The sequence below is a fragment of the Mesorhizobium sp. M1182 genome, from assembly GCF_040318335.1.
In the GTDB taxonomy this organism is placed as follows: Bacteria; Pseudomonadota; Alphaproteobacteria; order Rhizobiales; family Rhizobiaceae; genus Mesorhizobium.
Window position 1 is genome coordinate 53,859 of record NZ_JAMYMD010000010.1, and the last position, 54,219, is coordinate 108,077.

The 54,219-nt window shown below is 62.4% G+C and carries 58 protein-coding genes and 2 pseudogenes (2 of these 60 running past the window's edge); 33 read left to right on the forward strand and 27 right to left on the reverse strand.

What is annotated here, in order from left to right; all coding sequences use genetic code 11:
* Both NKH33_RS14560 and NKH33_RS14565 read left to right on the forward strand, forming a co-directional pair.
* On the forward strand, positions 1-585 hold the 3' portion of the coding sequence (locus tag NKH33_RS14560) for a lysophospholipid acyltransferase family protein (RefSeq protein WP_031211476.1). Its footprint begins 78 nt before the window's first position; the window shows 585 of its 663 coding nt (coding positions 79-663); the start codon falls outside the window, past its left edge; it ends in the stop codon at positions 583-585.
* Between the two features lie 22 nt (positions 586-607).
* Entirely contained in the window at positions 608-1,543 is a 936-nt protein-coding gene (locus NKH33_RS14565; protein ID WP_023675663.1) for a phosphatidate cytidylyltransferase, read from the forward strand.
* A 124-nt stretch (positions 1,544-1,667) separates the two neighbouring features.
* Here the strand turns inward: NKH33_RS14565 and NKH33_RS14570 are convergent, their stop codons facing one another.
* Positions 1,668-3,665, reverse strand: a complete 1,998-nt coding sequence (locus tag NKH33_RS14570; protein WP_352969806.1) for an AI-2E family transporter — start codon at positions 3,663-3,665, stop codon at positions 1,668-1,670.
* A 260-nt stretch (positions 3,666-3,925) separates the two neighbouring features.
* On the opposite strand from NKH33_RS14570, the gene NKH33_RS14575 reads away from it, so the two are divergent.
* The 3 genes from NKH33_RS14575 (at position 3,926) to NKH33_RS14585 (ending at position 6,910) form a co-directional block, all read left to right on the forward strand.
* Positions 3,926-4,213, forward strand: a complete 288-nt coding sequence (locus NKH33_RS14575) for a hypothetical protein (RefSeq protein ID WP_352501220.1) — start codon at positions 3,926-3,928, stop codon at positions 4,211-4,213.
* A 318-nt stretch (positions 4,214-4,531) separates the two neighbouring features.
* Positions 4,532-4,753 carry an alkylphosphonate utilization protein gene (locus tag NKH33_RS14580; RefSeq protein ID WP_023675660.1) on the forward strand — a complete coding sequence of 74 codons (222 nt, stop codon included), beginning with the start codon at positions 4,532-4,534 and terminating at the stop codon, positions 4,751-4,753.
* Positions 4,754-4,945: 192 nt separating this feature from the next.
* Positions 4,946-6,910: an acyltransferase family protein gene (locus NKH33_RS14585; RefSeq protein ID WP_352920210.1), complete on the forward strand. Its 1,965-nt coding sequence runs from the start codon at positions 4,946-4,948 to the stop codon at positions 6,908-6,910.
* Between the two features lie 69 nt (positions 6,911-6,979).
* Here the strand turns inward: NKH33_RS14585 and NKH33_RS14590 are convergent, their stop codons facing one another.
* The 4 genes from NKH33_RS14590 to NKH33_RS14605 are packed head-to-tail and all read right to left on the reverse strand — an operon-like array spanning position 6,980 to position 11,397.
* On the reverse strand, positions 6,980-8,587 hold the full coding sequence (locus NKH33_RS14590) for a non-canonical purine NTP pyrophosphatase (protein WP_352920213.1): 1,608 nt from the start codon (positions 8,585-8,587) through the stop codon (positions 6,980-6,982).
* Positions 8,575-9,609, reverse strand: coding sequence for a beta-ribofuranosylaminobenzene 5'-phosphate synthase family protein (locus NKH33_RS14595; RefSeq protein ID WP_352920216.1), 1,035 nt, complete (start codon positions 9,607-9,609; stop codon positions 8,575-8,577). Before NKH33_RS14595 ends, NKH33_RS14590 begins: the two co-directional genes overlap by 13 nt.
* Entirely contained in the window at positions 9,560-10,273 is a 714-nt protein-coding gene (locus tag NKH33_RS14600) for a hypothetical protein (protein ID WP_352920219.1), read from the reverse strand. Before NKH33_RS14600 ends, NKH33_RS14595 begins: the two co-directional genes overlap by 50 nt.
* A complete protein-coding gene (locus NKH33_RS14605; RefSeq protein ID WP_352920222.1) occupies positions 10,270-11,397 on the reverse strand; it encodes a DNA adenine methylase in 1,128 nt (375 codons plus the stop codon). Before NKH33_RS14605 ends, NKH33_RS14600 begins: the two co-directional genes overlap by 4 nt.
* 245 nt (positions 11,398-11,642) lie before the next feature.
* On the opposite strand from NKH33_RS14605, the gene NKH33_RS14610 reads away from it, so the two are divergent.
* Positions 11,643-11,768, forward strand: a complete 126-nt coding sequence (locus NKH33_RS14610; protein ID WP_352920225.1) for a hypothetical protein — start codon at positions 11,643-11,645, stop codon at positions 11,766-11,768.
* A 190-nt stretch (positions 11,769-11,958) separates the two neighbouring features.
* Here NKH33_RS14610 and NKH33_RS14615 read toward each other — a convergent pair whose 3' ends face one another.
* Positions 11,959-12,216, reverse strand: coding sequence for a hypothetical protein (locus NKH33_RS14615; RefSeq protein WP_352774435.1), 258 nt, complete (start codon positions 12,214-12,216; stop codon positions 11,959-11,961).
* A gap of 219 nt (positions 12,217-12,435) precedes the next feature.
* Between NKH33_RS14615 and NKH33_RS14620 the strand changes: the two genes are divergently transcribed.
* Together NKH33_RS14620 and NKH33_RS14625 are read left to right on the forward strand one after the other, a co-directional pair.
* Positions 12,436-12,753, forward strand: a complete 318-nt coding sequence (locus tag NKH33_RS14620; RefSeq protein ID WP_352920228.1) for a hypothetical protein — start codon at positions 12,436-12,438, stop codon at positions 12,751-12,753.
* 222 nt (positions 12,754-12,975) lie between these two features.
* Positions 12,976-13,287, forward strand: a complete 312-nt coding sequence (locus NKH33_RS14625) for a hypothetical protein (RefSeq protein ID WP_352467934.1) — start codon at positions 12,976-12,978, stop codon at positions 13,285-13,287.
* A 44-nt stretch (positions 13,288-13,331) separates the two neighbouring features.
* Here NKH33_RS14625 and NKH33_RS14630 read toward each other — a convergent pair whose 3' ends face one another.
* From NKH33_RS14630 to NKH33_RS14640, 3 genes are all read right to left on the reverse strand, one after another.
* Positions 13,332-13,937 carry a DUF6456 domain-containing protein gene (locus NKH33_RS14630; RefSeq protein ID WP_352920231.1) on the reverse strand — a complete coding sequence of 202 codons (606 nt, stop codon included), beginning with the start codon at positions 13,935-13,937 and terminating at the stop codon, positions 13,332-13,334.
* Positions 13,938-14,002: 65 nt separating this feature from the next.
* A complete protein-coding gene (locus NKH33_RS14635) occupies positions 14,003-14,638 on the reverse strand; it encodes a high mobility group family protein (protein ID WP_352685142.1) in 636 nt (211 codons plus the stop codon).
* Positions 14,639-14,690: 52 nt separating this feature from the next.
* Positions 14,691-14,951: a hypothetical protein gene (locus NKH33_RS14640; RefSeq protein ID WP_352920234.1), complete on the reverse strand. Its 261-nt coding sequence runs from the start codon at positions 14,949-14,951 to the stop codon at positions 14,691-14,693.
* 238 nt (positions 14,952-15,189) lie between these two features.
* Between NKH33_RS14640 and NKH33_RS14645 the strand changes: the two genes are divergently transcribed.
* Complete coding sequence (locus NKH33_RS14645; protein ID WP_352457320.1) at positions 15,190-15,885, forward strand: XRE family transcriptional regulator; 696 nt, start codon at positions 15,190-15,192, stop codon at positions 15,883-15,885.
* A 231-nt stretch (positions 15,886-16,116) separates the two neighbouring features.
* On the opposite strand, the gene NKH33_RS14650 is transcribed toward NKH33_RS14645, so the two are convergent.
* Complete coding sequence (locus NKH33_RS14650; protein WP_352617091.1) at positions 16,117-16,410, reverse strand: hypothetical protein; 294 nt, start codon at positions 16,408-16,410, stop codon at positions 16,117-16,119.
* Between the two features lie 183 nt (positions 16,411-16,593).
* Here NKH33_RS14650 and NKH33_RS14655 point away from each other — a divergent pair, with 183 nt between their 5' ends.
* The 6 genes from NKH33_RS14655 to NKH33_RS14680 all read left to right on the forward strand — a co-directional run bounded on the left by NKH33_RS14655 (position 16,594) and on the right by NKH33_RS14680 (position 22,077).
* Positions 16,594-16,962 carry a hypothetical protein gene (locus tag NKH33_RS14655; protein ID WP_352920236.1) on the forward strand — a complete coding sequence of 123 codons (369 nt, stop codon included), beginning with the start codon at positions 16,594-16,596 and terminating at the stop codon, positions 16,960-16,962.
* Positions 16,963-17,035: 73 nt separating this feature from the next.
* The gene (locus tag NKH33_RS14660) at positions 17,036-17,494 is read left to right on the forward strand and encodes a GNAT family N-acetyltransferase (RefSeq protein ID WP_352920238.1); all 459 of its coding nucleotides are present in this window, start codon (positions 17,036-17,038) and stop codon (positions 17,492-17,494) included.
* Positions 17,495-17,592: 98 nt separating this feature from the next.
* Complete coding sequence (gene ybiA / locus NKH33_RS14665; protein WP_352834135.1) at positions 17,593-18,141, forward strand: riboflavin biosynthesis intermediates N-glycosidase; 549 nt, start codon at positions 17,593-17,595, stop codon at positions 18,139-18,141.
* A 131-nt stretch (positions 18,142-18,272) separates the two neighbouring features.
* A complete protein-coding gene (gene dinB / locus NKH33_RS14670) occupies positions 18,273-19,514 on the forward strand; it encodes a DNA polymerase IV (RefSeq protein WP_352920241.1) in 1,242 nt (413 codons plus the stop codon).
* Positions 19,515-19,682: 168 nt separating this feature from the next.
* The gene (locus NKH33_RS14675; RefSeq protein ID WP_352770568.1) at positions 19,683-20,327 is read left to right on the forward strand and encodes a hypothetical protein; all 645 of its coding nucleotides are present in this window, start codon (positions 19,683-19,685) and stop codon (positions 20,325-20,327) included.
* 592 nt (positions 20,328-20,919) lie between these two features.
* Positions 20,920-22,077, forward strand: coding sequence for a sulfite oxidase (locus NKH33_RS14680; RefSeq protein ID WP_352920244.1), 1,158 nt, complete (start codon positions 20,920-20,922; stop codon positions 22,075-22,077).
* Between the two features lie 188 nt (positions 22,078-22,265).
* On the opposite strand, the gene NKH33_RS14685 is transcribed toward NKH33_RS14680, so the two are convergent.
* Both NKH33_RS14685 and NKH33_RS14690 read right to left on the reverse strand, forming a co-directional pair.
* Positions 22,266-23,141, reverse strand: coding sequence for a sigma-70 family RNA polymerase sigma factor (locus NKH33_RS14685; protein WP_352920246.1), 876 nt, complete (start codon positions 23,139-23,141; stop codon positions 22,266-22,268).
* 44 nt (positions 23,142-23,185) lie between these two features.
* Entirely contained in the window at positions 23,186-23,497 is a 312-nt protein-coding gene (locus NKH33_RS14690) for a hypothetical protein (RefSeq protein ID WP_352472155.1), read from the reverse strand.
* Between the two features lie 144 nt (positions 23,498-23,641).
* Between NKH33_RS14690 and NKH33_RS14695 the strand changes: the two genes are divergently transcribed.
* Together NKH33_RS14695 and NKH33_RS14700 are read left to right on the forward strand one after the other, a co-directional pair.
* Positions 23,642-24,007: a VOC family protein gene (locus NKH33_RS14695; RefSeq protein ID WP_352472157.1), complete on the forward strand. Its 366-nt coding sequence runs from the start codon at positions 23,642-23,644 to the stop codon at positions 24,005-24,007.
* Positions 24,008-24,237: 230 nt separating this feature from the next.
* Complete coding sequence (locus tag NKH33_RS14700) at positions 24,238-24,462, forward strand: hypothetical protein (protein WP_031213090.1); 225 nt, start codon at positions 24,238-24,240, stop codon at positions 24,460-24,462.
* A gap of 24 nt (positions 24,463-24,486) precedes the next feature.
* Here NKH33_RS14700 and NKH33_RS14705 read toward each other — a convergent pair whose 3' ends face one another.
* The 5 genes from NKH33_RS14705 to NKH33_RS14725 all read right to left on the reverse strand — a co-directional run bounded on the left by NKH33_RS14705 (position 24,487) and on the right by NKH33_RS14725 (position 29,458).
* Positions 24,487-25,710 (reverse strand): MFS transporter, encoded by a 1,224-nt coding sequence (locus tag NKH33_RS14705; RefSeq protein WP_352920249.1) that lies wholly within the window; start codon positions 25,708-25,710, stop codon positions 24,487-24,489.
* Positions 25,707-27,083, reverse strand: a complete 1,377-nt coding sequence (locus NKH33_RS14710) for an FAD-dependent oxidoreductase (RefSeq protein ID WP_352920252.1) — start codon at positions 27,081-27,083, stop codon at positions 25,707-25,709. Before NKH33_RS14710 ends, NKH33_RS14705 begins: the two co-directional genes overlap by 4 nt.
* Before the next feature lie 50 nt (positions 27,084-27,133).
* A complete protein-coding gene (locus NKH33_RS14715) occupies positions 27,134-27,466 on the reverse strand; it encodes an ArsR/SmtB family transcription factor (RefSeq protein ID WP_352920255.1) in 333 nt (110 codons plus the stop codon).
* A 69-nt stretch (positions 27,467-27,535) separates the two neighbouring features.
* Positions 27,536-27,958 (reverse strand): arsenate reductase (glutaredoxin), encoded by a 423-nt coding sequence (gene arsC / locus NKH33_RS14720; protein WP_352920257.1) that lies wholly within the window; start codon positions 27,956-27,958, stop codon positions 27,536-27,538.
* Between the two features lie 876 nt (positions 27,959-28,834).
* Positions 28,835-29,458, reverse strand: a complete 624-nt coding sequence (locus NKH33_RS14725) for an NAD(P)H-dependent oxidoreductase (RefSeq protein ID WP_352920260.1) — start codon at positions 29,456-29,458, stop codon at positions 28,835-28,837.
* 284 nt (positions 29,459-29,742) lie between these two features.
* On the opposite strand from NKH33_RS14725, the gene NKH33_RS14730 reads away from it, so the two are divergent.
* The gene (locus tag NKH33_RS14730; protein ID WP_352834112.1) at positions 29,743-30,486 is read left to right on the forward strand and encodes an SDR family oxidoreductase; all 744 of its coding nucleotides are present in this window, start codon (positions 29,743-29,745) and stop codon (positions 30,484-30,486) included.
* A 46-nt stretch (positions 30,487-30,532) separates the two neighbouring features.
* On the opposite strand, the gene NKH33_RS14735 is transcribed toward NKH33_RS14730, so the two are convergent.
* The gene (locus tag NKH33_RS14735; RefSeq protein WP_352834109.1) at positions 30,533-31,123 is read right to left on the reverse strand and encodes a DUF922 domain-containing Zn-dependent protease; all 591 of its coding nucleotides are present in this window, start codon (positions 31,121-31,123) and stop codon (positions 30,533-30,535) included.
* Between the two features lie 115 nt (positions 31,124-31,238).
* Here NKH33_RS14735 and NKH33_RS14740 point away from each other — a divergent pair, with 115 nt between their 5' ends.
* Complete coding sequence (locus NKH33_RS14740) at positions 31,239-32,003, forward strand: pseudouridine synthase (protein WP_352920263.1); 765 nt, start codon at positions 31,239-31,241, stop codon at positions 32,001-32,003.
* A gap of 260 nt (positions 32,004-32,263) precedes the next feature.
* Here the strand turns inward: NKH33_RS14740 and NKH33_RS14745 are convergent, their stop codons facing one another.
* Positions 32,264-32,773, reverse strand: coding sequence for a hypothetical protein (locus NKH33_RS14745; RefSeq protein WP_352920266.1), 510 nt, complete (start codon positions 32,771-32,773; stop codon positions 32,264-32,266).
* A gap of 134 nt (positions 32,774-32,907) precedes the next feature.
* On the opposite strand from NKH33_RS14745, the pseudogene NKH33_RS14750 reads away from it, so the two are divergent.
* The 4 genes and pseudogenes from NKH33_RS14750 to NKH33_RS14765 form a co-directional block, all read left to right on the forward strand.
* A pseudogene (locus NKH33_RS14750) lies at positions 32,908-33,105 on the forward strand (pseudouridine synthase); the annotation flags it as partial.
* A gap of 145 nt (positions 33,106-33,250) precedes the next feature.
* The gene (locus NKH33_RS14755; RefSeq protein WP_023680350.1) at positions 33,251-33,598 is read left to right on the forward strand and encodes an antitoxin Xre/MbcA/ParS toxin-binding domain-containing protein; all 348 of its coding nucleotides are present in this window, start codon (positions 33,251-33,253) and stop codon (positions 33,596-33,598) included.
* A complete protein-coding gene (locus tag NKH33_RS14760; RefSeq protein ID WP_352579470.1) occupies positions 33,599-34,189 on the forward strand; it encodes an RES family NAD+ phosphorylase in 591 nt (196 codons plus the stop codon).
* 75 nt (positions 34,190-34,264) lie between these two features.
* The gene (locus NKH33_RS14765; protein WP_352579469.1) at positions 34,265-34,546 is read left to right on the forward strand and encodes a hypothetical protein; all 282 of its coding nucleotides are present in this window, start codon (positions 34,265-34,267) and stop codon (positions 34,544-34,546) included.
* A gap of 74 nt (positions 34,547-34,620) precedes the next feature.
* Here the strand turns inward: NKH33_RS14765 and NKH33_RS14770 are convergent.
* Positions 34,621-34,747 (reverse strand): annotated as a pseudogene (locus NKH33_RS14770) (HAD family hydrolase); the annotation flags it as partial.
* An 88-nt stretch (positions 34,748-34,835) separates the two neighbouring features.
* Here NKH33_RS14770 and NKH33_RS14775 point away from each other — a divergent pair.
* Together NKH33_RS14775 and NKH33_RS14780 are read left to right on the forward strand one after the other, a co-directional pair.
* A complete protein-coding gene (locus tag NKH33_RS14775; RefSeq protein ID WP_352920269.1) occupies positions 34,836-36,227 on the forward strand; it encodes an NfeD family protein in 1,392 nt (463 codons plus the stop codon).
* A complete protein-coding gene (locus NKH33_RS14780; protein WP_023680344.1) occupies positions 36,224-36,994 on the forward strand; it encodes a slipin family protein in 771 nt (256 codons plus the stop codon). The genes NKH33_RS14775 and NKH33_RS14780 overlap by 4 nt, the downstream gene beginning before the upstream one ends.
* 38 nt (positions 36,995-37,032) lie before the next feature.
* Here NKH33_RS14780 and NKH33_RS14785 read toward each other — a convergent pair whose 3' ends face one another.
* Positions 37,033-37,962 carry a LysR family transcriptional regulator gene (locus NKH33_RS14785; RefSeq protein WP_352920272.1) on the reverse strand — a complete coding sequence of 310 codons (930 nt, stop codon included), beginning with the start codon at positions 37,960-37,962 and terminating at the stop codon, positions 37,033-37,035.
* A gap of 105 nt (positions 37,963-38,067) precedes the next feature.
* Here NKH33_RS14785 and NKH33_RS14790 point away from each other — a divergent pair, with 105 nt between their 5' ends.
* Complete coding sequence (locus tag NKH33_RS14790; RefSeq protein WP_352564187.1) at positions 38,068-39,078, forward strand: zinc-dependent alcohol dehydrogenase family protein; 1,011 nt, start codon at positions 38,068-38,070, stop codon at positions 39,076-39,078.
* A 109-nt stretch (positions 39,079-39,187) separates the two neighbouring features.
* Here NKH33_RS14790 and NKH33_RS14795 read toward each other — a convergent pair whose 3' ends face one another.
* The 3 genes from NKH33_RS14795 to NKH33_RS14805 are packed head-to-tail and all read right to left on the reverse strand — an operon-like array spanning position 39,188 to position 42,971.
* The gene (locus tag NKH33_RS14795) at positions 39,188-41,509 is read right to left on the reverse strand and encodes a xanthine dehydrogenase family protein molybdopterin-binding subunit (protein ID WP_352837847.1); all 2,322 of its coding nucleotides are present in this window, start codon (positions 41,507-41,509) and stop codon (positions 39,188-39,190) included.
* Positions 41,506-42,489, reverse strand: coding sequence for an FAD binding domain-containing protein (locus NKH33_RS14800; protein ID WP_352920274.1), 984 nt, complete (start codon positions 42,487-42,489; stop codon positions 41,506-41,508). The genes NKH33_RS14795 and NKH33_RS14800 overlap by 4 nt, the downstream gene beginning before the upstream one ends.
* Entirely contained in the window at positions 42,486-42,971 is a 486-nt protein-coding gene (locus tag NKH33_RS14805; RefSeq protein ID WP_352451438.1) for a (2Fe-2S)-binding protein, read from the reverse strand. The genes NKH33_RS14800 and NKH33_RS14805 overlap by 4 nt, the downstream gene beginning before the upstream one ends.
* A 716-nt stretch (positions 42,972-43,687) precedes the next feature.
* On the opposite strand from NKH33_RS14805, the gene NKH33_RS14810 reads away from it, so the two are divergent.
* Entirely contained in the window at positions 43,688-44,320 is a 633-nt protein-coding gene (locus NKH33_RS14810) for a TetR/AcrR family transcriptional regulator (RefSeq protein ID WP_023677324.1), read from the forward strand.
* Positions 44,321-44,343: 23 nt separating this feature from the next.
* Here NKH33_RS14810 and NKH33_RS14815 read toward each other — a convergent pair whose 3' ends face one another.
* Positions 44,344-44,784, reverse strand: coding sequence for a lipid-binding SYLF domain-containing protein (locus NKH33_RS14815; protein ID WP_352451439.1), 441 nt, complete (start codon positions 44,782-44,784; stop codon positions 44,344-44,346).
* Between the two features lie 265 nt (positions 44,785-45,049).
* Here NKH33_RS14815 and NKH33_RS14820 point away from each other — a divergent pair, with 265 nt between their 5' ends.
* Positions 45,050-45,982 carry a hypothetical protein gene (locus NKH33_RS14820; protein WP_352472182.1) on the forward strand — a complete coding sequence of 311 codons (933 nt, stop codon included), beginning with the start codon at positions 45,050-45,052 and terminating at the stop codon, positions 45,980-45,982.
* Between the two features lie 19 nt (positions 45,983-46,001).
* On the opposite strand, the gene NKH33_RS14825 is transcribed toward NKH33_RS14820, so the two are convergent.
* Together NKH33_RS14825 and NKH33_RS14830 are read right to left on the reverse strand one after the other, a co-directional pair.
* The gene (locus tag NKH33_RS14825; protein WP_352472204.1) at positions 46,002-47,504 is read right to left on the reverse strand and encodes a serine hydrolase; all 1,503 of its coding nucleotides are present in this window, start codon (positions 47,502-47,504) and stop codon (positions 46,002-46,004) included.
* A gap of 185 nt (positions 47,505-47,689) precedes the next feature.
* A complete protein-coding gene (locus NKH33_RS14830) occupies positions 47,690-49,123 on the reverse strand; it encodes a coiled-coil domain-containing protein (protein WP_352472183.1) in 1,434 nt (477 codons plus the stop codon).
* A gap of 451 nt (positions 49,124-49,574) precedes the next feature.
* Here NKH33_RS14830 and NKH33_RS14835 point away from each other — a divergent pair, with 451 nt between their 5' ends.
* From NKH33_RS14835 to NKH33_RS14855, 5 genes are all read left to right on the forward strand, one after another.
* Complete coding sequence (locus NKH33_RS14835) at positions 49,575-50,315, forward strand: ATP-binding cassette domain-containing protein (RefSeq protein WP_352451444.1); 741 nt, start codon at positions 49,575-49,577, stop codon at positions 50,313-50,315.
* A 55-nt stretch (positions 50,316-50,370) separates the two neighbouring features.
* A complete protein-coding gene (locus NKH33_RS14840; protein ID WP_352472185.1) occupies positions 50,371-51,432 on the forward strand; it encodes an ABC transporter permease in 1,062 nt (353 codons plus the stop codon).
* 51 nt (positions 51,433-51,483) lie between these two features.
* The gene (locus NKH33_RS14845) at positions 51,484-52,488 is read left to right on the forward strand and encodes a sugar-binding protein (RefSeq protein ID WP_023677316.1); all 1,005 of its coding nucleotides are present in this window, start codon (positions 51,484-51,486) and stop codon (positions 52,486-52,488) included.
* Between the two features lie 47 nt (positions 52,489-52,535).
* Entirely contained in the window at positions 52,536-53,285 is a 750-nt protein-coding gene (locus tag NKH33_RS14850) for a glucose 1-dehydrogenase (protein ID WP_352451446.1), read from the forward strand.
* A 183-nt stretch (positions 53,286-53,468) separates the two neighbouring features.
* Positions 53,469-54,219, forward strand: the 5' portion of a protein-coding gene (locus NKH33_RS14855; RefSeq protein ID WP_352472186.1) for a DUF930 domain-containing protein. 158 nt of this gene lie beyond the right edge of the window; 751 of the gene's 909 nt are visible here — the first part of the coding sequence; it begins with the start codon at positions 53,469-53,471; its stop codon lies beyond the right edge, outside the window.

Sequence of the window (54,219 nt, forward strand, 5' to 3'; positions counted from 1 at the left end):
GTCACCGGCGTGCGGCCGATCTGGAACGGCAGCCAGCCATCGGACCGGCAGCGCATCTACTTCGCCAACCATGCCAGCCACGGCGATTTCATCCTGCTGTCGGCCTGCCTCAGCGAGAAGGAGCGCGCCCGTACCCATGCGGTGGCGGCCGCCGATTATTGGAGCAAGACGCGGCTGCGCCGTTTCATTGCCGAGGACATGCTGTCTTCCGTGCTGATCCACCGGCAGTGGACGGATGAAACGCAGCACCCGATCTCGATCATGCTGTCGGTGCTCGACCAGGGCCATTCGCTGATCCTGTTTCCCGAAGGCACGCGCAACATGACCGACGAACCGCTCCTGCCGTTCCGTTCCGGCCTCTACAATCTGTCGATGGCGCGGCCCGATGTCGAACTCATCCCGTGCTGGATCGAGAACATGTCGCGGGTGCTGCCCAAGGGCCAATTCGTGCCGGTGCCGCTGCTTTGCCGTGTCGTCTTCGGCGCACCGATCGCCATTCAACCGGGTGAGGAACGCCGCGCCTTTCTCGACCGCGCCCGCGAAACGCTGCTGGCGCTCAACCCCCGGCCGCAGCGAGACGATTGAGGACCAAGGCAAAATGCTGCCGATGATGCACGAAACCCTCATTCTGATTGTCGGCCTGCTGGCGGTGCTGATCAGTGCCAGCGTCGTCGCCGGCGTCTTGTCATGGCGCGCGCCAAAGCCGTTGTCGCCGACGCTGGTCAACCTCACCCAGCGCATCAATGCCTGGTGGGTGATGGTGGTGGCGATCACCGTCGCCTTCTTCTTCGGCCGCCCCGGCATGACCATCCTGTTCGCGCTGATTTCCTTCGCCGCGTTGCGCGAATTCGTGACGCTGACGCACAGCCGCCGCAGCGACCACTGGGTGCTGCTCGGCATGTTCGGCATCGTCATCCCGTTCCAGTACTGGTTGGTGTGGACCGCCTGGTATGGCCTGTTCACCATCTTCATCCCGGTCTACTGCTTCCTGCTGATGCCGGCGATCACCGCGCTGCACGGCGACACCGAACGCTTTCTCGAGCGCGTCTCGGCGCAGCAATGGGCGGTGATGATTTCGGTCTACTGCGTCAGCCACGTGCCGGCGCTGCTGACGCTCGAGGTGCCAGGCTTCGAAGGCCGCAACCTGTTGCTGATCGCTTTCCTGATCATCACCGTGCAAGGCAGCGACGTGCTGCAATATATTTTCGGCAAGCTGTTCGGCCGGCATCTCCTGGCGCCGACGGTCTCGCCGTCGAAGACCTGGGAGGGGCTGGTCGGCGGGCTGGCGGCGTCGAGCCTGCTCGGCGCGCTGCTGTCGTTCCTGACGCCGTTCTCGCCGCTGCAGGCAGCCGGCGTGGCCTTCATCGCCTGCCTGATGGGCTTCCTTGGCGGGCTGGTCGCCTCGGCCATCAAGCGCGATCAGGGCGTCAAGGACTGGGGCCATCTGATCGAAGGCCATGGCGGCATGATGGACCGTGCCGACAGCCTGGTCTTCGCCGCTCCGGTTTTCTTCCATACGGTGCGCTATTTCTGGACTGTATGAAGGTTGGCGCCGTTTGCCGCGGCGGATGGTTCAGCGCGATCTTGCGAAGATAACCTGATCCGTCTCGTTATTACCACTTTCGCGAAAGCGGTAATAACCCGACCTGCCGCGGTCTTCGCCGCGCTCATTTTGCCGCGGCGAGCGGCTCTTTCTTGCGCGCCGGCGTGAGGCGGCGCATGCGGCGTTTGGCGGTGGTCTTCAGCGCCACCGGCGGAGCGCTGGACAACGCACCGAGCACCGCGCCGACCATGCCATGTGCGACGAAATCGGCGTTGATCTCGTTGGCCAATCTGGCATCTGCCTCCTGGTTGTCGCTGTCGGCTTCCGACCACAACACGATGCCCACTCGCAACCTTGGTTTGGTGCGTTTCAGCCGACGGACCAGGAACCGCCCGTGCTTGACGGAATCCCGGTTCAAAAATCCGATGACGACACTATCGACGGCGTCGAGCTCAAGGCGGCGAATGCTCCCCGGTTCCATCTCGGCGAAGCTCGCTCTCAACACCGTAGCGCCCTGGACTTCGAGCACCTGGGCCAGCATGGCGGCCGCCGCGTCGTCGAGTTCGCCGCGCCCGCCGGCGCACAGCACCGACATGCCCGTGCCATCCGGCAGTTCGGTGTACTCCTCGCCCTGAACCTCCCCCTGAACGTGCCTGTCCTCGCGTGAGCCGTTGTCCTCGGCCGCGGCCGTGTCGTCCGCTTCCGCCTCCTCCTGCGCGCTGTCGTCGAGGTTCGCCACCATCGTCAGCGCGCTGCCCGCGACCTGCTGTCTTTGCTCGTCGCTCAGCACACCACGCACCCGGTCCTGCTCGCCGAGCAGAAGTGCGGGAATCGCGACCTTGTCGTAGAACTCGACCAGATATTCTTCGTCCAGCATCTCCTCGGCATGGTCCGTCGCTTCCTCGGGATCGCCGGCCAACAGCCGCTGGTAAAGCCGGGCGTGAGGTTCGAGCACGGGTTCGTTGCCGAACAGAACGTCGAGGAATTCGAACTGCGGCACATGGCGGCCGAGCACGACGAGGCAGACCGTGAGCGGCGTCGACAGAACCAGGCCCAATGGCCCCCAGAGCCAGGTCCAGAATATCGCCGCAACGATGATGGCCAATGGCGACAGCCCGGTGCGCGAGCCGTAGAGCCAGGGTTCGATCACGTTGCCGGTGATCAGTTCGACCACGACGAAAAGCCCTGCGGTCCAGAGCACGAGCGACCAGCCGGGCGCCACGGCAAGCGCCAGGAACAGAGGCAACAGCGTCGCGATGACCGGGCCGATATAGGGAACGAAGCGCAGCGCCAGCGCCAGCAAACCCCACAGCAATGGATTGGGTATGCCCAGCAGCCAAAGTCCAATTGCAATCGGGACGGCATAGACGATGTTCACGACCAGTTGCATGAGCAGATAGCGGCCGACGCGCTTGCCGGCATCCTGCAGCGCCTCGGTGGTTCGATGCAGATCGCCATAGCCGACGAGGCGTATGAAGCGATCGCGCAGGTCCTCCCGCTCGAGCAGCATGAATATGACGACCACGACGATCAGTCCGGCCGATGCCAGCGGGCTCAGCAGCGGGCCGATCAGATTCTGGAGAACCTCGAGCGGTCGTTCGCGCGCGACGATTTCGACCGGGATCGGTTCCCGCGGAGGCTGATCGGCGGCGGGTTGTACGGGCTCGGGTCTGTCGAGTTCCTGGCCGACGCGTTCGATCACCCGGCTCAATCTGGAAACGATGCCGCCGCCGACGCCGGTTTCCTTGAGCGACCGGACCTTGGTCAGGATATTCGCCTGGTAGAGCGGAATGTTCTGCGCCAGTTCACTGACCTGCGTGGCGACGATGAAGGAGAACAGCGCCAGCACGGTGAATGCGCCGAGCACACTGGCGATCACGGCCGGAAGACGCGGAATGCCGGCTCGCTTGAGTGCCGACACCATGGGCACGAGCGCAAAGGTAAGCAGCAGCGCGATTGCGATCGGCAGAAAGACCTCGCGCCCGAAATAGAGCGCCGCGACGGCCGTCACGACCGACGCTACGCTGGGCAACGATGTGCGCGGAAGCGCCCTGGCCGCGGAAACGATGCCCGCCCGCCGGGGCTCCGACAGGTGCGCGTCGTTTCGACGATTTGCCGCCACTTGATACCTCCGCTCCGCCGTCGCCATGATCGGGCATATTGAGCCGGCCTGCAACTTCGCAGCGTCTCACCCAGCTGGACGCCGATTGCCCTGGTCGGCAGCGCGGCAAATTCAGTCATGGTAGAATTTTTTGCATTAATGACGTCACGGGCAATCCTGTTCCATGTCTGCGCCAGAACGTGGAACTTTTGGGTCAAAACACCGTTCCTTCGTAGATCGCTGATGGACAACCTCAAAGCAGCAGCTCAGGAGGAATGATCATGAACTTCAAGACGCTTTGCATGGGCGCGATGGCCCTTTCGATGATGACCGGCGCAGCGCTTGCCGCCGGTGCCACTGGCACTTCGGCGCTCGACGATCCGCAGAAAATGACGCCCTTCTTCACCGACGCCGGCATGAAGACCATGAAGTCGGAAGCCGAATTCAAGGCGGCATGGATGGCCATGTCCACGAGCGACCGGGCCATGATGTTGAAGGAATGCAGCGACGCAGGCATTGCCAAGATGCATGCCGACTTCTGCAAGATGGCCAAGCAGCTCAACAAGTAACCGTCGGCTTCTTGCCAAGCGAAATGGGGGCCAAGCGAAAGGGCGGGCGGCCCTTTCGCGACCTTCCAGTCCGCACTCATACCGGCGGGTGCCTAGCCATTTGAAATCGCGACGCCGGCCGGAGCGGCAATGACATTATGGTCCAGGGGCACCGTCTGCTTGCAACCTCGGGTTTTCCGGTCGGCCGTTCCCGCATAGTATTGGCGGGCGGCCCGCTTGACGCTTGACCCCGCTTGACGCTTGACCTTGTCGCCGAGCGTGGGATAGGCCGGGGACTGGCCCGACCACCTCCCACCGGAGTCCCACGAAAGACCTGCCATGACCGACGCGATCATAAGAGACAGCAATGGCACGGCGCTGCACGAGGGCGACTCCGTGACCCTGATCAAGGATCTCAAGGTCAAAGGCACGTCGGAGACGATCAAGCGCGGCACGCTGGTGAAGAATATTCGCCTCACCGGCAATCCCGGCGAGATCGAATGCAGCACCAGGCAGGTGAAGGGCCTGGTGCTGAAGACCGAGTTTTTGAAAAAGGCGTGATCGCCTCGGCACCCTTCGCTTCGCTTCCATATCAGTGGCTCTCGAATCGCTCGTGTGAGTGAACCGCCCACGCGAGGAACTGGAGGAGCCGCGCCCTCCCCCTATGTTGCACTGCGTTAGATTTGTTGCATTGCAATATCGTCGCATCGGGTCGAGCCTCTGCGAGGTGGGCATTCCTTGCATGAGGTGATTGTGTCGGCATCATTTCGGCCTGACATCGAAGGGCTGCGCGCGCTGGCGGTGGCGGGTGTCATCGCCTTCCATTTTGGTCTGTCCGGCCTGCCCGGCGGCTTTGCCGGCGTCGACATCTTCTTCGTCATCTCCGGCTATCTGATCACCCGCCACCTGGTTACGGAAATTACCGAGACCGGGCGGCTGAACCTCTGGCGCTTCTACGCCCGGCGCGCCCGGCGCCTGTTGCCGGCGGCACTGTTCGTCATCCTCGCCACGCTGTTCGCGGGTTACTTCATCCTGTCGCCGGAGGAACAGGCGCTTTATTCGAAAGGCGCCATGTTCGCCTCCGCCTACATGATCAACCTTTGGCTGATCCGCTGGTCGTTCGACTATTTCGCCGCCGACGCCACCAACAACCCGTTCATCCACTTCTGGTCGCTCTCGGTCGAGGAACAGTTCTATTTGGCATGGCCGGCGCTGCTTCTTGCCGCCGCCTGGCTGCGTCCCGGCAAGCGCGCCGCTATAATCGTCATCGGCGTCGCCGGCGCGGCCTCCTTCGCGGCCTGCGCCTGGCTGACGGAAGTGTCGCAGCCCTGGGCCTTCTATTTCTCGCCGCTCAGGGCCTGGGAATTCGCCGCCGGCGGCCTCGCGACCATGGCGCCGGCAAAGATCTGGCGCGACCGGCCGCTGCTGGCCACGCTCCAGGCATGCCTCGGTCTGGCGCTGATCGCCTGGGCCTATCTGATGCTGGACGAAGACTCGCCGTTTCCCGGGGTGAATGCGCTGGCGCCTGTTGTCGGCACCGTGCTGCTGCTGCTCAGCGGCAGCGGCGGCCGCAATCTGCCGAGCGCCCTGCTGGCGCTGCCGCCCATGCAATGGTTGGGCCGGCTGTCCTATTCGCTCTATCTCTGGCACTGGCCGGTCATCGTCTATGCGGCGATGGTGGTTCCCAGCCTGTCCATCCTGGACCGCCTTGCCTGCGCGGCGCTGACGCTGCTTCTGTCGATGTTCACCTATCATTTCATCGAGAACCCGATCCGCCGCAACGGCTGGCTGATGGCCGGAGCAGCGCGGGCGCTGGTGCCCGCCGTCGCGCTGACCGGCGCCGGCGTGGTCGCGGCCTATGGCAATGCGCGCTTTGCCGAGCACAATCTCAGCCCCGAACAGCACGTCATCGCCGACAGCGCCGCGCAGCTCTCTACTGTGCGCGCGAGCAATGGCGGCTGCGTGCTCGATTTCGAGACCGTCAAGCCAAAACCCTGCATGTTCGGCCGCAAGGATGCCCAGCGCTCGGTCGTGCTGTTCGGCGACTCGCATGCCGACCATTGGTCGACGCCGCTGATCAAGGCGGCCGAGAAGAACAATTTTCGCGTCGTCACCTTTCTCAAATCCTCCTGCCGGGCTTCGCGGGTGACGACCTGGAACTGGCGGCTGAAGCGCGACTACACCGAATGCGACCAATGGCGCGAGCAGTCGGTCAAGGACATCATCGCGCTCCACCCGCAACTGGTGGTGATCTCGGAGTTCTCGATCGGCAATGTGATGAAAGAATCGCCCGAGGAGTTGAGGCACGCCGATTGGCAAGCGCAGTGGCGGACGGGCCTCACCTGGACGCTTCAGGCCTTCAGCCAGGCCGGCATCAAGGTCGCGGTCATCAGGGACGTTCCCTACAATGCAAGCTACGCCGACAAATGCGTGGCGCGGGCGCTGTGGCGAGGCCAGACGCCCGCGACATGCGACACGCCGCGGATCATGGCGGCAAACGACGACATCGCCACCATCGAGCGCGATATCGTGCGCTCGACACCGAACGCTGCTTACATCGACATGACCGACCGCTTTTGCGACCAGACCACCTGCCACGTCTTCATCGACGGCAAACTAGCCTTCCGCGACCGCCACCACCTGGCGACGCCATTCGCCGAAACGCTGGAACCGGCGGTGGAGCGGGCGCTGTTTTCGGATGTGATGGCGGCAAGGTAGGGAGCGTAGGCCATCTGCTATATGGGTCAGTCACTGTCTTCACAAACGCCCAGATCGGCGTTTGCATGATTACAGCCGTTGATCTCGTCTCAGAAGTCTCAAGGCACGCACGGCCATGCCGTAACCGGTATTCGACAGCCGATATCTGCGTGCGGCAACACCATCGCCGCTAGAAATCTCATAGTAAGCATAAAAATCCTGATTGAAGTAACGGCTTACGTTATCTTTATGTTTTGGGACTATGCCCTTGAAAACACCCTTTATCATAAGTGCGATCCGTGTAGTCGAAAAGAATGGGCGCGTCTCCTCTTCGCTCCATGCGCTTAGCAACGCAATCAGTATGGCGTCTTCCAACTTTATCTCACGTAGCGACGCCAAGCTCGCGATGGCGGTCAATATCTCTATATCATCTTCGATAACTGAACCAATCATTAAGTCAACATCCTTAAAATACTTTTCAAGGCTGTCGGAGTTTGGAAGATAGGCTATGGCGGGCAAACTACGGATTTGTTCCAGTCCCATTCGCTCTTGTTGCTTATCACGACGCCGAAATTCGTCGATTGTTATATCATCGCCCGGTCGCATTCGCGCCTGAAGCCGCTTGAATCGAATTTCTTGGTCGGCGCTGACGAAGACTGTACGGAATGCTTTGCCGCGTGCAGCCAGAACGTCTCGGAGGAATTTGATCTCTTCGGGTGCGCGAAAGCCCGAGACCACCACGGGAGATGAGAGATTCTCTGCGACGTGCTCCGCCACCTTCTCGGCCGCGATGTTCGGTTTCTGACTGAGCGCACGTTCGGCAAAATCCCCGATCGAGATAGCGCCGGTGTATCCGTGGCGGTAGTAGTAGCTCAGGTACATGAAATCACTTGCCTCAACGTGCAAGTATCCGAACTTTCTCGCGAGATATTGACTGGCGGCAGTCTTCCCAGCGCACGTGTAACCGCTCAGGATGAAGCTTGGCTTGCTATCGAATTCGAACTCTAGCTGTCGAGCATCGATGGTAAGATAACGCCGCTCTTCCAAAAATTTTATCAATTTCTCAAACGACTTCCGCCGAAAATCGACAGGATCTGCTGCGGCTATTGCCAAGGCACCAAAGGGAAGGCTGACGCCAGAAGGCTGGAACCACTTGTTGAATGTCTGATTGTCGAGCCAGGGATAAACTAAATCCGATTCGAAGTTGATTTCAGCATCAACGACTTTTCCGAGTTGCTTTCCTACAAAAACCAGGTAGTTGTTTTCGACCTCCCAGGAAGCCTTCAAGTTGTTAGGGACGTGCAACAGCACGTCGGACCGGACTGACGCTGACCGCAAGTTACCGCGGGCCTTGAGAGACGCGTCAAGCGCGCTAAATGTTTGGTTTTTCATCCAATATTTGATATCGAGACCCGGTGATTCCTGTCCATCGACGCTCAAAGCATCGATCTTGACCGAGGTGTCCTCTAGCACAAAGGGGTGACTGTCTACGGCGATTCCGGCCTTTTCACATTGCCGAAGTGCACTTTGATAGCTTGCCTCAAGAAGCTCTTCTCGCGAGGATAATCGGGGTTCATCATAGTCAGCATGATAAGTGCGCTGCCGAAAGCCTTTTATTCTAATCGGATGGCCCTCCACGATATAGCGGGCATGCGCCAATTTAGTGGCGTTAGATGTGAAGAAGGTCAGCTCCCGCATGGCAACATCCGAGATATCATCCGGCCGCAATTGTTCGGCATGGTTTGAAACGTATGACAGTCCAGCGATTTTTGCTCGCGCACGATTGTGTTCAAGACTGCCGGGCTCCCAAAGCAGAAAAGCATTGGACCGAGACTGGACATTCCGACGCAATCGACCCCAAGTCGTCTAAGGCTTCGCCTTAGCGCCTGTAGCGGCTCGCCGTACTCCCGCCATTCGCAAGCTTTCCAATCGGTTTCTTGCATGGCTTCGACCGCGCTGCAAAAGCCCCGATAATTGGCCTCTGCGACCGATGCGTAGGCATGGAAAAGTGCCTCATAGCTGGCGCGATATGATGCAGCGGCGGTGAGCGGAGCCGTCCGTGCAAAGAACTCAGCCTCCTCCTCTTGCGTCTTGGAGGGGATCGACTCGGGAACACAGAGGCAAAGCGGCCACTTAGGCATTTCGAGACAAGGGAGTGTCGTCGGACTTCGTCCCGCACTTATTCGCGAGGAGGGGACGAAAGGGGAGCCGTCATTCACAGCGCCGAGATCGAGGACCATCCCCCCGGAAAAATAAGTACTCACACCGATACCGGACGTACCTCCTCTCCCCGATCGCTCGACTAGTTGCTGCCTTGAAGGGGCCCGTTCATCGAGAAGATGCAATCCCTCTGTAATAGCCAATCGAATAGCTGTTCCTGAACCCATTCCGACATGGGTGCGAAACGCACCCGCAATGAGGACATCGGCGGTCGTGGCAAGTTGTTCTGATGACAGGAGATGCCCCATCGCCGCCAGCACCTGATCGATCTCTGCTCGATTGAAGGGGTGACTACGATTGTCTCGAACACGTAACTGATCTGCTGCTTTAAGCTCGATCGTCGCCGCAGGTCCAGCGACGGAGAAACCGATCCCGCCGTTCTTGCGAACAGCGCCATCGTGCATTGAGATCAGGCCGAGGTGGATTCGAGGGCTGACTTCTATCCTGAGATCAGGATTTTGGGGCACAAGATTTCCAGACCCCCTCGAAATGTTCATCATACTTTTGGGCAAACCTTGTCGACATCACAACATGCACCGCAGGTGCATATTTGCTGAGGTCTCCCTCAAAAATCGGTCCAGCAATCAGGTCATCGTCAGCGATGACAAAACTATGTTGCGCCCGGTGCGGAAATCGGCGCAATGCTACCCGGTCGCCAAATTCAGTCCTTAGTTCGTCCAGCTTCTTGTCCAAAGCATGCGTACGGGTTTTGGCATCTCCGGCCATATGACGTTGTTCCGGTACGAGAAGTTGAACATTCAGACGCCGATGCTTCCGAAGGGCGTCCACCAGGACTTTATCCTCGTTACGCATGTCAAGGAAATCGTCGACGAAGCGTGTACAGGAAGCGCCCATGACACGAACGATCTTTTCCGCGCCCCCGACCAGATCGGCGTAGTAGACCTTGTCGTGTCGATTGGCGAGAACGCCTCTTACTCCCATCTTCTCATATCGATCGAGTTTTTGCAGCGGGCGGATCGACGTCACAAAGGTCAGAATGAAGACAATTAGGCCCGTGACGATACCGCCAGCCAAGCCGACCAGCTTCACATTGCTAGGATCGAGATAATAATAGAAAACGCCAGCCGCGATGACCAACGCTAGCATTGTCAAGATCAAAACGAGCCACTGCGGTACAGCAAGCTTACCTGTTTCAAGGTTCATGTTCGCGGGTGTCCTATGAAGAGCAATTCTCTTCTTGGTGACCGACTAAGCGCATGACTATGCTCTCTTGTGTGCAAAGTCACGTTTGAAAATTCTTCCTCGAAGAAGCGCTTTATTTCCGACTCCAGCGGAAAGGCGTTCGTGACGTAAGAAAGAACAACTATAGAATTTTTGTGCGTTTTTATTAGTCCGTATAGTCTGTCGGAGAAAGTCTTTCGACGTGACCACTCTATCATCCACTGCGGCTGCTGAAGCAATCGGATGTTAGAAATCGGATCTAAGAGTTTTTCCCATTCTCCATATTGCGCCAACCCCTCAAGGAAATGATAGCGTCGCCAATAATCATCATGGTTATACCGCTCTTGAAGACTGATATACGGTGGATCAATATATACTAAATCGTAGCCATTTGATATATCCTCCGCGTTACGCGACGGCAAAATCGTACACTCCTTGTGAAACGAAGGTTTTATGGCAAGTTCATCATATGCTTGGATCATGTGATGCTCAAAGCTGCGCTCCCAAGTCGCAAAATTCCCAAATGACCGTTTAATCTCGCGATTCGTTCTCAAGTGCAGATTTGCTCTGTGAAACAAATTAAAAGGACGTTTTTTTAGGCATGCTTGGTACAGAAGATAACGCAGAAGAGATATCTCTGCCGCAGGAAGTGTAGTTTCATTCAGTTGGTTAGCAATTCCGTCCAGCCAAGCGTTTTCCTCGTCTGTGTAATAAATTCCGGCGAACAGTTCCGAAATTAAACCACGCCGCGGCACGACCCGAGCTAAGAAATTGACCAGGTCCAATCGCGTTAGCGCAGGCATGTTCGATAACAGTGTCCGCCCCACGTCCTCATTAAACCGAAAACCGTCGTGGTAAGTGACTGTCTTGCGCATAGCTTTCAGAAGAAGCGAAACTGAAGCCGTCCCTCCAAAAAGGTCAAGGACCGTCTGAAACTCAAGACCTCGGATATTCTCATATATCCAAGAGAGAAGTTTCCGCTTGCTGCCATAGTAGCGCGTAGAGGGAAGGGCTGCGATAGCATTCGATATTGGTTGTATCAGGCTAAGCTCGGGCCGTCCGAAAACAATCGGATTGAGCTGCTTCTCCTGTAGCGCACCCGGCATTCTTTAGCTCCGCGCAATCATGCCAGAGCTTGTTGTCGACTCGTTGACATCGCTTGCCCCCATTTGGCAGTTAGGCAGCGCGGCGTCGAAAAGTAAACCATGTTGAACGGCCGGGGCGACATCTGCGGTAATTCGCGCCCGACCACAATGCAGCTTCCTCAGTCTCGTAAATCGCACCACCCGCGGAATGCTGCCGCCTCTCAGCCGTCTCTGTTAGCTAGAGGGACGTTAAAACGGACGTGGCTATGAAGAAGCTCCTGCTCGCCTCGGTAATCCTTGCAGCCTTTCCCGCCGGAATCCTTCAGGCGGGCGTTGGTGCCGCGTTGACCGACACGGGCTCCTCGGCAAGCAACCATGCGGGGGTCAGCTAAGGATGAGACCCGCCAGGAAAACGGTAAGGAGAAGCGACAGCGGAACTGCAAGAAGGCAGCACAACTCGAAAGTATTGGCTCGCCAAGAAGTCATTGGGCGCTTTTCCATGTTGGCCTTCTCCCTCAACGGCCAGACCGAAACGGCAGTTCCGCTTAAATGTCAGGGTGCTCGTCCGCACCGCTCTTTATGCTACTGGCGCAACTCGTTCCGCTTCCTGGTCATCCATCGTGCACGCGCCAGATGTGTCGCCCACGCCCGGAAAGCCCTCTCCGGCTCCCGCTCCGGATCAAGATGCAGGACGATGCGGGCGACCTCGCGCCAGTCCGTTCCTTCCGCCGAAGCGTCGAGCAGCCGGATATAAGTAAGCATGCGATCTTCGTCATAACCGGTCAGCACCGAAGACGTCGGCGCTGCGTTCGCGATATGAGAGTTTGGCTGCTTTGGCATTGCGACCTACCAGCAATGGCGCATCGTAGCAGCCTATGAAGAAGCCCGCGCCCTTTGATCGGAGGATGCGGATCGCGATTCGCCCCGACAGTCGACAAATGCGGACCTCGGGCGGCGGTTCCCCGCCCAGCTGGGCTCACGCCTCACCACGTCGTGATCGGGTCGAGGCAATCTATATATTTTAGTGGAACCTAATTTAGTCAACGCAATTATGCGTGCGTGAGAAAGCGTGAAATCCAGACCGTCACTGAAAGCCGGCTATCGCGGGATCAGTTGGCCGATGATCCAGTGATTGCAGTCGATTTGACGGAACGGATATTGCAGGCGGCCGACAACGACAGGATTGTCTGCCTCGTCATGGCAACGGAGGAGTTGGAAACCGACCGCATCGAGAAAGCAGAGTCTAAGGAGACCAGGATTGCCGCAAGCTTCGTCCGGGACTTTGAGGTAATGCTGCTTGTTCTTTATGCGGCCTACGCCCTCGCTGTGCTGGGTGCGACCGCGTTCGTTTTGCTGGAACTGGGCCATGTTCTGTAGGCAGACGTCGCCAAAAACGGGACTGACGCGCGATTGCCGCTGTTTGATGAGAGGAGCGGCCACGCTGCGTCGACGATCCGACCCCGGCGCAGCCAGCGGCGTTTTCGCGCCAGCAGGCGCTAAACTTCGGGCTCGTCCGTTCGTTACATCTTGCCAATCTATGGAACGAGGCTGCCCCTCGGGGGTTTTTCTATTAGAGGGACGTTAAAGAAGGAGGTAGCTATGAAGAAGCTCCTGCTTGCCTCGGTGATCGCCATCGCATCGGCGGCTTCCGTGATCGGCCCGGCGAATGCCGGCGGCAGCGTCACAATCGGCATCGGCAACGGCTATGACGACGACGACTATTACTATCGCCACCATCGGTATTCCGATTACGACGATGAGTACGTTCCCCGTTACCGCTATGATGTCTATAACGAGGACTACGCGCCGCGCTACCGGTACCGGTACCACCGGCGCTGCCACACCGAAGTCATCAGGCACTGGCGTCATCACCACCGGATTATCGAAAGAATCCGTGTCTGCCGTCGTTGACGGATCGATCCGGCCGGTAGTGCCGGCCGGATCGGCGGGGCTCCTCATCTCGGCTTGCGCATCAGCATCATGCCGTAATGTACGGCCAATATGTCGAGCCCGATCTTGAGTAGTTTCACCACCACGTCGCGCGGCTCGCCGGCCTGTTCGGCCAGGCTCTTGACCGTTGCGTCGGCACAGCAGACCTTTTGCACGATGCCGACGATCTCCCAGTGGGCAAGCGCCCTGGTGGCTTCGGCATGGTCGCGGCCGGCGGACAGGATGTGTTCGGCGACGCCGCTGCCGGTGCGGCCGCCGTCGACGCGCTCGGCCCAGGCCATCGGCTTGGCGGTTGCCTCGGACGAGTTGCGGAAATCCTGGCGGTAGCGCATGCCCGCCTCGCGCTGCTGGCGCGACAGCGAGGTGAGGCCGCTCAGCGGGTCGACGTTGCGCACCCGCACGATGCCGCCGGTCGCTGTGTGGCCGTCATTGGAGACCTCATAGAGGCGCGCTCCCTCCTGCGTCCCCTTCGCCAGCCGCTTGCGGCCGAACCGGTCGTCCTTCAGTGCGAAATCATGGCCGATCTCCTTGCGGATGCGCACCTGCTCGGCCTCGCCTTTCGGCAATCTCGGTGGCCTGGCTTTGGCCTTTTGGGCGGTTTTGGTGCTCATCGGCTCGGTCCTCCTGGGTTTTGGTCGTCGGGCGCTGGCGAACTTCCAGCCTCATTGCAGCGGGCTCAAATCGCTTCGGCCGGCAGCGTGCGCAGGAAGCGCGCAGCGTGATAGGCGCAGTAGCTTTTCGATGGGTTCGTGCGCATTCCGCAGCACAGCATGTCCAAACCTGGCCGGCTGCCGGGGGCGTCGTTTTCCGCATCCTCCTGCGGCGTCGTGTCGAGCGGCGCGCGGCAGCGCTCGAACAGGCAATCGATGAAGCGCATGGCGGCGAAATGCGGCTGGCGGCCGCCGGCGGCGATCGGGCGCGGCGCCGGCATTTCGAGCGGTGCGCCATCGGTCCCGGTGATCCGAGCCGGACCCGGCTGCCAGGCCGGCGGCGCCAGCCTGGCCGACAGCCTTGCCGGGCGGCAGCGTGGCTCGGCCTTCGGAGCCGACTCCGCTTGATCAGCAGTGCTTGATGGCTCAGGCGCCGAATTTCCGAGCCGGCCGCCAGAGCGTCCGCCACACCAGCCCTTGGATCTGGCAAGGCCGATGGTGCGCAAACGGGCGGTGCGGTGGACGATGCCGATGATGGCTGCACGCGAGGCCGGGCGGCCGCGCAGCGCGGTCAACCGGGTGGCGATCTTCGCTGCCGACAGTCCGCTCGTCAGCCAGTTCTCGATTTGTTCCAGTTCCGAGGCGGAATAGCGGGCGGCCATGATGTTTCATTCCCTGCAAAAATGGTTGTGTGCGGCGCCGGCTTCGCCGGCCTCAGGCTCGAAAGCCGGTCAGCCTTCGCATGGTCTGCTGCGATCGAGCTTCATCTCGGCCGCCCTGCCTTGTTGCGCCGGACACTGCCTTGCCCGTCCGCTTGTCGAAGGCGATGACCGTGCCGTCTTCGGTGCGGATGCAGGAAACCGCGGCTTCCGCATTGCCGGCCGGCAGGTAATTCGTGGCCGGAGCCGGGAGGGGAACGGCTCCGGCCGTTCCGGCCGCTTGCGCTGCCGGATCCGAGGCGCGAGCCTCGGGCATCGTCCCGGCCGGGGAGGAGGACAGCCCCGACGAAGGGGAAAGGGTTGGCACATGCATGGCCCCGGCGATCGGTTGCGCTACCGCCTCCAGGCGAGCGCTGCCGGCGCGCTGAACGGCGGATTCAAGGACCGAAAGCTGGCGAAGCGACTTGTGCATGCCTACATAAGAGCATAACTCAAATCGTAATGCAAGCGATTCTTGCATAGACGAAACCGAATCTTATGCCTCAGATGGAGCCATGGCGAAAACTGCACTGTCGATCAAGGTCGGAGCGGCGATCCGCCGGGCGCGCAAGCAGCGCGGCCTGGTGATGCGTCACATTGCCGAGCACAACGACACCGACGTCGCTGCCGTCGGCAATTGGGAGACCGGGCGCAACCTGCCCAAGACCGAGAACCTTTTGAAGACCGCCGCTTTCCTGCGCGTCGACCCGGTGGCGCTCGGCAAGGGCGAGGTCGTTTTCCTCGAAGATGCCGGACCGGTCGCCGATGCCGAGATCGTCACCGATCCCGGCCCCCTGCCCGCCGGGCCGATGGACATCCAGCTTCTCGGCACCGCCGTCGGCGGCGACGATGGCGACTTCACCTTCAACGGCCAGCCGGCCGGCTATGTCCAGCGGCCGCCGGGGATCCGGCATCTGCGCAATGTGTTTGCGCTGCACGTGCTGAGCGATTCGATGGTGCCGCGCTACGAGCCCGGCGAGATGATCTATTGCGGCGGCCGCGAAGCGTTGCCCGGCGACCATGTGGTGATCGAGACCCTGCCCGAGGAGAACGAGCAAAACGGCAAGGCCTTCATCAAGAAGCTGGTCAAGCGCACCGCCGCCGAGCTGATCGTCGAACAGTACAACCCGCCCAAGACGCTGTCCTTCAACCGCTACGCCATCAAGAACGTCTTCCGCGTCATCCCGCTCAAGGAACTGCTGGGGTATTGAGGAGGCGCCGGCGCGCCCTTCTCCCCTTGGGGAGAAGGTGGATCGGCGCGCAGCGTCGAGCCGGATGAGGGGTGTTGGAAGAAATGAGGCGTTTAAAAATATTCGGATGATTCTAGTCTAAATCCCTACGTCTTCAACTCCGCGATCCGTCCAACACCCCTCATGCGACCGAGCTTCGCTCGGCCACCTTCTCCCACAAGGGGAGAAGGAAGAACACCGTCCCCGTCCCCCTCAAGCCCGCCTCGACTGCAGCTCTCGACCATTGAGCAGGCGCGCCTCGGCGCGGGTCCGTTGCCGGTCGTCGATGAAGGCGGCCTGGATCGAGACGGCGGCGCCCGGCAGGCCGTCGGCCCGGCAGGCCTTGCAGATCAGGCGCCCCGAAAGTGCGGCCAGCGGTGTCTCCGGCATCACCCCATGCCGCTTGAGCTCGGCCGGCTTCCACCACCTGTTGCGGCCGCAGTCGATGCATTCGACGGCAATCGAGACAACATCGGCGATCGTCGCTTCCTTGCCTGCCAATGCCATGGTTATCCCCATCGTTGTTCCTGCTTTGTTCGCAACATTATCGGTTTTTGGAGCGGAGTCGAGTCGGTTCCGCTTACATCAACGTGAAAGTTTAACTTGTTCACTTATTTGAGTTATGCTTATACGTGGTGAGGACCGGAATCGGCGCGAGCAACAGAACCGCGGCCGGCCGGCAGCAAGGGAATGACGATGGACCCAGCCCAGTTCGCCCATGCCTGCGGCTATAGCGGCGACAGCCCGGCCATGCTTGCCGCTTTCGCGGCCATCCGCCAGGACGGCATCCGCAAGGCACGCCAGGGTCATCGCCACCGCAAGGCGGCGATTGACCAGATGAAGCCGAGCCGCGCTCTGTTCCTGGCGGCGATCCGCCCGGCACAGTCGGCCGAGGAGGCACTCGAGGATGCCGCCCGCTTTCTGTCGATGTTCCGCAACATGCCGCACTGGCGACAGGAAAGGCGCGCCGCCGACCTCACCCGCGCCAGGCAGCAGCGCCTCTTCGCCCGCTTCTTCCGCCGCTACGGCCACCGCCTCTGGGCGCTCGAGGCCACCTGAAGGCGCGCGGGCCTCCCTTGCAAGTCAAAACGGATATTGCGATCGCCGACACCGCGCCGTATGTCTCCGCGCGATGAGCGAGATCGAATTCCGTCGCGCGCAGGCGCCCGACCTGCCGGCGATCGTTGCAATGCTTGCGGACGATGTGCTCGGCGCAGACCGGGAAGACCCGTCCACGCCGCTGGCGCCATCCTATCTCGATGCCTTCAGCGCAATCGATACCGATCCCAACCAGTTGCTGGCCGTGGCCGTCGGGGCCGGGCAAGTGGTCGGAACGCTGCAGCTCAGCTTCCTTCCAGGCATTTCGAGAAAAGGCGACTGGCGCGGCCAGATCGAAGGCGTTCGCGTCGTCCGGCAATGGCGCTCGCGCGGCGTCGGCAAGCTGATGATCGAATGGGCGATTGAAACCTGCCGTTCGCGCAATTGCAGCTTCGTCCAGCTCACCACGGACAAAGGTCGACGGGAGGCGCACGCTTTTTACGAGCGCCTCGGCTTCACCGCCAGTCATCTCGGCTACAAGATGGCGCTGTAGATCAGCATTTCATCGCATTCAGCGCCGACCGCTCATCTTCGCTACCCACTCTGGATGGAGCATTGACAAGCCGGCCTTTCGCCCTGCTCCATCCGCCCATGATTTACGACCGAACCTGGCTTGAGAAAACCTTTCGCGCAAAGCCCCGGCAGAAGTTCCTGTTCTTCTGGGGCCATCAGCCGTCTAAGGACGGCCGAATAAGCACGTCGTGCTTCAGCCAGTGGTGGCATGCGCCTTTTACCGTCGATGGCCTGAGCTATCCGACTGCCGAACACTGGATGATGGCCGAGAAGGCACGACTGTTCGGTGATGCTCCGACGGCAACACAAATCCTCAGGGCGGCGAGCCCCAAGCAGGCAAAGCAGCTTGGCCGCCAGGTGAGCGGCTTCGATGGCACCAAATGGGATGCAGACAAATATCGCATCGTGACTGAAGGGAGCTTTCAGAAGTTCCGTCAGAACGCGGCGCTGCGCGAATATCTGTTGTCGACGCATGACCGGGTGCTGGTCGAGGCGAGCCCTGTCGACCGGGTGTGGGGTATCGGCCTTGCGGCGGATGACGAGAGGGCGGTGAACCCGCTGCTGTGGCGCGGCGAGAACCTGTTGGGATTCGCGCTGATGCAGGCCCGCGATCGGCTGCGCGGCTGAACATTTGCCGCGCGCTCGTCATCTGCGGCCGCCTCCGCGCTGCTTGACAATCCACCCAAAATGTTCTCTCTATGTTCTCATCACAACTCGAGACAATGCGGCGTTCGAACCGCCGCGGGCGAACGGGCCGGATGGAAGCCAACATCCTCCACGCGGATCTGGATGCCTTCTATGCCTCGGTCGAACAGTTGCTCGACCCGGCCTTGCGCGGCAAGCCGATTGCCGTCGGCGGCGGCGTGGTGCTGGCCGCATCCTATGAAGCCAAGGCGTTCGGCGTGCGCGGCGGTCTGCCGGGACGGCGGGCGCGGGAACTCTGCCCGCAACTCGTCTTCGTCGGCGGCCATTTCAAGGACTATCAGCGGCTGGGCGATGCGGCAATCAAGGTGCTCGGCGATTTCACGCCGGTGGTCGAGCGGATTTCGATCGACGAGGCCTTTGCCGACGTCGCCGGCTGCACCCATTTGTTCGGCTCGCCGGCCGAGATCGCCGGCAAGATCCGCCGCCGCGTGCGGGCCGAGCTCGGCCTGCCGATCTCGGTCGGCGTAGCCCGCACCAAGCATCTGGCCAAGATCGCCTCACAGGTCGCAAAACCGGACGGGCTGGTGGTGGTCGATCCGCGCCACGAGCTGGAATTCCTGCACCACCTGCCGGTCGAGCTGATGTGGGGCGTCGGCCCGGTCACCAGGCAGCGGCTGGCCGGCATCGGCGTCAACACCATCGGCGAGCTGGCGAAGACCAATGGTGGGGCGCTTGAGCGCCTGCTCGGGTCGGCGGCGGGAGAGAAACTCAACGCGCTGGCGTGGAACCGCGATCCGCGCAAGCTCGAGACGCAGCGCCGGGCGCGCTCGGCGGGTGCGCAGTCGGCGCTTGGCCGAAAACCGGCCGAGGAGCAGGTCTTCGTGCCGGCTTTGCTGCATCTGGCCGACAGGGTCGCCACAAGATTGCGGGCGAAATCCCGGCCCGGCCGTACAGTGACGGTTCGCGTCCGCTTTGCCGATTTGCGCTCGGTGACGCGCTCGATCACGCTCGACCAGCCGATATCGGCAACCGCCATGCTGGCCGAGATCGCCGAGGCGCTGGTGCGCAAGGTGCTCATCGACCATCCGCACGAAAAGACAATCTCGCTGCTGGCGATCGCCGTATCGCATCTGGAGCAGCATGCCGGCCTGCAACTGGAACTGCCGCTCGGGCTCGACGACGACCGCCGCCGCCCCGGCACCAGCAAGGGCGCGGCGCGCTGGACCGCGGACCGCGCCGTCGACAAGATCCGCGACCGCTTCGGCTGGGAGGCGGTGGGCTACGCCTCGGTCGCGCTCGGGCTACAGCGGTCGGTTCCCGACGCATTTCGCGAGCTGGCCGAGAAGGAACTGTGAGCCTCGATTACACTTTGGTTGCCAAGTCGCCGGAATGACGTTGAAGGCTGCGCCGTTGTGAATTTATCTTGGGACCAGTTCGTCGTGCACCGGTTTGGGTATCAACCAGACAGGGTAGCACCCGCTCGCAAATCCTTCCGCCCTCACTTCGAACGACAGGAGATCGGCATGGGACAGAACGCCGGATATTTCGCCCTCATCGTTGCCGGACTGGTGACCAATGCAACGACGCTGGCCAAGCCGCTCAACCCGGACCGGGCGATTCCATCCCTGGGCGATATCAACTCGCCGGTGGCCAGCCCGCTGTTCAAGCAGGTCAAGGCCGGGCCGCTGGAGATAAAGCTTGAGGAAACCACGCTTGCCGATGTCGAAAAAGCCTTCGGCGGAGCGATGCACGATGAAGGCGACGCCGGAGATTCACGCCACTGGCTTTGCTATGCCGGCCCCGACGCCGGCGGATCGCCGTCGATCTTCTGGTTCGTCTCCGGCGAGATGGGCGGCTCCGACCACGGTGTCCTGTCCGTCGCCCTGCAGCCGAACCCGGAAGGCAAGGTGCCGGAAGGATGCGCCGGCGCACCTGCCAGCCTGACAGCAATTGAACTCGATACGCCCGGCGTCGGAGCGCCGCTGAGCGACGTGGCCGCGAAATTTGGCGCCGCCAAGCCCGATCGTTACGGCCATTTCGGCTTCGCCGCCTCTTATCCTCCTTCGTCTCCCGACCAGAAGGACACCACGGTCACGCAGACGCTCACCTACACAGCCGGGAACGGCAGGATAACCGGCGTGGCGGTGACGCAAGTCACCACCAATTAGGGTGTCCCCGCTCGGTTGGCGAATGGTTCACGTGTGAATGATCTGCCGCGCCCGAGCCAGGCGGCCTGCTTGCTGGCCACCTCGTTATGCAGATTGGTTCTGATGTGCCGCCCGGGCCCGCCCTCCTCCTGCAAATGCGACATTCGAGGCGGCCCTGGTCGTCAGACCAAAAGCGTTGCGGTGCCCCAGGCAATCAGGGCGATGCCGGCCGCCCGGCCAACCCACGGGCCGGCAGGAAACACCGGTTCGACGAGAACCCGCGAAGGTCCGGAAATGACCCAGAAGCGGGCGTTCGGCAGCGATCAGAGCAGCAACGATTTTGGCAGGACCGGAAATCGGCATGGAATGCTGCAATCATCATCATGTCCCGTCCAAGTTGTGGACAGTTCCTTCTCAAAGGCGCACTCTTAGCATGCGAAACGCGAGCTGGCGTTTCGTGCAACGCTTCACATGCTTGACTTGCGTCGGTGATTATCTGACCTACCCGGATACTTCCGGGTGGGCAGACCTCACATTGTGTCGCCTATCCGTGATCAGGCTACGGCCTAAGGCACGTTGCAGCCCGTTCCGGATCAACTGGGAGGTAAACAACATGCCTGATTTTCAGCGCAGAGAACTTCTTGTTCAAGGAAGCGCGGCTCTTGCCGCAATTGCTGCTCTCTATACCTCGCGCCGGGCTTACGCTTTTCCAACACGGCCGAACGAGGAAGTTATTCGATGGCTGGATCAGCCGACCGAAAATCCCGATCCGGTGGGTATCCAGAAGCAGCTTGTCTGGGAGGATTTGGATAGCTGGATAACGCCAAACGACAAGTTCTTCAGCATCTCGCATTTCAACCGACCAACGATCGACGAGAAGACATGGTCGATGGAGATCGGAGGCCTGGTCAAGAAGCCCCTCGAGTTAACGCTCGCCGACATCAGGGCGCGACCGCGGCAGGAGGTCGTTTTCACAGTGGAATGCTCGGGCAACCACGGGTTTCCCTTTTTCACCGGCGGCATCGGCAATGCTCGCTGGGCAGGGACGCCGCTCGCCCCGATCCTTGAGGAAGCTGGCGTTCTGGAGAAGGGCATCGAGGTCGTCTTTTTCGGTACCGACACAGGCGAGATCCCGATACGCGACGTCAAGATGCAGCAGAACTTCGCTCGTAGCATGTCGCTCGCCGACGCGATGAACCCCGACAATCTCCTCTGCTATGAAATGAACGGGGCCGCCTTGCCGGCGCCCAATGGCTTCCCGGTACGGCTCATTGCGCCAGGCTGGTACGGGATCGCCAACGTCAAGTGGCTAAAGCGCATCGAGGTTCGCGATACGCGGTTCATGAGCCTTCTGATGGCCCGTGACTATGTCACCATCCGGGAGGAGGACCACAACGGCGAGACCGTATGGGCCGAGACGTCAGTCGGGCGAGCGCTGATAAAGTCCGCGCCTGCGAAGGTTACCCGGAAAGATTCAGATTACCGCATCGTTGGGGCAGCCTGGGGGGCGCCGATCGACCGGGTCGAAGTGCAAATCGATCAAGGGCCTTGGACACCAGCGACCATTGACCACAGTGAGGAGGCCGAACACGCCTGGCAAATATGGTCCCTGGCTTGGGCAAATCCCTCTCCTGGAGAACACACCGTGACCTCGCGCGCGGTCAGCACCACAGGACAAATTCAACCGGCGATGGACGATCCCTTGATAGCCAAGAAACACACATACTGGGAAAGCAATGGCCAAGTGACGCGCCGCGTGCGTATCGGCTAGAGGATTCTGCCGCCAAATGGAGTCATGTGGCGTCCGCATAAATGCGGCAAAACAGATAGTTAGAGCGAGTTACCGGTTCTAAGAGAACCGGAACCGCTCTAAGAACGTGCTGCCATGTGGCAATTGCGTTTAGGTCAAACAGCAGGAGGCTGCCTGATCGCCATTTCGCACCATTTCCAGCGCTCTCCTCACCCCTCCACGGCCCTGATCTCCGCGTCGACCAGGCACCAGGGCGCATAGCGGAAGTCGCGGATCTGGATGACCTGATCGTTCCGCCACTCGACCAGCATGAAGCCGCGCACCGCGCCGTCGGCCGCTTGCGGGTGGCGGATCAGGATCGCCGGCCTGTCGTCGACGAAGCCGAGCGACAATGTCCAGTCGCTGATACGGGCATAATTGCCGAAATAGGTCGACACCTCGGCCTTGCCGCGCAGGCGGACGCGGTTGACGACGTCGAGCCGCACGTCCTCGGCGATCAGTGCCCTGACCGCGTCGAAGTCGCGCGCGTTGAACAGGTCGACATAGCGCCGCAGCCGGCGCTCGTCATCGGCGTCGAGCCTCGGCGCAAGCGCCTGTTCGGGCTGCAGCGCCAGCAACTTGAGCTGCGCCCGCCCGCGATGCAGCGCGGCCTTGGTGGCGGCGAGCGTCGCGCCGGTGACTTCGCAGGTCTCATGCAGGCTGAGCCCGAGCACGTCGACCAGGATCACGGCGCTGCGCTGCGGCACCGAAAGCTGCATGAAGGAGCGCAGGCCGGTCTGGGCGGCGAGCCGGCTGTCGGCGCTGCCGGAGGGATCCTCGATCACGCTCATGTCGGCCTCGGTCATGCGCGACCTTTCCCGATTGCGCCGCCGCAGATGATCCTGCGCGGCATTGTGGGCTATGCGAAACAGCCATTGCTCGGGACGTTCGACGATCGCACCCCCGTCGATCGCCTGCAGCGCCTTGATCAGGACCTCCTGGACGATGTCCTCGCCGTCGATCACCGAGCCGGCCATACGCGCGCAGTAGCGATGCAGCCTTGGCCGCAACCCGACGAGCATCACCTCCAAAGTCGCCCTGTTCATTTTCGGCGTAGCGTCCCATTTCTGCGCGAGCGGCATGGCGGGCGCTACCCGGCTTTCTGATCCGCCAGCATACGATAGTTGCCGATGACTTTGACAGGCGATCGCATTGCCGGGGTCGAACGGCGCTGGGCGTGGTTTTCCGCAAATGCCTTGAAGGCGGCAAGCCCGGTCAGCGCCGACGAATCGCCGTCCTGGCCGACGATGTGGACGAACGAGCCGTCGTCCAGCTCGAGCACAAGATAGCACATCGTCGGCGGTGCCGCCTCGCCCAGCGCTTCAAATACTTTTTCGACCAGCACGCGGTTATCTGCCAGGTCGGCTTGGTTCACACCGTATCGAATGAGCGCGTAGTCCATCGTCGTCTCCTGACTGGTTGGTATGAACGAAGGACGACCGGCTGCGCTGAAAAGATTCTCCTTGCCGACGAATCTTTTCGGTTGCCCGCATCGTCTTTCCCGCGTGGGCGGCTGCGCGGCAGCCATCAAGCAGGAGAGACGATCATGCATATCCAGTTTGCCGAGCTTCCGGTGTTCGAGCAGGACCGCGCCAAGGCGTTCTACACCAGGCATCTCGCCTGCCAGGTCATGGCCGACCAGAAGATGGGTGATGGCGGCTGGCGCTGGATCGAGCTGGCATTTCCGCATGCCGTGACGAACCTGCATTTTGTCAGGCGCGCCGACGACGCTCCCGGAGCGGAGCCCGTATTGGTGCTGGTCGACGAAAATGTCGGGGCAATGATCGCGGCGCTGAAGAAGGACGGCGTCGAGATCGTCACCGAACCGCATGAGGCGCCGTGGCAGCCGGGGCGCACGGTGGCGGAGTTTCGCGACAGCGAAGGCAACCGCATGGTCCTCGCCAGCCGCTAAGCCACCGGAGCCCTCTGTCCGGCGGGGCGTCGTACCTAAGTCCTACCTCCGGCCGGACCATCGGCCGTGCTTCCTACCTATTATTATTTCGTGACCGCTGCGCGCCGGAACCTTCCCTTGCATCGGGCGTTCGGGCGCTGTATCGCGATGCCTCATATTTAGGCAGGCGGAGGAAATACGAATAAGGGCGGGTGGCAAAACAAACATGGGCCGGGGAGGAGCATCTTACCATGTCGAACCGTAAAATCGGAATGTCCCACAGTTTGGGGCTGCGCGTCGCTGACCTCAAATCCAGAATGCAAAGTGCCCAGATTACCGAGCATGAGATCAAGACGTTTCAAAAGGTTGCCGCCATTATGGGCGGCGCCAAAGGCTCACTGCGCCTCGATGCGGACGATCTGATCGCCGCGTCTTTCCTTGTCGATCCCTTGGAAGATCTCCCGCTCTCCAGTTGAAGGCGCCGAACGCAGGTCGAAATCCTATCGGGTTTGAACCTGCGATTGCCGCCGGCGGAGCATCCGCCAGCCCAAGCCGCATGCGAGGATGACGTTGGCCAGCGCCAGGCCGGAAAGCGCGGCCAACGTCCCGTGCGGGCCGAAGCGATCCAGCAGCAATGCGCCGGCCGAGGGTGCCGCCGCCTGGGCGATCAGGCTCGGCATGGCGAGGCGGCCCATCAGTCTCGCATAGCCATTCGAGCCGAACAGCGCGAGCGGCAGCGTTCCCCGGGCGATGGATTCGAGGCCGATGCCTGCGCCGTAGAAACCGAGCGCCAGCGGGATGATCGGCATGCCGGCCCAGAGCGTCGAAACGCCGATCGCCACAAACGTAACCGAGGCAAACTTGGTGAAAATCGGATGGTGGTAGCGCGCGATCATCATCTCGATCGCGCGCGCCGCCACCTGTGATGGACCAACCAGCACGCCGAGCCCGACGGCTGCGGCAAGCGCCATGCCGCTGCCTTGCAGGATTGTGAGCAGATGCACCGATAGTGTCGACGAGATCACCGCTGCGAGTGTCAGGGTCGCGGCCAGAACGATCATGATCGACGGATCGGCTTGGTTGTCGAGAATGGGTGCCGCCTTCTTCACTCCCGGTTTGACTGCCGGTTGCGGCGGCTCCCGGGGCAGGATCACCAGATAGAGCGGCAGCGCAATTGCCAGCTGAAAGGCGGCGTAAACCAGGCAGGTGCCGCGCCAGCCGACCTCCCCCAGCAGCAAGGCTGAGATCGGCCAGCAGATGGTGCTCGCAAGGCCGCCGAACAGCGTCAGCATGGTGATGGCGGAGCGCGCGCCCTGGCCGTAGTGGCGGCCAAGCGTCGCGAAAGCGGCATCGTAGAGCCCTGCCCCCATGCCCAGGCCGATGACCAGCCAGGCCGCGATATAGGCCGCAAGATTAGGGGCAAGAGCCAGCCCGATCTGGCCGAGCCCGATGCATCCGGCGCTGAACGCCAGAACGTTGCGGCCGCCATGCCGCTCGATCGACGAGCCGACGCGCGGAGAGATCAATCCTGCCGTGAGCAAGCCGAGAGACAGGCCGCCGACAACCCATGCCAGCGGCCAGCCGGTATCGGAGGAGACTGCCGGCGCGATGACCGCGGGAAGATAGTAGGAAGACCCCCACGCCATGATCTGCGTCAGGCCAAGCGCGGTGATGATCGCGCCGCGGCTGCGCACGATGGCCGGCGAAGGCGGCGAAAAACTCATGCCGCGACGCTGCAGCCACAGCCGCCTTTGCCGACCGCCTTCGCCTTGGCGTCGGCGACACAGCACGCATCCACCACTGCCGGCGCCGGACCGCCGCAGCAACCCTTGTCGGCAATGCCGATCCGCGGCACGGTGCAGACGCCGGTCTCGGGCAGCACAAGCTGGACATTGTCGGCCGCCACCATGTCTCCTGCGATCGCCGCCGCGACCGAGCGGACCTGCTCATAGCCGGTCAGCAGCAGGAAGGTCGGCGCGCGGCCATAGCTCTTGATGCCGACCGTATAGAACCCTTGCTCTGGATGACTGATCTCACGGTGGCCGTGCGGCGGCACGTCGCCGCACGAATGCTCGTTGGGATCGATCAACGGTCCCAGTGCCTTGACGCTTTCCAGCCATGGATCGAGCTCGAGCCGAAGCTCACGGGTCAGCGACAGATCCGGGCGTTGTCCGGTCGCGGCGATGATGCGGTCGACCGGGCCAAGCGCCTGCAAACCGTCCCTGGTCTGGCCTTCGACGACCAGCCGGCCGTTGGCATCGCGGATCGAAACAGCCGCAAAGCCCGTCACCAGCCTGACGCCGCCGCTCTCGGCGAGTTCGCGCACTTCGGCGCCGAGTTCGCCGCGTGCCGGCAATTGGTCGGCATCACCGCCACCGTAGATGCGCACCAGGTCGGTGCCGCGCGTTGTCCAGATGAAAGCGGTGCCGGCCTCCACATTTGCCAGGCTGGCGAGATCCAGCACCGCATTGGCGGCCGAATGGCCGGAGCCGGCGACCAGCGTCGTCTTCCCACCATAAAGGCTGCGGTCGCGGCCGAGAATATCGGGGATGCCGTAGGCGATGCGGTCGGCAAATTCGGCCTCGCCTTCTGCAGGAATTCCGCCGGCGCCGAGCGGGTTCGGCATCTGCCAGGTTCCCGAAGCATCGATGACGGCACGTGCGCTGTCGCGTCTTGTACCATCGGCAGTCTCGACCGCCAGCATGAACGGCCGGTTCTCGCGTCCCTTGCTCAGCACCTTGTCGGCGCCCCAGCGCGAAATGCCGACGACCCGGGCGCCGGTTTCGATCGACGGCGACAATTGCGGAAGCTTTGCAAGCGGCTCGAGATAATCAGCGACGAGGTCGTCCGCGGTTGGGAATGCCTCGGGCTCAGGCATCCGCCAGCCATGCGCCTCGAGCAGGTTTCTAGCCGCCTGATCGACGCAATAGCGCCAGGGCGTGAACACCCGGACATGGCCCCAATCCCTGAGGTTGGATGCAACCGTATTGCCGGCTTCGTAGACTTTGACAGGAATACCTTGCGCGATGAGGTGGACCGCTGCCGCCAGACCGACCGGCCCGGCGCCGATCACCGCGACCGGGAGCTTTTCGATCATTTCCATATCTTCCATCCTTCCGGTAATTTCGAATTATGGTGCCAAAAAAATCACGCCGCCGTCTTGGCCGTCGCTTCCGCCGATGCCGGCGCACAGGTGGCGTCGGCGCAGCATTCGTCCGCGAGGTATCCGATGAGCCCATTCATGGCGGGATAGTTGGCCCGGCAGATCAGCGTCGTCGCCTGCCGCTCCTGCGTCACCAGGCCGGTGTCGACCAGCCGCTTGAGGTGATGCGACAGCGTCGAGGCGGCGATGCCGAGCCTGTCCTGGATGCGCCCGACCGGAAGCCCCTCATCGCCCGCCCGGACCAGGGTGCGGTAGAGCTGCAACCGCGTCGGGTTGCCGAGGGCTTCAAGTTGCAAGGCTGCTTTTTCGAGTCTCATGGAAATAAGCTATTTCCAGAATCGCTGCACGTCAAGCGGATTTCGACAAAAATCGAAATAGGCCGATATCTAGGCGACGCGCTTGCCGCTGGCGTCGATGACGACCTCGCCGTCCTCCTTGGTGAACGGGCCGATATCCGGATTGGGCAGGATATCGAGCACGGCTTCGGAGGGTCGGGCGAGCATGGTGCCGAGCGGCGTCACCACGATCGGCCGGTTGATCAGGATCGGATGCGCCAGCATGAAATCGAGGATCTCGTCGTCGCTCCACTTCGGGTCGCCCAGGCCAAGTTCGGCATAGGGCGTGCCCTTTTCGCGCAGCAATTGGCGCGGCGTCATGCCCATCGCTGCGATCAGCTCGACGAGCTTTTCGCGCGACGGCGGATTTTTTAGATATTCGACCACCTCAGGCTCCTCGCCGGACTGCCTGATCATGGCCAGCGTGTTGCGCGAGGTGCCGCAATCGGGGTTGTGGTAGATGGTGACGGTCATTGCGCGGCCTTCATCTGTCCGATCTGTTTTGGTTCGGCGAGCAGCCACCCTGCAAAGGCCATGGCGAGCAATCGCTTTAGAAAAGTTGAATCAGCCCCTTACTTCACGGGTTTGCGCCGCCCCATGCCTGCTTGCTGGCGTCGTTGTAGACGGAGCGAGGGACGCTGCCTTCGACAATTTCGCAAAGCGCCAACGTTGCAAGCATGGCGCCAGCGTTGCGGCCGGGTCTATCTCCCCGTTTATGGCAGGGCTATCGCAGATGGAAAGCGGAGGCTTTCGCTCTACGCTTTCGCTCTACGAAGGACCCACCCCTAACCCCTCCCCACAAGGGGGAGGGAGACTTCCGTCGGCGCCGACCTCGGCAAATTGCCTGCTTTTCGGCGCCAAGGGGAAGTAAAGGCACGCGGCAGCGTTCCCTCCCCCTTGTGGGGAGGGGTTAGGGGTGGGGGTCCCTTCTTCGTAAGAATCCACATGCGATTTGCCCTGCCCCTACGGGAGATGCCAAGTGGGGCGAAGGAATACGAGTTTGCAATCGTTCTGAGCAGCGACCTCGGACGAGCAGGAATTCGGATTTTCTATCGCCACGGCGTATTTTGTTCTTGCTTTGTGCCGGCAGCTATGCTACTAGTTTGGGTATGGTGCTAATTGGCTCCCAACGACCCGCCTCCGAGGCGGGTTTTTCGTTTCAGGCGTTGCAGCGTTCGGTAGGTGGGTCCGTCAAGTCCATATTCGATTGCCCTGCCGTTTACGGGGAGAAACGCCCGGCAGGGCCAGAGGGGCGGCGCCTACTTCGATAACTGGCCGTCCCCAACACCAACCTGGCGCAATCGCCCGTCCAAAGCGATTGCCCGCGCCGGCGACGGCCCACCCGGCTGATCAGCCAGGCACTATGGTGGCGACCGCATCAGCGCGGCCAAGGCCGGCAACCGCTTTTCTGACCCGCTGCAAATGCGCCTGGCGTCCGGCGGCCGAGACGCTGTCCATCCGGTAGAGCGCCAGGAATTTGGTCCGGCACAGCGGATGGCAGACGGAGCGGAAGCCGCGCAGCAGGGTCCGCCGGCCGGGCTGTCCCATGATCCACGACATCAGCGGCGTGGCGCCACATGTGGTCATTGCCATCACCCGGCGTATGTGCCGCAATTTGGGCCGCGGGCCGCGTCGTGCCGTCGGCATCTCGAAAGCGAAGCCCGGCACCAGCACACGCTCCAGCCAACCTTTCAGCATCGCCGGCAGGCCATACCACCAGGTCGGATAGATGAAGACGACCGCCTCCGCCCAGAGCAGCTCCTGCGCATGTTCGTGCACCGGTTGCAGGTTCGCCGCCTTGTCGTGGTAACCGCGCCATTCCTGCGTGCGCATGACCGGATCGAAGCCGGCCGCATAGAGGTCGAGCAGGTGGACCTGGTGTCTGCTTTCGGCAAGCGTCTCCAGCACCGTGTCGCGCACGGCGCCGCTGAAGCTGTCGGCGCAGGGATGGCAATGGACGACGAGGACCTTCATCTGGCGCTCAGACCTGTCGGTCGCGAGAGGATCGCGGGGGTGCATGCAAGCGTCGCATGCAAACAAGCCACCCGCAGACGTAGTCGATCAGCTGTTTTCATGCGAAGCCCCGCAGCCCCCATATCAAGACGCAACACCTCCGGTCGCGTCAAGGCCCGTTCGTGCGCAGACGTGGGCTTGCTGGGGCCAAAACCCTAACGGTGGATTCGGTTTTCGATCAGCATTGTTGCCCGAAAGCCTGCGCCCTAGCTTCACGGCGTGTCCAAAGCGTCAGGAGAGAAAACATGCAGACAGGAAAACTGAGCGGCAAGATCGCCTTGGTGACTGGCGCCTCCTCCGGCATCGGCGAGGCCACCGCCCTGGCGCTGGCGGCCGAGGGCGCCACGCTGGCGATTGCCGCGCGGCGCGCCGAGCGGCTGGACGATCTGGCGAAGCGGATCCGTGAGACCGGCAGCGCGGCACTGCCGATTGCCGTCGACGTCGCCGACGAAGCGCAAGCCACGGCGATGGTCGAGCGGGTCCAGCAGGAGTACGGCCGGCTCGACATGCTGCTTGCGGTTGCCGGGGTCGGCGTCGCCGCGCCGTTCCGCAACACGACGCCGGAAGAATACCGCCGGATGGTCGACGTCAACATCCTGGGCCTGCTTTATCCGATCCATGCGGCACTGCCGTCGATGCAGCGGCAAGGCGCCGGCCACATCGTCGTGGTCTCGTCCGGCACCGGCCGTTACATCCACCCTTCGGTGGTCTATTCCGGCACCAAGCACGCGGTGAGCGCGATGGCGGAATCGCTGCGCCGCGAGATCGGCAAGGATGGCATCCGCGTCACCTGCATCGAGCCTGGCGCCGTCAAGACCGAGTTCACCCAGAATATGCGTGCCGATGTGCGCCAGGCGGTCGAGCAAAGGCTGGACGACATGGAGCAGCTGGAAAGCGAGGATATCGCCGCCGCCATCCTGTATGCGGTGAGCCAGCCGCCACGGGTCAACGTCAACATCCTGACGCTCTATCCGACCGAGCAGGCGTGAGGGCCGCAAAGGTGGTACCCTGCGCCGCCCCCGCAGCCCTGCAGCGTCATCCGCCGGTCATCAGCGTGAACACAAGCTGCCGCAACTTGCCGCCCGGGCCGAAGTCGACCCGGTCGAAATCGCGGCTCGCCTGCCGTTGTGCCTGCGAGATTCCGGCGAGCCGTCTCGTCACTTCGATCCTGATCTTGCTGCAGCCACGGTCATCGGCGACGGTCAGGCCAATGGTGGCCGCCTCGATCTTGTGCACCATGTCGACGATGCTGGCGCCGTGCACCTTCTCGTGGGCGGCGAGGCCGGCTGCGAAAACCTCCCAGTTCTTCTGGATTGCGCCCGGCAGCCGCGCGGCCGGCTTCGGCAAGGTGTAGGTGATGATCAGCTTCGGTCGCGCCGACACCAGCACGCAGGCGTCGCCTTGCGGCTGGTAGTCCCTCACCCAGGTCAGCTTGAAATTGGTATGCGCGATGACGCGGCGCTCGCCGAGCAGCGGCCCGCGCCCGCCGATCGAGGCATAGAGCTCCGGCCCGGATTGCCCTGAGATGGCATAGGTCTCGACCTTCTCGACCGCCTGCCAGCCGGCATGCGCCGGCGATGTCGGCAGGAAGGCGAGCAGCAGGCAAAGGCGAACGGCTGTTTTCATGCAAGTCCTCGCAGCCGCTGCGCACGACGCAAACGATATGCAGTTCCCTTCCGTGGACATAGCCGGCGGCCGGCTATAGTGGGATGCTCGTATACAAGAATCCACAGACAACGCCATGTCGCCACGACCGAACCTTGCCCGGCAACGCCCTGCCCCCGCAGCCAATCCTCCCGGCGTCAGCCTCTGTCGCGCGCTGTCGAAGCTTGGCCTGTGCTCGCGCAAGCAGGCCGAGCTTCTGGTTGCCGAGGGGCGTGTGCGGGTCGCCGGCAAGATCGTGCGCAACGGCTCGATGCGCGTCGATCCAGGCCGCGATCGCATCGAGGTCGACGGCCGCCGCGTCGCCGCCGAGCGCAAGGTCTATCTGATGCTCAACAAGCCGCGCGGGCTGGTCACCACCCGCGACGACCCGCAGGACCGCGGCACCGTCTACGACTGCCTGGCAGGCCTCGACCTGCCTTTCGTCTCGCCGGTCGGCCGGCTCGACAAGGCGAGCGAAGGCCTGCTGTTGATGACCAACGACACGCGCTTCGCGCAGCGCCTGCTCGACCCCGCCTCGCACGTCGCCAAGACCTATCACGTGCAGATCGGTGCGCTGCCCGACGAGGCCATGCTGGCGCGGTTGCGCGCCGGCGCGACCGTCGACGGCGAATTGCTGACAGCCCGCTCGATCGAGCTGCTGCGCGGCGGCACCAGCACCGCCTGGCTGGAGATCGTGCTCGACGAGGGCCGCAACCGCCATATCCGCCGGCTGCTCGCCGCCCACGATATCGAGGTGCTGCGCCTGGTACGGATCGCGATCGGATCTCTGCAACTCGGCGACCTTGCCAAAGGCAAGGCACGCCATCTGAGGGCGGAAGAGCAGGCGCTGCTTCAGGCCTGAACTGCTGGCGGCGACTCGACAGTCAGCCAGCTGCCAGTCGAAGCCCAAGTAACGCAACAAGCAGCGCGGCGGATATCAATCTCTGTCGGTATTACATCCGTCAGCACACCACAGATCGCAGCCGGCGGCTTTGATTTTCTGCATAAAAATCTTGAGCGATTCTTGGGCGGGCATGGGAGCTGGCCAACCGACGGGACAAACAAATCGATCAAAGCCTGGCGATGGTCTCGCGTGATTCAAACCGAAATGTGAGGGGTTCATCAATCTTCATTGTCGGAAGGAGCCTTGGCTTTGCCGCACTGGGCCAGCACCTTGCCGATGGCGGCGGATGAGCCGGCAAGCGGAAAGCTGTTCTCGCCATATTTGCCCGAGGCGACCGTGACCTCGCCCTTGGAGCGCAGCAGGGCCAACAGCGGGTCGGTGCTGCTCAATTCCACGGTGAAGGTGTTGTACATTTCTTCGAGTTGAAGCGTCTTGGTCACCGCCTTGCCGCCGGCCTTGAACGCGAACGAAGCGATGCCGGGTTCCAGTTGCGGACCGCTGTCGCCCAAATCATAGCTCAGCGTCGGCTTGCCGAAACAGGCCAGCGTCAGCTGGGCGCCGCCATTCGATCCGCCGCAGACCGACGCCATCAGCACTTTGCCGCCCTCCTCTTCCTCCAGTTTCGCCGTCCAGCCGCACGGCGCGGCAAACGCCGGCTGCGCCGCTTGCAGGACGACCTGAGCGGCGACGCAACCCGCCACGACGAATTTCGCCAATCCGCTTCGCATGATCTTCCCTTCCCAAGTCATCGAACCATCGTCGGCCACGTGGCATCAAGGACTATACAAAACAAATTGTCCCGTGGCATTACCGGCGACAGGGCGCTGTAGCAATTCAGGCGATTGATTTTCGATCGAGTGGAAGCGGCACCAGCACCGCCTGGCTGGAGATCGTGCTCGACGAGGGCCGCAACCGCCACATCCGCCGGCTGCTCGCCACCCACGATATCGAGGTGCTGCGCCTGGTGCGGGTGGCGATCGGCCAATTGCAGCTCGGCGAGCTTGCCAAAGGCAAGGCACGCCATCTGAGCGCCGAAGAGCTGGCGCTGCTTCAGGCCTGAAGTGCTGGCTCCAGGGCCTTCGCACCGAACGGGTGATTGACATTAACATTCCTGTTTCATATTTTCCTTTTATGAAACCGAAATGCGACAGCGCAATTGAAGGGCTGGTCCGACGCGAAGTGGCTCGGCAGCCGGAGAGAAAAGCATGAGCACGGCGTTGCGGGCGGTCCCCAGGTTCCTGGACGAATTGGGTACGTTTGGCGGCCTCAAGGGAACCGATATTGCAAACATCACCGACGTGTCCAAGGCCACGGTTTCGAGGTGGAAGGCCGGCGACATCAAGCCCCAGCCGCGCAGCGAGCTCATTCTGTCGGACCTGCACTATATCGTCGGCCGACTGCAGGAATTCTACGAGCCAAGCGATATCCGCACCTGGCTTTACGCTCGCCACCCGCAATTGAACGGTGAAAGGGCGATAGATCTCATTCACGACGACCGCGCCCTCGACGTGCTCAAAGTCATCGACCGGCTTGAGAACGAGGTCTTTCTGTAATTGGCGATCGCCGGGCGGATGAGACGAGACAGTCGGCTCATCGATGCTATCGAGGAAATGGTTCCGGTCGAATACTCCGGGACGGTTTGGCGTGTGGTGCGCCAGGGCCGCAGCCCGATCCAGTGCTCGAGCTCCGGCGGCCGTTGGGACGATGGAACGTTCGACGTGCTCTACACCTCGCAAGAGCGCGAAGGTGCCTTGAGCGAGATGCGATTCCACCTGACGCGGGGGCAGCCAGTGATCCCTTCGCGCGTCAGATACAATCTCTTCGAGATCGATCTTGCTTTGGACCGGACGCTCAGACTGCTCGACCTGGCAGCCTTGCAGACCCTTGGCCTCGACACCGCGCGCTACGGGCAGCTTTCGTATCAGGAAAAGCACGCCGAATATCCGAGGTCGCAAGACATCGGCGAGGCCGCGCATTTCCTCGATTATGACGGTCTGATCGTGCCCAGCGCGCGATATGATTGCCTGAACGTCGTCGCGTTTTGTGATCGGCTGCCGGCCGGAGCGATGACGATCAGAACCGATCACGGGGAAATTGCCTGGGCTAGCGGCGGCCCCGCTGCCATCCATCCCCCGCACGGGTGATGCGGCCAACGGAAGTGGCGCGCTAACATTGCCTCCAAGTGCAGAGGTCTAACGCGCAAGGGAGGATCCATGCGTATGCTCCGACTGATACCGACGCTGCTGGCGCTGCTGGCCGTCTTGCCATTGAACGCTGAAGCGACCACGAAGAAGTACCCTAAGGGCCACGGCACGAATTGCGCCGAGAAGGACCAGGCGTGCCAGAAGAAATGCCAGGCTGTGCCGATCGACTACAACAGCGTCAAATCCATCCAGGGGCGCAACGAATGTCTGAATAATTGCACCATCGGCTACGATCAGTGTCTCGGGGCACCCGCCCGAATCCAGGAACAGACAATCCAGGAGGACGCCGCGCAATAGAAGCCCGCCAGAGATGGCTCCAATGCGCAAAACATAGGTGTGATCGAATGACGGCGACAGCCCGCCGGTCGCCTTCATGTGCGGCCGCCGACTTCGTCGACATGGCGCAGCATGTCGTCGGGATCTTCATAGACGCGGAACGTGCCCGATTGGCGGAGCTTCTACGGTGCCGTAGCCGCCGCTGAGCAGGCCGACATCCAGCAGGACCGTGCGATGCGTCACCCGCCGCGCGCCGCGTCATGGATTTCGGCAAAATCCAGCCCATATTCCTAGATGTGGAGCTTTGAGCGTGAAACTCGCGCGTGCGGTCCTGCTTGCCGCGGCTTTCGTGGCTGTTGCGGCCGTTTGTCCCTCTTCAGCAACCGGAGAGGCGGACGGCCGGGAGAAAATTGTGTTGCGCGTCGAGATAGACGGCGCCATCGGTCCGGCGAGTGCCAGGCAGCTCGAGGAAGCACTGGCGGTGGCCGCGGACCGAAATGCCCAGGCTCTCATCCTGCAGATGGACACGCCCGGCGGGCTGGTCACCAGCATGCGCGAGATGATCGCCGGCATTCTCGCCTCGCCGGTTCCCGTCATCGGCTATGTCGCGCCCGCCGGCGGGCACGCGGCGAGCGCCGGAACCTACATCCTCTACGCCACCCATCTGGCGGCGATGGCGCCCGGCACCAATCTGGGCGCGGCAACGCCGATCGAGATGGGCGGGCCGCTGCCATCGTTTCCCGGCGGCAAGAACGATGGCCCGGAGGCGGACAAGGACAAGAAGAACGCACCCGCGGGCGATGCGATGATCGCCAAGGCGACGAACGATGCCGTTGCCCTGATCCGCAGCCTGGCTGAATTGCGCGGCCGCAATGCCGAATGGGGAGAAAAGGCCGTGCGCGAGGCGGCCAGCCTGTCGGCCGGCGCGGCGCTGCAGCAGCATGTCATCGACTTCGTCGCCCGTGACACCCCCGAACTGCTTCAACTGGCCGACGGCCGGACCGTCGAGATCGCCGGCAAAAAAGAGGCATTGGCGACGAAGGGGCTGCCGGTCGAAACGCTCGAACCAGGCTGGCTCATCCGGCTTCTCGCCGTCATCACGGACCCGAACATCGCCGTCATCCTGATGCTGGTCGGCGTCTATGGCCTCGTCTTCGAATTCACGAGCCCGGGCGCGGTCGCACCCGGCGTGATCGGCACGATTTGCCTTCTGCTCGGACTCTATGCGCTCAATCTCCTGCCGATCAGCTATGCCGGCCTTGCCTTGATGCTGCTTGGCATCATCTTCCTGGTCGTCGAAGCCTTGAACCCGACTGTGGTCCTTGGGCTGGGAGGCGTGGCTGCGTTTCTGCTGGGCGCAGCCATGCTGCTCAGGATCGAGGGGCCCGGCTTCGAGATGTCGTGGGCCGTTATCGGCACCGCCGCCGTCCTGACGCTCGGCCTGGCGCTGCTGACCGGCAGCTATCTGTGGGCGGCCCGCAAGAACGTTCCGCGTGTTGGCGCACAGGCCATGCAGGGGCTGCCGGCGAAGGTTCTCGACTGGCAGGGCAGCGAGGGCCACGTGCTCGCCCGGGGCGAGCGCTGGCGGGCAAAAGCCGACGAACCGCTTGCAGTGGGCGACAGCGTCGAGGTGGCCGATGTCAGGGATCTTGTGCTGACGATACGGCGCCGCAATGTGAGAAGCGATGGAGCAAGGCAATGATCATCGGTTATGTGGCCTATCTGGCAGCAGCGCTCGTCGTGGTCATGTTCCTATCCGCGGCCATTCGCATCCTGCGGGAATATGAGCGCGGCGTGGTCTTCACGCTCGGCCGCTTCACCGGGGTCAAGGGCCCCGGCCTTATCATCCTCATCCCCTTCGTGCAGCAGATGGTGAAGGTCGACCTGCGAGTGGTGGTCCAGGACGTCCCGCCGCAGGACGTGATCTCGCGCGACAACGTCTCGGTGAAGGTCAACGCAGTGCTGTATTTTCGTATCGTCGACGCCGAGCGGGCGGTGATCCAGGTTGAAGACTTCATGACCGCCACCAACCAGCTGGCACAGACCACGTTACGCTCGGTGCTCGGCAAGCATGAGCTCGATGAAATGCTGGCCGAACGTGACAAGCTCAACAGCGATATCCAGGAGATTCTCGACCAGCGCACCGATGCCTGGGGCATCAAGGTCTCCGATGTCGAGATCAAGCATGTCGACCTCAACGAGAACATGGTCCGCGCCATCGCCAAGCAGGCCGAGGCGGAACGGCTGCGGCGTGCGAAAGTGATCAATGCCGACGGCGAACAGCAGGCGGCGGCAAAGCTCGTCGAGGCCGGCAAGATGCTGGCCGAAGCACCGCAGGCCATGCAGCTACGCTATTTCGAGGCTCTCCATGACATCGCCGGTGAACGCTCGTCGACGGTCGTGTTTCCGGTGCCGATGGATCTGCTCGGTCATTTCATCAAGCAGGGTGGTGGAGGCGGAGGCGGCTGAGCGCATAATCTCCCCCCTCGAGGGGGAGATCAGCACCCTCACCTCCGCCACGGCGGGACCGGCGCAAAGCGTTTGCCGATCCAGTCGGCGAAGGCACGTGTCTTGGCGGCTTGCCCCTTGGCCGAAGGCATGACGACATAGACGGCGCCCTCGTCGGCAAGCGTCCAGTCCTCCAGCACTGGCACCAGACGGCCGTCGGCGAGCTCGCGTCCGACCAGCCAATCCGTGCTCATCATCAGTCCGACGCCTTGCACGGCGGCTTCGACCAGTACCTCGGCATCATCGGTGACCAGCGGCCCGGAGACCTCGATACTGACGCGACGGCCCGAACTGTCGGTCATCTCCCAGGCCGGAAAGGTCTGGAAACCCGAGAAGCCCAGGCAACTGTGTTCCAGCAGCGCCTCCGGCGCAGTAGGCGTGCCCCGGCGGGCGAGGTAGGACGGCGCGGCGCACAGCAGCCGCCGGCGTGTAGCGACCTTGCGCGCCACCAGCCGCGAATCCTCCAGCGCGCCGAGACGCACGGCGACATCGAAATTCTCGGCGACGAGATCGACGAAGCGGTTGGAGAACTCGGCCTCGATACGAACGTCGGGAAATTCGGCGAGAAACTGGGGCAGCAGCGGGCCGATCCACATGCGCCCGAACGAGCCGGGCAGCGCCAGCCGCAGCACGCCGCGCGGCCCGCCGCCGGCATGCGCCGACGCGACAGCCTCGGCCTCGTCGACCGCAGCCAGGATGGCGCGGACCCGGATGAGAAATTCCGAACCCGCCACGGTCAGCGACACGCTTCGTGTCGTCCGGTGCAGCAGGCGCACGCCCAACCGCTCTTCCAGCGAGGCAAGGCGCCGCGACAGGATCGTCGCGTCGCGGCCGATGCGAGCGGCCGCCCTGGTGAAGGAGCGTGCTTCGGCGATGGCCGCGAAGGCGGCCATTTCGACCAATGCTGCCGGTTCGTGCGATTGCTGCATCAGGCGCAGAGCTCAAATGTAAAACACAAGGATTATATACCAATAGCGCAGCAGCTAGTTTCACTCAATCCCGGCCCGTCAATCGGCCATCAACCGGAGTGAGACATGAAAGCGATCGAACTGACTGCCCCGAGACTGGACGCGTTTCGCGCGGCCACCGTTCCCACGCCTGAACCGCAGCGCGGCGAAGTGCTGATCCGCCTGCGCGCCGCAAGCCTCAATTTTGTCGATGTCGCGATAGCGAGCGGCAACTATCCAGGTCCGAGCTTTCCGCTCATTCCCGTCGTCGACGGCGCCGGCGAGATCGTCGGCATCGGCGAGGGCGTGTCGAGGCTCGCCATCAACGACCGCGTCATCGCCCATGCAAAACCGCGCTGGATCGGCGGCCGTCCGCGGCCTTACGAGACCAGAGAGATGCGCGGGCTGACACTGCCCGGCTCGCTCGCCGAATACGTCGCGCTGCCGGCCGATGCCGTCGTGCCGATGCCGGCGCATCTGTCCTTCGAAGCGGCAGCGACGCTGCCGATCGCCGGCACCACCGCGTGGAATGCGCTTCGCGCCGCCGATGCCGGGCCGGGGTCGGTCGTCGTCCTGCTCGGTACCGGCGGTGTCTCGATCCTGACCCTGCAGCTGGCCAAGGCAGCCGGCGCCACGGTCATCATCACCTCGTCGTCTGACGAAAAGCTGGCCCGCGCCAAGGCCTTGGGTGCGGATCATCTCATTAATTATCGTGAGACGCCGGACTGGGACGCCAAGGTGCTCGAGTTGACCGACGGGCTCGGCGCCGATCTGATCGTCGAAACCGGCGGCGCGGCGACCTTCGCCCGCTCCATCAATGCCGCGGCGCCCGGCGGCACGGTGTTCGCCATCGGCTTCGTCACCGGCGCCGAGGCCACCACGAACCTGCTGCCGATCATCATCAAGGCACTCAAGGTGGTGGGCAACAACACCGGTTCGGTATCCGACCTGCGCGACGCGGCGCGGGCCATCGGCGCCGCCCGTATCGATCCGGTCATCGACACGGTCTACAGCCAGCATCAGGCGACCGAGGCCTACGCCCATATGGCGGCCGGCGGCCGGCATTTCGGCAAGCTTGCATTCAGTCTGTCGTGGTGAGCCTGAAAAAGGCAAAGCGTTGAAGCTGCCGATCTCCCCTCTCGTGGGGAGATCGGTCGTCACCTCGGCTTTTGACAATCGCCAATGCGCCGACAGTCCCAACCTCCGCCTAAATCAGCTTCTCCAGCGTGATCGGCAGGTCCCGCACCCTTTTCCCGGTGGCGTGGAATACCGCGTTGGCGATCGCCGGCGCCACGCCGACAATGCCCAGCTCGCCGACCCCCTTGCCGCCAAGCGCCGAGGAATGCGGATCGGGAATACCGACCGAGATCACCTCGATGTCGGGAATGTCGGCATTGGTGGCGATGAGATAGTCGGCGAAATTGTCGTTGACGATGCGCCCATGCCGGCGGTCGACGATGCCCTCCTCGAGCAGCGCCTGGCCGATGCCCATGATGATGCCGCCCTTCCATTGGCTTTCGGCGAGCTTGGGATTGTAGAGCCGGCCCGAATCCAGCGCCGACACCACGCGGGAGACGCGAACCGTGCCAAAGTCCTCGTCGACACGGACTTCGATGAAATGCGCGCACCAGCTGTGGCGGGAATAGTCGCCCTCGGTGTGCGGCAGCGCCATGGCTATGGTGGTGTAGTTCTTGTAGCGGTCCTCGACCGTCGAATTGGCCGGCATGGTGTCGCCCTTCGCCTCGATATGCTCGCGCCCGACGCTTCTGAGCAGTTCGGCGATGGAAACTTCAGGGCCGTTGCCGCGCGGCGAGGCGATGCGGCCATTGGCGACGACGAGCGTGTTGGCCTGCAGCGCATGGAACGGCGAAGCCGGATCGCTGATGGCGAGCCCGATCAGCTGGTCGAGCGCGGCACTCGCCGCCTTGTGGACGGCGCCGGTCATCACCCCGGCCAGCCGCGAACCGCCGGTGACGCCGGCACGGGCATAGCGGGAATCGCCAAGTTTGACGACGACGTTTTCCGCCGGCACGCCCACCACCTCGGCGGCGGTCTGCGCCAGGATCGTGTAGGTGCCCTGCCCCATGTCGATCGATGAGCTTTCGACCTCGACCGAGCCGTCGGCGAGAATACGCACGACCGCCTCGCCATAGGCGCGCCGCACCGGATAGGTACCTGCCGCGACACCCCAGCCGATCAGCTGGTTGCCGTCGCGCATCGAACGCGGCCGGGGGTTCCGCTTCGACCAGCCAAAGGCTTCGGCGCCGGCCGCAAAGGCCTCACGCAGCTGCCGTGTCGACCACGGCTTCTTCGCATGCGGGTCCTGCTCGGCATAGTTCCTGAGCCGGATTTCCAGCGGATCGATACCGACCTCATAGGCGAGCTCGTCGATGGCGCTTTCGATGCCGAAGGCGCTCGGGTTCTCGCCCGGCGCGCGCAATGCCCCCGGCACCACCGTGTTGACCCGCACGACGTTCTGCCGCGACGAGAAATTCGGCGTCGCGTACATGACCGAGGTGACCGAGCCGAGCGGCTCGACCCACATGCCGTCGACCGAGGTCTCGTTGACGCCGCGATGCACGATCGACTGGATCTGGCCCTCCGCGTTGGCGCCGAGCGCCACGGTCTGGCGCGTCGCCGCCCGTCCGCCATAGGCGGTGAAGGTCTGCGGCCTGGTGACCGCCAGCTTCACCGGCCGTCCCAGCATTTTCGCCGCGACTGCCGCTACAGCGCCGTAGCCATAGGCAAACGCCTTGGAGCCGAAGCCGCCGCCAATATAGGGCGAGACCAGTCGTACATTCTCGAACGGCACGCCGAACCATTCGGCATAGCTCCGCGCCATGCCGTCGAGCCATTGGCTCGGCTCCCAGACCGTCAGCTGGTCGCCCTGCCACTTTGCGATCAGGCCATGCGGCTCCATCGGCGCCTGGTATTCGCGCGGCGTGTTGTAGGCGTTGCAGATCCTGACCGGAGCCGAGGCGAACGCTGTCTCCGCCTCGCCCCATTCCTTGGTCATCGCATCGACGGGGATGCCGTCGCCGGCCTTTGGATCGCTGAGGTCGACGATCGCCGGCGCCTCGTCATAGGCGATCTTGACCAGCGCCGCGGCGGCGACCGCCTGCTCGAAACTCTCGGCCACCACCGCCGCGACATGCTGGCCGCTGAAGGTGATGTCGCGCGCCAGCGGGCAATAAGCGACGTCCGGCGGCGGCGTGCCCAGCCAGTCCGTTGCGGTTCTCAGCGGCAGGATATTGTCGGGCGTCAGCACCAGCAGCACGCCGGGCGACGCCTTGGCCGCGGCCGTGTCGATCGAACGCACCCGGCCGGCGGCAATGGTGCTCTCGACCAGCACCGCATGGGTAAGCCCCTCGAGCTGCTGCTCGACGGCGTATTTGGCGGCACCGGTGATCTTGGCCGGGCCGTCGACGCGCGACAGCCGGCCGCCGACCTGGTCGGCGAGGACGGCACCGTCCGAAGCGTCGCCGCGTTTGGCATCGCCGGGTCTTGTTCTCAACTCGTGAACGGTCATGCCGTTTCTCCCATTTTGAGGATGGCGCGGGCGACGACGCGCGGCGCCAGTTCGATCTTGTAGTGGTTGGCGCCATGGTCGACGGCGCCCTCGACGGCGAGCAGGCTGGCTTGCCTGACGACCTCCGGCTCGAGCACTTTGCCTTTCAGCGCCTCTTCGACGGCAAGGGCGCGCCATGGCTTGGTGGCGACGCCGCCAAGCGCGACGCGCAGATCGCGGATCGTCCTTCCGTCGGCCTCGAATTCGATGCCGACCGCGGCACTTGCCGCGGCGAATTCATAGGACTGGCGGTCGCGGACCTTGAGATAGGTCGAGCGGCGGGCGGCCGCCGAAGCGGGAATGCCGATCGCGGTGATCATCTCGCCGGGCTCAATCGCATGCTCCCTTTCGGGCGTGCTGCCCGGCAACAGGAAAAAATCATCGACGGCGATCTGACGGTCGCCGAGATGGACAATCGCGTCGAAGGCGACGAGTGCAACCGCCAGGTCGCCGGGATAGGTGGCGACGCAGGCCTCGCTGGTGCCGAGCACGGCATGGCCGCGGGTGACGCCGCCAATCGCCGAGCAGCCGCTGCCGGGCGAGCGCTTGTTGCAGGCGGGGAAATTCGCCGGATCGCGGAAATAGGGGCAGCGTGTACGCTGCATCAGATTGCCGCCGATCGTCGCCATGTTGCGCAGCTGCGCCGATGCCGCCTGCCACAGCGCCTCCGAAACGGCAGGGAACCGGCTCTTGATACCGGCATGGTCGGCGACGGTGCTCATCCTGGCCAGCGCCCCGACCGTGGCGCCCCGGTCATCAACGGCAATCGTGTCCAGTCCCTTGAGATGGGTGATGTCGACCACGGTCTCGGGTTCGGCAACGCCGCATTTCGCGAGATCGACAAGCGTCGTGCCGCCGGCGAGAAGCATGACGCCGGGAAGTGCTGCTGCCTCACGGGCTGCATCGACGGAGCCGGCGCGGAGATACGAAAAGTCTCTCATGACGCGGCCTCCATGGCCGCCTGGCGCACGGCGGCGACGATATGCGGATAGGCGCCGCAGCGGCAGAGATTGCCGGCCATGTATTCGCGGATCTCCTCATCCGAGCCGGCATGGCCTTCGCGAATGCAGGCGACCGCCGACATGATCTGGCCCGGCGTGCAATAGCCGCACTGGAAGGCATCCTGTTCGAGGAAGGCGGCCTGCACCGCATGCAGCGTGCCATCCTCCCCGGCAAGCCCTTCGATGGTGGTGATGTCCCTGCTTTCAGCCTGAGTGGCAAGCGTCAGGCAGGCCAGCACGCGCTGGCCGTCGATATGAACGGTGCAGGCGCCGCACTGGCCCTGGTCGCAGCCCTTCTTGGTGCCGGTCAGCCCGAGATGGTCGCGCAAGGCGTCGAGCAGGGTAACGCGCGGTTCGACCTCCAGCTCATGTCGATGTCCGTTGATTCGAAGTTGGATTGGAGTTCGGGTTTTGCTTGTCATGGGGCGTCTGGCTCCAGTTGCTTGACGCGGGAGGGGATGATCTGGTGCCCGGCCGGCGAGCGGCAAGGTCAGCTTATGGCTAGGTGAAGGCTATCTTCCTCTTGGGGGAAGTGCCCGGCAGGGCAGAGGGGGTCGGTTCGACTTGGCGCGAGCTCCGGGAGGGCTGCGGCTTGGGAGGTCGAAAGACGTGACATACCCGATCCCGTGATTACATGAGAAAGGCGCTCCACAATCGGAGGCGCCTCCGCTTATTACCTAAGGGCCTGCTCCGTCCTGTTCAAGCCCAGGATCGAAAATGATCAAAATTGGAGGAAATTGGCAGGCAGCCGGCCGTCGTGCCTGGAGACAAAAAAGCACCACCGGCCCAAGCCGGTGGTGCTCTCTGAACTGTCTGTAGGGGCAGGACAGTCCAATGATCCTGAGGGGATCGTGCTCAACATGGGCTCATTTTTGCCCCACGGCATCGGCCGAACAGATGACGAGTGCCGGCCGCGAGGAAATATCCTCCGTCGTCATCCTCCGGACGTCATCCACGGGCCGTGCACTGGAGGCGGGCAAGATGCCTCGCCTGCCGGAACGCCGGCCCAGACCCGATCCTGTGATTATATTTACTTGCGATTATATTTGTCGGAGACGTAACGAAGGTGGAAGCGTCTGCGTTCTTGAAACGGGGCCTGCCTATCCGGGTATGCTTCGGATCAGCACTGGAGAAAAAATTGGCCGCGGAGCCGCCCGTCATTTCTGGAGACAAAACCGAAGCCGCCGTTGCAAAGCCGCTGCGCGCCGACGCGCAGCGCAACCGCGATGCTCTGGTCGAGGTCGCGGCAAAAGCCTTTGCCGCGCAAGGCGTCGATGCCTCGCTGGAGGAGATTGCGCGCCAGGCCGGCGTCGGCATCGGCACGCTCTACCGGCATTTCCCAACCCGCGAGCACCTGGTCGAGGTGGTTTATCGGCGCGAAGTGGAAGGACTGTGCCAGGCGGCCGACGAACTCGCCCGCGATCATGCGCCCGACATGGCGCTCGAACAATGGATGCAGCGCTTCGTCGACTACATCGCCACCAAGCGCGGGCTGTCGACAAGCCTGCGCATCCTGCTCACGACCAACTCAACCCTGTTCTCCGACGTTTCCGGCAGGGTGACGCTCGCCTTGCGGCGGCTGATCGATGCTGCGGTCGCCGACGGCTCGATCCGCGGCGATGTCGATGCCTCCGACGTGCTGCATGCGCTGGGCGGCATCTATTCGGCCCCGGACACCAAGGACTGGCGCGATCGCTCGCGCCGATTGGTGTCGCTGCTGATGGATGGGCTGCGGTTTGGAGCGGCCAAATCCGGCCCATCCAAGGAATAACGAATGCAGTGACTGTCCTTATTTCATTTCAGCGAGATGCTCATACCGCTGAGATCGGCATTGACTTGCAGGCCTACCTGCCTGCCCGTGAGTTCGAGTTGGGCACCCTTGTCATTGGTCATGACGATCACCTGGGCTCCTTTGCCGAGCGCGCCGCCACCGCCCGCTGCACCGTACACCCCCGTCACATCCCGGGCGCGGCGTATGTGGCGCACGGTACCTTTGAAATAGGTCTTGGAGGCGCCGAAGGCGAGGCCGCCCGAGATGCCGCCGACCGAGATCGGATATCGGCGACCATGGAAGGTCAGTGTGCCCTCGCCTCCGGAGCCGCCGATAAAGAAGGCCGCCTTGTAGACGGCGAAGCGGATCGTACCGCTGTCGGCATGCGCGACGCTGGCAAAGCTAACTGCCGCCGCAGCGATGACGGCAACTGCGACTGAACGAAATCTGGACGAAATCTTCATGATGAGAACTCCTCAAGATCGCCGCATGCCCAGCCGGCCGGGCACGTCGGCGTCGTATCAAAGTCATAGCTGAACAGTCTCGCCGGTCATTGGTTCCAAGCACGCGGCCTGAATCCGGCTGCGAGAAGACCGCCACGAAACGAGGCGGATGGCGAGCGTAGTCCTGGCTGTAAGAACAGTGGCCGAATGGTGGGGATGATCGTAGGTGTTGAGGCGGAATGGTATTAGTCTGCGCTGTCTGGGGTTTCGGGAGCGCGGCAAAGCAATGGACTTCAACTCACGACATGGCTACCTGCTGATCGGTGGCCTGATCCTGGTCGGCGCCGGGCTCCTGGTCGTTTCGCTGATCGTCAATCTTCGCGTGGCGCACAGTGTGCGTGACGACGTACGCCATCGTGAAAAGCTGCTGGAATATTATCGCAATATCTTTTCGCAGCTGGGCGTGATCCTGATCGGGATTGGCGTGTCCCTGTTCATCTTCTTTTTTCAGCAGAATTATCAGGACCAGCGCAAACGCGAAACGGAGCTCCAGCAGGTTCTCGCCAAACTGGCAGCGCGTGTTGCCCGCGGCAGCGCTGTCGTGGAGGCCCTCGGCGAATTCGACGCGCTGCTGGATGATGGCGGTGCCTATGTCAGTCCGGAACACGGCGGTGACAACGCCGCTGTCAGCGCCCACGGAACGGGGCTTGCCAAGCAGGTTTCCCAGATCCTTCTGGTCGAGCGCGACGTCGATGTTCAGGGGTTCGATATTCTCAATCTGTCACGCGATTTCGAAGCATCGTTCGTCGTCAACGAGCTCAACCCAATGCTTTGGTTCAACATCGTCCGGAACGAGAGCGACATCAAATATGCCACTACCCAGATCGCCCTGGATTACAAGGACCTGCAGGATGCGATCGGCGGCGAGCCGATCGAGGTTGCGATTGCCAATCCCGAAAAGGAGCGGAAGATCAAGCAGGAGGTGCTCGACGTCTTTTATGATGCCGATCTGCTGCGCCAGCGCAGCAGGCGGTTTCTCGGCCGCGCGTGCTGGCTTTTCAGCACGGGGCGCGGCTTCGTCAAGCTTGCACCGGCCAATGAAATCGAAGCCGATGCCAGATCGCACCAGGAATGGATCGACCGGTCGAAAGGCTTCCTGACGCAGTTGAAGTCGGGAAGCGGCAATTGCTTCAAATTGCTTCAGTTCGGCCCGGCATAGGCTCCCTCACCGCCGGTGGCTAATCCCCCACGCGCCGCAGCGTGCCGAGATGATTGTCGTTGAGAAAATCAACGGTCATGGCCGACGCCTTGCCGTCGGGGCCGAGGGCAAAGCTGACAGCCGAAGGCCTGTCCGGCATCTCGGCATCGGGGAAGGTCACGAAGAGGTCGCGGTTGAAATGCTTCAGTGGATAAGACCGCGCACCGGCAGGCCCGACCTTAAGGACAAGAGCGTCTCCTTCGCCCGACACAATAGCTTCGCCGAAGAAGTCGTTGAAGTAACGGCCTGCATAGGCACTGGCCGGCTCGGCCGGACTTGCTGGAGAGGGCGGCGCGGCATAGGTGGCCTTGGCCGCCGCAATCACCGGGCCGAACATGCTCGCATAGATATCATTCCATGCCTTTATCTTATCCTTGCCCAGGGTTCCGTCGAAGACGAGATCGGCGAAGCTGTCGGACAGCCCGTCCGGCACGCCTGTCGGAAAGGCGTTGGCGATGACGACGATGCCAAGCTTCTCCTCGGGGAAGAGCATCACCAGACTGCGTGCGCCGGTGCTGAAGGCGCCCGCATGACCCCAGATCAGCCCGTGCCGGCCGAATTCGATATTCCAGCCGAGGCCGTAGAAGGCCTCGCCTCCGGAGACGGGGTTCTTGCCGCGAACCATCAAGGGAATATGTGTCTGTTCCAGCGCATCGGCGGCAATGAGTCTCTTGCCGGCATAGACCCCGTTGCCGAGCACAAGGCGCATCCATTGCGAGAGGTCGCGTGCGGTGGAGCTGACGCCGCCTGCTGGCGCCTGCGCATCCGGATAGCGCTGGACCTTCGCGGTCCAGGCGCCATCGATTTTGGCGTGGAGCTCGGCGCGGTTGGCGTGCTTGATGAAGTCCGAATGACGGGAGCTGGTCGAGGCCATTCCAAGCGGACGGTAGAGCTTCTCTTCGGCGACCTCTTCCCATGATTTACCCGTCGGCTTCGCGGCCGCGACCGCACCCTCGGTCAGTCCGAAATTGCTGTAGGAATAGCCCGCACGAAAGCTCGATGACGGCGACGCGAACCGCAGCCGGCGCAGGATCTCCGCGCGGTCATAGCCGATGTCCTCGAGGTCGTCGCCGGCGGTGCCGGGAAGCCCGCTGCGGTGCGCAAACAGGTCGCGGACCGTGAGTTCGCTGGTCGGATAGGGCTGAGCGAGCCGGAAAGCCGGATCGAGGTCGGCGATCTTGGAATCCCACGAAGCGATCCCGTCGCTGACCAGCGCCGCCACGACGGTGGCGGAGACCGGCTTGGAGAGCGAGGCAATCTGGAAGACCGTGTCAGCATCGACGATCTCCGGTTTTCCGGCTTCGCGATGCCCGAACCCCTTGAGGAAGATCACCTCGTCGCCGTGCACGACGCCGATGGCCAGACCGGGCACGCTACCATCCGCGACGACGCCTTCGGCAAGCAATTCGAGCTTCGCAATGGCCGCGGCGACCCGGTCGGGCGTAATGGTGTCGGCCGACGCCGCCTTCGGCGAAAGCACCATGATTGCGATGACGGCCAACCTCCAACGGAGGTGGTTCCGGTTTGTGAATAGCCGCACGCTCAGCCCCCTCCGCCTCACCGGCGTGCACTATTGCAGCCTGACGCAGGGGAGGCCAGCCCCAAGGATCGCTTCCATCGACGGATGTTCGCTTCGCACCAGTCGAAATTCAGACAGCCGCGCCTGAGCTACGAAGCAGCGCGCAGGCGAAGGCGCCGCCTGCTGGCGCGGGCCTTCTCCGCCACCGCGGCGGTGATCTCGACCACGCCGTCTTCACGCGGTCTGGCGTTGGTGGCCTTGTGGAGCCGCTCATAGGGCAACAGTTCCTTGACCCGGGCTTGAAGCGACGCGACTTCGGCTCGCAGATCCTCGCATTCCTGCCGCTGGACGTCGAACTGTATCTGTTCGGATGCCTGCTGCAGGGAAAGCTGCGAAAAATTCGCGCTGACCGCGGAAAGGTTCATCTTGTCGTGTTCGCTCTCCTTCGTGAGAGCGGACAATTTTTGCTCGACAATTTGCTTTTCGGCCACCGCGTCGCTCGCTTGAGCCTTGAGCCTGGCGATCTCGGTGACGGCTTCGCTGTTGTGGTTGGAGGCGGCTTCCAGCCGCGATCGAAGGTCCTCGATTTCAGAACGCAAGCCGGTCATCTCCGCGACACTGCGTGCAAGCTCGGCTTCCCTGTCACCGTCCCTGAGGCGGGCCGCTTCCGTTATTTCCGATAGCTTCGTCTGCGCCATATCGAGCGATTTCTGCAGCCGCATTTCCTCTTTCTCGCTCTTGCCAAGCGCGGCCAGCAGTTCGGAAACCTGCGCGGCGTCATTGGCATGGACGGTCGAGAGTTCGTCCAGCCTGTGCCGCGCCTCGGCCTCCCGTTTCAGCGCCTTGTCGAGATCGATCGACAGACTGACATGCTTCTCCCGCAGCATCTCGTTCTCGCGCGAGCGTCTGTTGGCCTCGACCGCTCTGGCCGAGAGCGTTTTGACAAGCTCGCCGAACTCGGCCTCGCGTTTTGCGCTCGCATTGCCTGCGACGACGAGTTCCAGCCTTGCCGCAGCCAGCGCGCCGCGAAGTGCTTCCTTGTCCTCGACCAGGCTCGCCTCGTGCTGCTGCAGGGCCTCGATAGCGCTGTCGCGCTCGCGCTGCTTTCTGGTTGCATCGTGGAGCTGTTCGGACAGCACCCTTTGCTGCGCGGTCAGGCCGGTATTTGCCAGCTCCAATTCGTTGGCGCGAAGAATGTCGCCGTGAAGCAGTTTCAGGAATTCGCCCGTCAGATGATGCGAGGTCGCGATCTCCGACAGTTTCGCATTGATCTCCCCCAGATACTCCTGCGCGTCGTGAAAGAGCCCATCGACCGCATTTAAGGCAGCCAGCCGGGTTTGCGTATGGGGGGACAGCCGTCGTGCGGTCTCGAAGGCGTCCGCATTGGCTTCGAGCTGCGAGCTGTCATCCGTTGTCGCGAGATTCTCATCCGATACCGTCTCATCCGGCACAGTGACGTCGTTCAACGGCGACTGATCGTCCACATTGAGACATTCGCTAAACGCATCCGCCAAATCGGTTTCGAGCTCCTTGAACGCTCTCTCCACTGTCTCGGCACGCTTGATCAAACCTTTGAAATTCATGACCGAATATCCCTCTCGTGCAGCGCCGGCAAGGAGCGGATTTTCAATACTTGACCCTCGCCTCCCCCGAATGCGGGTTCATCTCCTGACGTGCGCTCTGGCCGACGCACGCTAGGGACAGGCTTGGCCACTGTCCTCGTGTGTTTGAATGACGCATAGCCGTGTTCTGCCGCGCTCCATACCCGAGGCGTTGGCACCGCTCGAAAAATGCCCACTCATTTCACCCGAAACGGATATGAAGCGGCGCAAGCATGAGGATCGCCTGGTGGCTGTTGTACGGATCGGCCGAGCGCCTCGGTGCTCTGCAGCAGCTACAAGTCACACTTGGACGAGGCGCGTTACGGCCGGAAGGCCTGACCTAATAAATGATTGTGTTGAATACGTTTCGCTGATTAGCTGCTGTGCATTGACCAGGGACAAGACCGATAAATGTTGTCCCGGGAGGACCGCGATGCCGGTGCTTGAGGTTTGCCACGTCTCCAAGAATTTCGGGGCTATCCAGGCCCTGACTGACGTCAGCTTCCAGGTGGAGCGAGGCGAAGTCGTTGGTCTGATGGGGGACAACGGCGCCGGCAAGTCGACGATAGTCAAGACTGTGGCCGGGAATTTTCCTCCGAGCGACGGCGAAATTGTAGTCGAGGGCGAGGTGTGCCACTTCCACCAGCCCGTGCAGGCCCGCGCCAAGGGGATCGAAGTTGTTTATCAGGACCTGGCGCTCGCCGATAATCTGACGGCCGCGCAGAACGTCTTTCTGGGGCGCGAGATCAAGAAAGGCTTCTGGCCGATCAGGATTCTTGACAAGCAGGCGATGATCGATCGCTCGGCAGCGCTGTTCAAGGAACTCAAATCGGAAACCCGGCCGCGCGACCTCGTCAGGAAGATGTCGGGTGGGCAGCGCCAGGCGGTCGCCATCGCGCGGACCCGGCTTTCAAATGCCAAGCTGGTGCTGATGGACGAACCAACGGCCGCCATCTCCGTGCGCCAGGTGGCGGAAGTACTCGAACTGATCCGACGCCTCAAAGCACAAGGAGTCGGCGTCATGCTGATCAGTCACCGAATGCCTGACGTGTTCGCCGTGGCAGATCGCATTATCGTCCTCAGGCGGGGCTCGAAAGTTGCCGACAAGCCAGCCGACAAAACATCGCCCGAGGAAATCACTGGACTGATAACGGGGGCCATCCGTGGCGAATAGTGTTCAGGAGTCAATTGGCGTTCAGGGCTCAGTCGAAGAACATGGCCGGCCGGCCATGTCGGATTTCGTCCCGACCAAGGAAAAAACAGTTCTCCAGCGTGTGATTTCAAGTCAGCCCTTCTGGGTGACGATCGCGCTCATCGCGCTCGTCATGTTGATGACTGCGATGGAGCCGAGCTTCGGCACGTCTGAAAATGTCGCCAATGTGACGCGCAATTTCGCACCTTTCGGCATCATGGCACTTGGCATGACGATCGTCATCATCACCGGCGGTATCGATCTGTCGGTCGGCTCCGTCATGGGTCTCGTGGTCATCGTCGCCGGCCTGTTCCTCACTTGGCATTATCCCTGGTACGTCGCCTTCGCCATGGGCCTTTTCTCCGGTCTGGCCTGTGGCGCGGTCAACGGATTCTTTGTCGCCTATGTCGGGATGCCGTCCTTTGTGGTCACCCTCGGTATGCTGTCCGTCGCGCGCTCGCTGGCGGTCGTATTCTCGGCCAACCAGATGCTCTACCAGTTCGGGCCCGATGCTCCGATCGTGAAGGCAATCGGTCAGTGGAAATGGCCGCGGCATGGTCCGAACGACTGGGCACCGCATTGGATACCAGAACTGTCGTCACAATTCTGGACCATGGTGATCTTGGCCCTGATTCTCGGCTTCGTATTCAACTTCACAGCCTGGGCCCGGCATCTCTTCGCCATCGGCGGCAATGAGGAGGCGGCACGGCTCACCGGCGTTCCGGTCAACTGGATTAAATTCCAGGCCTATGTCTTCTCGGCTTTCACCGCCGCGCTCGCCTCGCTCCTGCTCCTCGGCTATAACGGCTCGGCCATCAATGCCATGGGCCAGGGCTACGAGCTGCGCGTTATCGCCGCGACAGTCATTGGCGGCGCCAGCCTCATGGGCGGCGCCGGCACGGCCTTCGGTGCGATCATCGGTTCGGCCTTCCTCGAGGTGATCAGGAATGCGCTGCTGATGGCCGGTATCGATTCAAATTGGCAGGGTGCCTTCGTCGGCGCCTTCATCGTTCTTGCGGTTCTTTTGGGCATGCAAACCGGCGGCAAATCGATTCTCGCCGCGTCGCTGGCAGTCTTGATGCCCAAAAAACGCCGCTAGAAACCCGCCGGCGGGAGGCTTGCGGGATCACACCCAGGAGGAGAACGTCACATGAAAAAACATCTGCTGACGGCCGCCGTGGCGCTTGGCGCAATGGTGCTCGCCGTTTCCGGCGCCCAGGCGAAATACACCTTCGCCCTGGTGCCGAAGAACATGAACAATCCTTTCTTCGACCAGGCACGCGACGGCTGCAAGAAAGCCGAGGCCGAATCCAATGGCGCCGTGGAGTGCATGTATATCGGCCCCGGCGAACATGGTGGTGGCGACGAGCAGGTGCAGATCGTACAGGACCTCGTGGCCAAGAAGGTGGACGGCATCGCCGTGTCGCCATCGAACGCCGCGGCGATGGCGGTTGCGCTGCAGGCCGCCAAGGAAGCCGGCATCCCGGTCCTCACCTGGGACTCCGATCTCCTGCCCGAAAACAAGGATCTCCGCGTTGCCTATATCGGCACGCACAATTACGAAATCGGCGAGAACCTCGCCAAGCTTGTAATGCAGATCAAGCCCAAAGGCGGCACGATCTGCATCCAGTCCGGCGGCGCCGCGGCGGCCAACCACAACGAGCGCATGCAGGGCATTCGCGATACGCTTTCGGGCACCAAATCGGCGGCCTCGCCCGGGGATCGGCTGACGGGCCAGAACGGCTGGACCGAAATCGAAGGCTGTCCGCTCTACACCAACGATGATTTCCCGCTTTCGGTGCAACAGTTCGAGGATATCATGGCGAAAAACCCGAACCTCGACGCATTCGTCCCAACCGGTGGCTTCCCGCAGTTCATTCCCGATGCCAACCGCGCCGCGGTCGCACCGTACAAGGACAAGATCGCCTCGAAAGCCCTGGCCCTTGTCGTTGCCGACACGCTTCCGGTACAGATCGACCAGATGAAGGAAGGTTTCTCCCTTGGCCAGGTCGGCCAGCGGCCGTTCGAGATGGGCTACAAGACGATGATGGCGCTGAAGGAAATGAAGGAGGGCAAGGCTCCGCCGGCCGACCCGACCTACACGGGCCTCGATGTCTGCACTCCGGAGACAGCCGACACTTGCGTCGCCAAATAGTGCTTTTGGGCGGGAGGAAACTCCCGCCCTTTTCACAGGGGATCTCAATGCCGGAATTGTTCTCGCTCAAGGGCCGTGTCGCATTGGTCACGGGTGCCTCGCGTGGTCTTGGTTTTGCCATGGCCAAGGCACTTGCGGAAAACGGCGCGACGGTGATCGTCAATGCGCGCGACATGGCCGCCCTTTCCGCGGCCGCCGAAAGGATCGGTGCAGAAGCCCTGCCGTTCGATGTCACCGACGCGGCGATCTCAAGGGCGTCGCTCGAAGGAATCGTCGAACGCCACGGCCGCCTCGATATTCTGGTCAACAACGCCGGCATCCAGCATCGTAAACCGCTGGTCGAATGGCAGGACGAGGATTTCAACCATGTGGTTGCCGTCAATCTGTCGGCTTGCTTCCGCATGATGCGCGACGCGGTGCGCCTGATGCTGCCAAACAAGTTCGGGCGCATAATAAACACCGGATCGGTCGCAGCGATCCTTGGCCGTCCCACCATTCACGCCTATGTGGCGGCAAAGGCGGGCCTGCACGGGCTGACACGCTCCACTGCCGCTGAGCTGGGCCGTCACGGCATCACCGTCAACGCGATCGCCCCCGGCTATTTCGCCACCGAGCTCAACACCGCACTTATGCGCGACGAGGCCTTCACCAAATGGGTCGAGGCACGAACCCCCGCGGGCCGCTGGGCCCAGCCTGAGGAGCTCGGCGGAGCCGTGGTGTTTCTCGCCTCCGACGCTGCCGCTTACGTCAACGGGCACGTGCTGGCGGTTGACGGCGGGCTATCGGTTTCCCTGTGATTTCAACCGGCGACACCGTGCCGGCAGGGCGTGCCTGCTAGCCGCCTGAAATGACGACTTGCCGCATGCGCTGCTGGCCCGGTCCCCTGCGCGGACGCCGACGCCACACGATTGGATGCCGCGCCGTGTTGCAGCCGCCGACTATCGATTCGCAACGGGTTATTTCGACGTCCGGCGGCATCGATGCTTGATGCCGCCAATATTTCATTCCACACACCGGTCATGATGAGAAACGACATACGGGATCAGCGCCGGGTTTTCGGGTGGGCCTTGCCTGCCTCCGCGGTCGTGCATTTGCTCGCCGCCGCGCTTCTTTTGTCCGCACTGCCGCTGTCGCCCCCGCAGCCGCAGAAGGAGCAGCCCATCGCAGTTGATATCGTGCCGCCGCCTAAACCGCCGGAAAAAACCAAACCTCCGTCCCCCGCTGAACCGCCCAAGCCGGAAAAGCAGCCGGAAGCCAAGGTCGAGACGCCGACGAGCCGTGAGGTCACCGCGCAGAGACCTGTCTTCCAATTCGGTGAGAAGGACGCCGGTCCTCGCAAGTCTCTGGACGGCAACAGTGCGGAGGATGGTTCGGAACAACCGCCAGCGCCGCAAGTTCCCAGTAACCAGGATCTTGCACAGCCACCTGCCGTGACAGCGGTCGAGGGGAAAGACCAGGCTCCGTCGCCTGGCGCATCACCGCCGCCGAAGCCCAAGCCAGCGGATGTCAAGGAGCAAAAACCCTTGAAGCTTCAGCAAGCCAAGACGTTGTTCTCGGAAGCAGCAACCGGTGATCCGATAGCGACAAGCGCAATGGGCAATATACCCCGCCCCGTGCGGATCGGTCAGCTCTGCCTCACGGAATTGCGCGAACAGTTGCGCCGCGCCTCGCCCCCCTATTTTCCCGACCTCTTGCGTTCATTCAGGCTGAAGGAAGGCACTATCATGCAAG

Bases quoted from the DNA above. Each gene is read 5' to 3' on its own strand.
- NKH33_RS14710 (WP_352920252.1), bottom strand. From the start codon at position 27,083: ATGATCGAAAAGCTCCCGGTCGCGGTGATCGGCGCCGGGCCGGTCGGT.
- NKH33_RS14675 (WP_352770568.1), top strand. From the start codon at position 19,683: ATGGGACAGAACGCCGGATATTTCGCCCTCATCGTTGCCGGACTGGTG.
- NKH33_RS14625 (WP_352467934.1), top strand. From the start codon at position 12,976: ATGAAGAAGCTCCTGCTTGCCTCGGTGATCGCCATCGCATCGGCGGCT.
- NKH33_RS14830 (WP_352472183.1), bottom strand. From the start codon at position 49,123: ATGAATTTCAAAGGTTTGATCAAGCGTGCCGAGACAGTGGAGAGAGCG.
- NKH33_RS14715 (WP_352920255.1), bottom strand. From the start codon at position 27,466: ATGAGACTCGAAAAAGCAGCCTTGCAACTTGAAGCCCTCGGCAACCCG.
- NKH33_RS14690 (WP_352472155.1), bottom strand. From the start codon at position 23,497: ATGGACTACGCGCTCATTCGATACGGTGTGAACCAAGCCGACCTGGCA.
- NKH33_RS14755 (WP_023680350.1), top strand. From the start codon at position 33,251: ATGAGCACGGCGTTGCGGGCGGTCCCCAGGTTCCTGGACGAATTGGGT.
- NKH33_RS14735 (WP_352834109.1), bottom strand. From the start codon at position 31,123: ATGAAAACAGCCGTTCGCCTTTGCCTGCTGCTCGCCTTCCTGCCGACA.
- NKH33_RS14630 (WP_352920231.1), bottom strand. From the start codon at position 13,937: ATGAGCACCAAAACCGCCCAAAAGGCCAAAGCCAGGCCACCGAGATTG.
- NKH33_RS14820 (WP_352472182.1), top strand. From the start codon at position 45,050: ATGGACTTCAACTCACGACATGGCTACCTGCTGATCGGTGGCCTGATC.
- NKH33_RS14590 (WP_352920213.1), bottom strand. From the start codon at position 8,587: ATGCGGGAGCTGACCTTCTTCACATCTAACGCCACTAAATTGGCGCAT.
- NKH33_RS14815 (WP_352451439.1), bottom strand. From the start codon at position 44,784: ATGAAGATTTCGTCCAGATTTCGTTCAGTCGCAGTTGCCGTCATCGCT.
- NKH33_RS14745 (WP_352920266.1), bottom strand. From the start codon at position 32,773: ATGCGAAGCGGATTGGCGAAATTCGTCGTGGCGGGTTGCGTCGCCGCT.
- NKH33_RS14845 (WP_023677316.1), top strand. From the start codon at position 51,484: ATGAAAAAACATCTGCTGACGGCCGCCGTGGCGCTTGGCGCAATGGTG.
- NKH33_RS14825 (WP_352472204.1), bottom strand. From the start codon at position 47,504: ATGGTGCTTTCGCCGAAGGCGGCGTCGGCCGACACCATTACGCCCGAC.
- NKH33_RS14840 (WP_352472185.1), top strand. From the start codon at position 50,371: ATGTCGGATTTCGTCCCGACCAAGGAAAAAACAGTTCTCCAGCGTGTG.
- NKH33_RS14835 (WP_352451444.1), top strand. From the start codon at position 49,575: ATGCCGGTGCTTGAGGTTTGCCACGTCTCCAAGAATTTCGGGGCTATC.
- NKH33_RS14700 (WP_031213090.1), top strand. From the start codon at position 24,238: ATGTCGAACCGTAAAATCGGAATGTCCCACAGTTTGGGGCTGCGCGTC.
- NKH33_RS14650 (WP_352617091.1), bottom strand. From the start codon at position 16,410: ATGGCATTGGCAGGCAAGGAAGCGACGATCGCCGATGTTGTCTCGATT.
- NKH33_RS14785 (WP_352920272.1), bottom strand. From the start codon at position 37,962: ATGCAGCAATCGCACGAACCGGCAGCATTGGTCGAAATGGCCGCCTTC.
- NKH33_RS14780 (WP_023680344.1), top strand. From the start codon at position 36,224: ATGATCATCGGTTATGTGGCCTATCTGGCAGCAGCGCTCGTCGTGGTC.
- NKH33_RS14600 (WP_352920219.1), bottom strand. From the start codon at position 10,273: ATGAACCTTGAAACAGGTAAGCTTGCTGTACCGCAGTGGCTCGTTTTG.
- NKH33_RS14680 (WP_352920244.1), top strand. From the start codon at position 20,920: ATGCCTGATTTTCAGCGCAGAGAACTTCTTGTTCAAGGAAGCGCGGCT.
- NKH33_RS14635 (WP_352685142.1), bottom strand. From the start codon at position 14,638: ATGGCCGCCCGCTATTCCGCCTCGGAACTGGAACAAATCGAGAACTGG.
- ybiA (WP_352834135.1), top strand. From the start codon at position 17,593: ATGATTTACGACCGAACCTGGCTTGAGAAAACCTTTCGCGCAAAGCCC.
- NKH33_RS14730 (WP_352834112.1), top strand. From the start codon at position 29,743: ATGCAGACAGGAAAACTGAGCGGCAAGATCGCCTTGGTGACTGGCGCC.
- NKH33_RS14605 (WP_352920222.1), bottom strand. From the start codon at position 11,397: ATGCCGGGTGCGCTACAGGAGAAGCAGCTCAATCCGATTGTTTTCGGA.
- NKH33_RS14645 (WP_352457320.1), top strand. From the start codon at position 15,190: ATGGCGAAAACTGCACTGTCGATCAAGGTCGGAGCGGCGATCCGCCGG.
- NKH33_RS14575 (WP_352501220.1), top strand. From the start codon at position 3,926: ATGAACTTCAAGACGCTTTGCATGGGCGCGATGGCCCTTTCGATGATG.
- NKH33_RS14660 (WP_352920238.1), top strand. From the start codon at position 17,036: ATGAGCGAGATCGAATTCCGTCGCGCGCAGGCGCCCGACCTGCCGGCG.
- NKH33_RS14695 (WP_352472157.1), top strand. From the start codon at position 23,642: ATGCATATCCAGTTTGCCGAGCTTCCGGTGTTCGAGCAGGACCGCGCC.
- NKH33_RS14795 (WP_352837847.1), bottom strand. From the start codon at position 41,509: ATGACCGTTCACGAGTTGAGAACAAGACCCGGCGATGCCAAACGCGGC.
- NKH33_RS14805 (WP_352451438.1), bottom strand. From the start codon at position 42,971: ATGACAAGCAAAACCCGAACTCCAATCCAACTTCGAATCAACGGACAT.
- NKH33_RS14705 (WP_352920249.1), bottom strand. From the start codon at position 25,710: ATGAGTTTTTCGCCGCCTTCGCCGGCCATCGTGCGCAGCCGCGGCGCG.
- NKH33_RS14640 (WP_352920234.1), bottom strand. From the start codon at position 14,951: ATGCCCGAGGCTCGCGCCTCGGATCCGGCAGCGCAAGCGGCCGGAACG.
- NKH33_RS14790 (WP_352564187.1), top strand. From the start codon at position 38,068: ATGAAAGCGATCGAACTGACTGCCCCGAGACTGGACGCGTTTCGCGCG.
- NKH33_RS14725 (WP_352920260.1), bottom strand. From the start codon at position 29,458: ATGAAGGTCCTCGTCGTCCATTGCCATCCCTGCGCCGACAGCTTCAGC.
- NKH33_RS14580 (WP_023675660.1), top strand. From the start codon at position 4,532: ATGACCGACGCGATCATAAGAGACAGCAATGGCACGGCGCTGCACGAG.
- arsC (WP_352920257.1), bottom strand. From the start codon at position 27,958: ATGACCGTCACCATCTACCACAACCCCGATTGCGGCACCTCGCGCAAC.
- NKH33_RS14765 (WP_352579469.1), top strand. From the start codon at position 34,265: ATGCTCCGACTGATACCGACGCTGCTGGCGCTGCTGGCCGTCTTGCCA.
- NKH33_RS14595 (WP_352920216.1), bottom strand. From the start codon at position 9,609: ATGATGAACATTTCGAGGGGGTCTGGAAATCTTGTGCCCCAAAATCCT.
- NKH33_RS14740 (WP_352920263.1), top strand. From the start codon at position 31,239: ATGTCGCCACGACCGAACCTTGCCCGGCAACGCCCTGCCCCCGCAGCC.
- NKH33_RS14655 (WP_352920236.1), top strand. From the start codon at position 16,594: ATGACGATGGACCCAGCCCAGTTCGCCCATGCCTGCGGCTATAGCGGC.
- NKH33_RS14615 (WP_352774435.1), bottom strand. From the start codon at position 12,216: ATGCCAAAGCAGCCAAACTCTCATATCGCGAACGCAGCGCCGACGTCT.
- NKH33_RS14610 (WP_352920225.1), top strand. From the start codon at position 11,643: ATGAAGAAGCTCCTGCTCGCCTCGGTAATCCTTGCAGCCTTTCCCGCC.
- NKH33_RS14800 (WP_352920274.1), bottom strand. From the start codon at position 42,489: ATGAGAGACTTTTCGTATCTCCGCGCCGGCTCCGTCGATGCAGCCCGT.
- NKH33_RS14850 (WP_352451446.1), top strand. From the start codon at position 52,536: ATGCCGGAATTGTTCTCGCTCAAGGGCCGTGTCGCATTGGTCACGGGT.
- dinB (WP_352920241.1), top strand. From the start codon at position 18,273: ATGGAAGCCAACATCCTCCACGCGGATCTGGATGCCTTCTATGCCTCG.
- NKH33_RS14565 (WP_023675663.1), top strand. From the start codon at position 608: ATGATGCACGAAACCCTCATTCTGATTGTCGGCCTGCTGGCGGTGCTG.
- NKH33_RS14685 (WP_352920246.1), bottom strand. From the start codon at position 23,141: ATGAACAGGGCGACTTTGGAGGTGATGCTCGTCGGGTTGCGGCCAAGG.